The organism is Bradyrhizobium yuanmingense, assembly GCF_025200905.1.
Lineage (GTDB): Bacteria > Pseudomonadota > Alphaproteobacteria > Rhizobiales > Xanthobacteraceae > Bradyrhizobium > Bradyrhizobium yuanmingense.
Genome location: NZ_CP104173.1, coordinates 1,649,428 through 1,706,210, shown reverse-complemented (window position 1 = coordinate 1,706,210; position 56,783 = coordinate 1,649,428). Strand labels below are relative to the sequence as shown.

Below are 56,783 nucleotides of genomic sequence, written 5' to 3'. Positions count from 1 at the left end.
CCGGCCGGCCTCGGCCCAATCCGGCGCTTGCGCGGACCGCAGGCGTTCCAGAGCGAGTTTCCAGGTTTCGAGCCGTTCCATCATGCGCGCAACGTTTAGCAATCAGGATCAGTATGCCAAGGCCGCCGTTTCCGACCCCTTAATTTCGCGTTAGCGTTTCGTGAAACTTCGAAACGAAAACGGGAGGAAACTGCCATGGCGCTGCTCGCAAACCACATCGCTGTCGTCACCGGCGCCGGTTCCGGAATCGGCCGGGCGATCGCCACCGGCTATGCGCGAGAGGGCGCGCAGGTCGTGCTGCTCGACGTCAACGCGGAGACGGTGGCGGAGGCGGCGCAGGAGATCCGGCAAGCGGGCGGCAAGGCCGAGAGCTTTGCGCTCGACGTTGTCAGGCGCGAGGATTGCTTCGCGCTCGCCAGGCAGATCGCGGACGAGATCGGGCAGGTCTCGATCCTCGTCAACAATGCCGGCATCACCCGCCGCAACGCCTTCACCGCGGAGACCGAGACGGTGGCGAAGGACTGGAACGACATCATCTCGCTCAACCTCAACGGCGTGTTCAACGTGACGCAGGCGTTCCTCGCGCCCTTGCGCGCCAGCAAAGGCCGCATCGTCAACATCGGCTCGATCCAGTCCTTCGTGCATCTGCGCACGCCGAGCTCGGCGGCCTACACCACCTCGAAACACGGCGTGCTCGGCTTCACCAAGGCGCTCGCGGTCGAGCTCGGCAAGGAAGGCGTGCGCGTCAACGCGATCGGCCCCGGCTTCATCGAGACCAACATCAACGCCAATGCGCGCGCGACCAATCCGGCGCTGGTGCAGGCTTTCATCGATCACACCCCGCTGGCGCGCACTGGCAAGCCCGAGGACATCGTCGGTCCCGCGGTGTTCCTCGCCTCCGACCTGTCGGCCTATGTCACCGGAACCATCGTGATGGTGGACGGCGGCTATCGCACCGTGTGAGGGACGCGAGGCTCGCACCAATCGCGGCGGCATCTGGGCATTCTCAAGATCAATTCGGTGCAGCCCCTCCAATTAACCTTTCATTAACCAAACCGGACCACCGTAGATTCACGGCTTGGGGGTCGTTGGTTCTCGATCCGCTTCCGACGATGGAAGCGGGCGTTGATCGGGAGGTGTGTTGATGACCACTGTTCATGTCGCCGCGTCCGGGCCGGACGCACAATTCCTTGCCCCGAACCAGATCGTTCCGCTTCTGATCGGTGCCACCGTCGACGAGGTCGAGCGTGAGCTCGTGATCCAGACGCTGGCGCGCTGTGACGGCAACCGCACGCGCGCCTCGCGCGTGCTCGGCCTTTCCGTACGCACGCTGCGCAACAAGATCAGGCTCTATGCCGCCTCCGGCATCGACGTGCCCGCCTGTCAGGATTAGCGCACGACATCAATCGGCCAGCGACGACGCGCTGCGCAGCCGCGCGATCGATGAGGCGGCCGCTCGCGCCGCCGATTGATGTTGATCAAGCCTGGCACGATGCACGGGCAGAATTGCTGCTGTCGTCAAACGCCGCTAAGTAGCTTGCTCCAGGTGAAGGGAGCGGTGGCGTGGCAGACGACCAGGGACGACGGCCGGGGCCTCAGGGGCCTCGCGGGCGGCAAGGCGAGCCGGGACGGCCGGGGCCACAGGGGCATCCGGGCCGGCGCGGCCCCGACGGCGCACGCGGCAAGCCCGGGCCGCAGGGCAAGCCGGGCCCGGTCGGAAAGGCCGGGCCGCCCGGCAAGCCCGGTCCGCAAGGCAAACAGGGCGAAGCCGGTCCGCGTGGGCCAGCCGGCGCACCGGGACCTGCCGGGCCGCAGGGACCGGCGGGGCCGCAAGGCCCGCGCGGCGAGCCGGGTCCGCCCGGCCAATTGCCGTCGATCGAGCAGGTGCTGCCCTGGCTCGACCAGCTCTTCGATGCCTGGGACGAACGCCGCCGCCAACGCGAGCGCGAAGCCGCCGAGCGCGAAGCGCTCGAAGCCGCCGTCCAGGAGACCGACGAGGCAATCGTCGATGACGAGGGCGATGACGTCGACGATCACAGGAAGAAAAAGAAAAAGAAGAAGCAGGGCAAGGATAGCCGACGGGTCTAGTCGGGCCGATCCTCGCGCCGCGGCAGCATGCCCATGCGCTCGAATTGCCAGCGCATGGCGCGATACCAGAAATAGCCGACCGCCGCGCCGCACAGGGCGAGGATGATCACGTTCGCGCTCGAGAACGAGCCGCTCCACCACATCATCCACGCGGTCCACAGCAGCGTGAAGACGATGGCACCTGCTTTCAAAGGAAGAAGGGGGCGGCTCATGTCGTGCTCCGGGCGATCAAAACCCCGGCCGCCACCATCGCAAGCCGAGGCAGCAGATACCGTGAGCCAGATCACGGAGCACGCTGCCTGACCTCACGTACCGAAGCGCAGCCGCGAACGCTCTTTCGCCTTCTCCGCCTCAACCTCGCGGTCGCGCGCCGGCGCGTTCGTATGCAGCGAGGTCAGGAGTTTTCGCGCCGCCTCGGAGACCTCGGCCACCGCACGATCGAACGCCGCCTCGTTGGCCTGCGACGGCTTGTTGAAACCCGACAGCTTTCGCACGAATTGCAGCGCGCTGGCGTGGATCTCATCCTCCGTCGCCGGCGGCTCGAAGTTGAACAGCGTCTTGATGTTGCGGCACATGCACTTTCTCCCGGCGTTTTCCTTAAGACGAAGGTCCGAGCCGAAATCCTACATCCGCCTTCTCGCTTCTGCGACCAACTTGGTGGATGCGCCACAAGCTGATCTCGCAGCGCATCATAAGCGGGGCGCCGGCATCGCATATTATTTGAGCATGCATTGCAGTGACGGCTCAGGCTTAATCCGTGCCAACGATAGGGAAAGACGCGCAGGACAATCGCGCGCCCATGGCACGATACGCGACGAGGAGGATCGCATGCACAGGCTCGCACTGTGCGTTTGGTTGGTTGCGACGACAGCGCTGGCAAACGTTGCGTTCGCGCGCGACAATGGCCAATACGACCACGTTCCGCCCGACATCCGCGCCTGGTTCAAGAGCGTGATCGCGCCGAACGGGGTTCCCTGCTGCGACATCTCCGATGGCCATCGCACCGAGTATGACGTGCGCAATGGCGCTTATTGGGTGCCGATCGAGGGACAATGGATCGAGGTGCCCGGACGCGCCATCATCCGCGACCAGGGCAATCCGATCGGCCAGGCCGTGGTGTGGTACGTCCACCACCGCGGCTCCATCATCATCAGCTGCTTCGTGCCGGCGGATGCGGTGTAACGCGCCTTGGTGATTTCCATTGGCTGGCGACGGCCCGATCGGGTAGCTTGAAGCCCAGCTGAAGCGGAGGCACGCCGTTGACCAATCTTAGCGCCGAAGACCTCGCCACCATCTATGCCAAGCCGAGCCCGCGCGTGATCGCGAAGGCACGGCCCGCGATCGATGCGCATGCGAAGAAATTCATCGAGATGTCGCCATTCTGCGTGCTCGCGACATCGGGAGCGGACGGCAGCGTCGACGCTTCGCCGCGCGGCGGCGGCATCGGCTTCGTCCGCGTCGCCGGCCCCAACCAGCTGCTGATGCCCGACCGCTCCGGCAACAACCGCATCGACAGTTTTCGCAACGTGGTCGAAGGCTCAGGCTTCGTGCATTTGCTGTTCTTCGTGCCGGGCATCGAGGAGACGCTGCGCGTCGGCGGCCGCGGCAGGCTGTCGGCCGACCCGGATCTGCTCGCCTCGATGGTGGAATTCGGCAAGCCGCCGCGCGCGGTGCTGAACGTCGCGGTCAGCGAGGTCTATTTCCATTGCGGCAAGGCGCTGATGCGCTCGAATCTGTGGGGGTCGGAGAAGGTGCAGCGCTCGGTGATGCCGAGCATCGTCACGGTCATTCACGAGCAGACCGGCCTCGGCGAACCGGCGAGCCATGAGGCCGTGGAAGAGCTCTACAAGACGCAGCTGTAGCCGAGAGCGGTTCCGCAAAACGAAACGACGTGCGGCAACACGTGGATGGCCGGGGTCAAGCCCGGCCATGACGATGGAGGGAGCCGGGCCCGAGCTTAGTGCCCCTCGCCCTCGAGCCCGCCGACATGCTTCTGGGTGTAGAGCTCGAGGCCGATGCGGCCGATCAGATCGAGCTGGGTCTCGAGGAAGTCGATGTGGTGCTCCTCGTCGCTCATCAGCTTCTCGAACAGGTCGCGTGTGACATAGTCCTTGGCGCTGTGACAGTAGGTCGCCGCTTCCTGATAGAGCGCCCGCGCGCTCATCTCGGCGGCGAGATCGCACTCGATGATCTCCTTGACGTTCTGGCCGATGCGCAGGGGATCGAGCACCTGCATGTTCGGAAAGCCGTCGAAGAACAGGATCCGCTCGGTGAGCTTGTCGGCGTGCTCCATCTCCTCGATGGATTCCTTGCGCCAGACCTTGGCCATGTCCAGCAGGCCCCAATTGTCGAGGAAGCGGTAATGCAGCCAGTACTGATTGATCGCAGTCAGCTCATGACGCAGCGCCTTGTTGAGATAGTCGATGACTTTTGCGTCGCCCTGCATGGTTCACTCCAGCTCTTGCAGTCCAAATCGGTCCCAAACCGAATTTAGAACGCTTCTAAATCACTTTGCGAGCGAGAGCAACCGGCTACGGGAACCCAGCCGGGGAAAAGCTCAGCCGGAATTGCGGAAGTTTTCAGCAGGCCGCGAGGGCGAACTCGGCGGGTTCGGCGGTCTCGTCGTTGGCGGCCACGGTGTGGCTATGCGGGCAGCCGGCGCAGCAGGACTGCGCACAGGGGCCGAGCGCTTCGTCGATGATACTCTTGATCGTCCGGGCGCAGCGCCCGCATTCGGCGCTGCAGCCGAGACAGCCATAGACCTGTTTGGCATGCCGCACGGCGTCGTCGGACTCGGCGACGGCGGCGCGGATATCATCATCGCTCAGCACGTTACAGGAACAAACGATCATGGAAGCGGCAGGCCCTTCGGTGATGCGCCATCATCGATATTTAACAGGCCGGCCGGATGCAAAAGGAAAAACAGGTATTTGAAGCTATTCCAAACTGGCCTGATCAAAGCCTAGAACGGCTCTAAATCAAGCTCTTGCGCTGGATCAAGATTGTAGCCCACTAGTCGCCGCCACCGCCGCCTCCTCCTCCGCCGTCGCCACCGGCTCCGCAGTCGCCGCCGCTACTGCTGCTATCGCTGCTGGAACAGCTTGCGCCGTCGCCAGAGCTCCCCGAACTGCCGCCGGAAAGCCAGCTTCCCAGCGAGAAGCCGTCATTCGTCCCGGAATAGGTGCTCTCCCCGCTACTCCCTCCGTGGCTGCCGGCGGTAGCGCGGGAGCGCCGTGCGCGGTTCTGGAGATGTGCGATCCAGCCGTAGCCGACCGCGAAAACGATCCCGGCCGCAATCAAAGCATTAACCATCGCGTTGCCCATCATCGTCTCCCGGTGGGACCCATACCAATTGGTCGTCTCCGGCAAAGGTGCCGTTCATTGATCATTCAAGCGGAATATGGAACCTTGCGGCCCAAAGGTTCCCGCGTGTTCGTCTGAAAGGTCAAGCAATGAAGAAGTCGCTCCTGGCGGTCGCTGCCGTCGCCATTCTGGCCCTGACGGCCGGAACGCCGGCCCATGCCCAGCGCGGTGTCGCGGCAGGCGTGGCCGCCGGGATCATCGGCGGCGCCATTGTCGGCGGCGCGCTGGCTTCTCCGTATTATTACGGGCCTAGCTATGGCTACTATGGGCCGGGCTACTACCCGCCGCGCTACTACGCCCCGGGTCCAGGCTATGTTGCCGACGACTATTACGGCGGCTGCGTCTGGCAGAAGCAGCGCTTCTGGGATGGCTATGCCTGGCGCGTCCGTCGCGTCCGAGTCTGCGGCTGAGGCGCGCCAAGCCGGTTCACTACGGATGCGCCGTTCATCTCAGGGCCTGAAAAAGACCGCTTTTTCTCGTCACAGCTCCGTGTGCGTTTACCGTGGATTGACCATTTGCGCGCTTCCTAGCTGCAAGGCCAATTCCATCAGAGTGTGCGTGAACCTTTGAAACCCGGGCGCCTCTAACAGGAGGAACCCATCTCCCAGGAGAGCCAAGAGCATGAACAAGACTTTAGTTGCCGCCCTCACGGTCGCGACGGTCGCCGGTTCGCTGGTGACCGCCGCTCCGTCCGCGAAGGCCCATGACGGCGTCGGCGCCGGTATCGCAGCCGGCCTGATCGGCGGCGCCATCGTCGGCGGCGCAATCGCCTCCAGCCGTCCGGCCTATGGCGGCCCCGTTTACATCGCCGAGCCCCCGCCGCCCGCGCCCTGCTACTGGCGCCGCGAGCGCTATTGGGACGGCTACGGCTGGGTCAGCCGCCCGGTTCGCGTCTGCTACTGATCTGATTGCCTGGCGCTGCGCGCCGCGATCGGAAAGCCCGGCCGAGAGCATCGGCCGGGCTTTTTGTTTGCGCACGCTAAAGCGCGATGCGGTTAGGATGAAGCGTCATCGCGCTTTAGGTTATTGTTTGAGCATGATCTTTTCGGAAAACCGCTTCACACTTTTCCGGATCATGCTCTATCGCGCCGCCTGGATCGAACGCAGCACCTCTTCGCTCGGCCAGCAATCGAGCTTGAGGCCCGCCGACTTCTGATAGGCGCCAAGCGCCGCACGCGTCTGCATGCCGGCCTTGCCGTCGATCTTGTCCTTGTAGAGCCCGATCCGCGTCAGCTCGCGCTGCATGGTCTCGACGTCCTTGGTGCGCAGCTGTTTCGAGGCCGCCCATGGCGTCGCGAACGGCAGCGGGTTTGTCATGCGGTCGGCAAGGTGGCCGACGAACAGCACGTAGAGATCGGAGAAATTGTATTCCTTGATGACGAAGTAATTCTTCGTGGTCAGGAATGACGGGCCGTAGATGCCTTCGGGCTGGAGCAGCGAGGCCGGCTGCGCCTGCTCGGCGGCGCTGAGCTTTTGGCCGCGTACCGGGACAAAACCCTCGCGCAGCCATTGGCCGATCGGCTTCGTCACCTCCGGCACGCCCGTCGTGCAATCGACCTTCGCCGGCGCCTGCACCTCGTAAGCCCAGCGCACGCCGCTCTGCCAGCCCTTGTTGACGAGCTGCTGCGCAGCCGAGGCCAGCGCATCCGGCACCGAGTGCCAGATGTCGATGCGGCCATCGCCGTCGAAATCGACGCCATGCTTGTAATATTCGGACGGCAGGAACTGGGTGAGGCCGGTCGCGCCGGCCCAGGACGAGCGCATGTCCTTGCGCGTGACGACGCCTTCATCGAGGATCTTGAGCGCGGCAATGAACTCGTTGCGATACTGATCCTTTCGGCGTCCGACATAGGCCTGCGTCGCCAGTACGCGCACCAGATCGTAGGGCAACGTGTGCCGGCCATAGTCTGTCTCGCGGCCCCAGATGGCGAGCATGACGGTCGCCGGCACCCCGGACTTCTTCTCGATCTCGTCCAGCGAGGTCCGATGCTTTTGGAGCAGCCGCTGCCCCTCGCCTGCAAGCCGCGCGATCGAGGCTTCCTTGACGTAGTCGGCCGGCACCTGCACGAACTCGGCCTGCGACGGCGCACCCGTTGCCGGCCGCCCGGGCAAGAGCAGATCGGGCAGCTTGTAATCGGGCTCCAGCCCGCGCGTTTGCGCATCGAACGTTGCACGCGAAACGCCGGCCTGTTGGGCCGCCGGCCACAACGAGGCGATGAACTGGGTGAAGGCGGCGTCGGCAGCACGGACGGGCGACCAGCTGCAGGCGATGACGATCCCCGCAGCGATGAGCGCCCGTCGCATCATGCCGCCATCACCGCGTCAGCTTCTTGTACTTCACGCGGTGCGGGATGATGCTGTCCTGGCCGAGCCGGCGCATCTTGTCCTTCTCGTAATCCTGGAAATTGCCTTCGAACCATTCGACGTGGCTCTCGCCCTCGAAGGCGAGGATGTGCGTCGCGATGCGGTCGAGGAACCAGCGATCGTGGCTGATGATGACGGCGCAGCCGGCGAAGTCCTCCAGCGCCTCTTCGAGCGCGCGCAGCGTGTCGACGTCGAGGTCGTTGGTCGGCTCGTCGAGCAGCAGGACGTTGGCGCCGGACTTCAGCATTTTTGCGAGATGGACGCGGTTGCGTTCACCGCCCGAGAGCGCGCCGACCTTCTTCTGCTGGTCCGCGCCCTTGAAGTTGAACGACGAGCAATAGCCGCGCGAGTTGACTTCCTTCTTGCCGAGCAGGATCAGTTCGTTGCCGCCAGAGATCTCCTCCCACACGGTCTTCTTGCCGTCGAGCGCGTCGCGCGACTGGTCGACGTAGCCGAGATGCACGGTCTCGCCGACCGTGATCGTGCCGGAGTCCGGCTTCTCCTGAGCGGTGATCATCCTGAACAACGTGGTCTTGCCGGCGCCGTTGGGACCGATCACGCCGACGATGCCGCCGGGCGGCAGCTTGAAGGTGAGGTTGTCGATCAGGAGACGATCGCCAAAGCCTTTGCTGAGCCCCTCGAAATCGACCACGTTGGCGCCGAGCCGCTCGGCCACTGGAATGATGATTTGCGCGGTCTGGGTCTGCTTCTCGCTCGCCTTCTTCAGCAGCTCCTCATAGCGCTGGTAGCGCGCCTTCGACTTGGCCTGGCGGGCCTTCGGCGACGAGGCGACCCATTCCTGCTCGCGCGCGAGCGTCTTCTGGTGCGCCGCATCCTCGCGGCCCTCCTGCTCCAGACGCTTCTGCTTCTGCACCAGCCAGGACGAGTAATTGCCCTCGTACGGGATGCCGCGGCCGCGATCGAGCTCGAGGATCCAGCCCGTGACGTTGTCGAGAAAGTAGCGGTCGTGGGTGACGATCAGGATCGCACCGGGATAGTTGCGCAAATGGCCTTCCAGCCACGACACGGATTCCGCGTCGAGATGGTTGGTCGGCTCGTCCAGCAGCAAGAGTTCGGGCTGGTCGAGCAGCAGGCGGCACAGCGCGACGCGGCGGCGCTCACCGCCCGAGAGTTTCGTCACGTCGGCATCGTCGGGCGGACAGCGCAGCGCGTCCATGGCCTGGTCGACCTTGCTGTCGAGATCCCACAGGCCCTGGGCCTCGATCTCGTCCTGCAGCTTGGTCATCTCGTCGGCGGTCTCGTCCGAATAGTTGACCGCGAGCTCGTTGTAACGGTCCAGGATCGCCTTCTGCTTGGCGACGCCCTGCATGACGTTTTCGCGCACGGTCAGCTTGGAATCGAGCTGCGGCTCCTGCTCGAGATAGCCGACGCGGGCGCCCTCGGCGACCCAGGCCTCGCCGGTGTATTCCTTGTCGAGACCGGCCATGATCTTGAGCAGGGTCGACTTACCCGAGCCGTTGACGCCGAGCACGCCGATCTTGGCGTCCGGGTAGAAGCTCAGATGGATGTTATCGAGCACCTTCCGGGTCGGGTAGCTCTTGGTCAGGCCCTGCATGAAATAGATGAACTGGCGCGCCATCGGTCCCGTGAAACCTTCGATTTGAGGAAATTTGCTTCGCCAGCGATGTAGCGATCCCGCCCCCAAAGGGCAATGTTTTCCGTCCGTTCACCACGGATGAATACGGTCAGGAAACCATCCGGCCACCGATCCGGACAATTGAAACCATCTTTTAATAAATCAGGCCAAAGCTCGGTTTCGCGCGGAAACAGCGCCACCCGCTCAGAACGAACGGGGAGCACAGCGAGGCCGCATCATGGCTCTGATCGAGACCAATTCGCTTCCCATTCCGGCAGGAGCCGGGCGCACTTTCGGGTTCGCCTCGGAGATCAAGGCCTTCTGGAAGCGCTTCTTCGTCACCGCCTTCAATCCCTACCGGCCCGAACTGCATTACATGCGCGGCCCCGGCCCCGCCTGGCGCGCCAAGCACGGCATGGATGCACCGTTCCGCCTGAAGCCCCGCGACGTCTGAGCGACGATCCCTATCGGACTTTTGAAGACGCAGGCTGCTTGCGCGCCGGCGCGATTGCGCGCAAACCATGGCCAGGTTCCGATGACGGCGCCCGCCTGGCGCCTTCACCTCTCGCCATGGATGAACGCTGATGAGCCGGCTGCGCTGCGCAATCCTCGACGACTATTTCAATCTCGCCCTCGACGTCGCCGATTGGCCGAAATTGTCGGATCGCGTCGACGTCACCGTGTTCAGCCATCCCTTCGCCTCCGAGCAGGCCGCAGCCAGTGCGCTCACCGACTTCGAAATCATCTGCGCGATGCGCGAGCGCACGGCGTTTCCCAAGAGCCTGTTCGATCGCCTGCCGAAGCTTAAGCTGCTGCTGACCTCGGGCATGCGCAACGCTGCGATCGACATCGAGGCCGCGAAAGCGCGCGGCATCGCCATCGGCGGCACGCAATATTCCCGCGATCCGACGGCGCCGCTCACGATGGGCCTGATCCTGGAATTGACCCGCGGCATCGGCCGAGAGAACGCGCGCATGCATGCGGGCGAGTCCTGGCAGACATTTGCCGGAGTCGAGATCGAAGGGCTGACGCTCGGCGTCGTCGGGCTCGGCAAGCTCGGCAGCAAGATGGCGGGCATTGCGAAGGCGTTCGGCATGAACGTGATCGCCTGGAGCCCGAACCTGACGCCGGAAAAGTGCGCTTCTGTTGGCGTCGGCTACGCCTCCAAGGAGGAGCTGTTCGCCAAGGCCGACATCGTCACCATCCACGTGGTGCTGAGCGAGCGCTCGCGTGGCCTCGTCAGCCGCGCGGATCTTGCGCGGATGAAACCGACGGCCTTCCTGGTCAACACCGCGCGCGGGCCGATCGTGGATGAGCAGGCGCTGCTGGACGCCTTGCAGCAGCGCAAGATCGCAGGTGCAGGATTGGACGTGTTCTCGGTCGAGCCGCTGCCGGTCGACCATCCCTTCCGCAAGCTCGACAATCTCGTGCTGACGCCGCATCTGGGCTACGCCACCACGGATGGTCTGCGCATCCATTACGGCCAGATGGTCGAGGCGATCGACGCCTTCACCAAAGGCGGCGAGCTGCCGCGGAAGCTGGCCTGAAACGAAAAGGGCGTGCCGACGGCACGCCCTTCGCAATCTCATCGAGTTGAGGCCCTCAGCGCACGGTGACCGGCGCGGGCAGCGGCGGCACAACGGTGGGCTGCGTCCCCGGGACCGGGCCCGCCTGGGCGGACATCGGAGCCGGCCCGGCAGCGCTCTGCGTCGGCGCAGCGGAGGCCGTCGCCGTTCCCGGCGGCGGACCACCCGGCATCACGACAACGCGGGTGCCGACCTTGACGCGCTCGAACAGGTCGGAGACGTCCTCGTTCAGCATGCCGATGCAGCCGGAGGAGACGAACTTGCCGATCGTCGAGGGCTGGTTGGTGCCGTGGATGCGGTAGACGGTCGAACCTAGATACATCGCGCGGGCGCCGAGCGGATTACCCGGGCCGCCGGCCATGAAGCGCGGCAGATAGGGCTGACGCTCGATCATCTCGGTCGGCGGATGCCAATCCGGCCACTCGGCCTTGCGGGTGATCTTCTGCACGCCCGTCCAGGTGAAGCCGTCGCGGCCGACTCGGACGCCGTAGCGGATCGCACGGCCGCCTCCGAGCACGTAATAGAGGTAGGTGTTGGGCGTATCGACCACGAGCGTGCCGGCCGGCTCCTTGGTCTGGAACGCGACCTCCTGACGGCGCAGGTTCGGCGGCAGCTGCACCGGCGCGGCATCGGGCTGCTCCTCGGGCGGCAGCGCGGCCAGGGTCACCGGGCGGCCATCCGTGCCCACGGGCGGCTGTCCGGCCTGGACCGTCCCAGTCGCGGAGGGACCGCCCACAGACTCGGGCGGACGCAGGCCATCGTTGGCGGGCGATTGCTGAGGCGGACGGTCGGCGTAGATCACCGCCGGCGGACCGGCGGGGCGGCCGTAGCGGGGATCGTCGGGCGACATCACGGGGCCCTGCGGCGCGGCCGAATAGACCGGCGGGGCGCCAGCCGGGCGCCCATAGCGCGGATCATCCGGCGACATCACCGGACCTTGGGGTGGGGCGGCCGAATAGACCGGAGGCGCGCCCATCGGACGACCGTAGCGCGGATCGTCGGCCGGACCGGGCGGGGGCAGCGAGGCATGCGGCATCGCGTCGTCGTCTTCATCCAGCGCGTCGAAATTCGGCATGCGGTCACCGGGCCGATATTCGGCAGGCGCGCCATAGCTTGGTACCTGCTGGATCGGATAGCTCTGAGCCTGAGCGAGCGAGGTTCCCGCCGCAGCGACTGTTGCGGCAGCGCATATCGTCAGAAAGTGTTTGATCATCATCGCTCTTGTATAGTCCCCAAGCCCGACCGGACCGTTAACGGCCAGATGACGGAAGATAGCGGCACATTCAAGACATATCAGGCTTATTTGCGCCGGACTTGCCGATTTGTGATCCGCAAGACTACCGTTGCCCCGTTGCATCACGGGGCTGAAATCGTATCGCGCCTTCGATTGGCGCGATGGTCGGCCGCGATTTTAACGGAACGATGCGGAGACGTTGCGATATGGTCGAATCAGCCTGATTCGCCACCTTTTTGAGCTCCGATCCCGCGTGGCGAACGCGGCAAGCAGTACCGTCACCGCGTTCAGATGGCTCTTGAGCCCCGGCTACTTCCGCCGCCGGGGCGGAAATTCGCAATCGCTCAATGCTTCCCGGCTTTCGCTTCCTGTTTGCCGCGATCCTGCTGTCAACCTCCATCCTGGTGTTCGGCCTAGGGGCCGCCGCTCTGCTCCGGGCGACCCATCAGCAATATGTCAACAACCCCGGCTGGCGGAACGGGCCGCAGGAGCAAATGTTTGCGCAGGCGCCCGAGCCGGCCCAGCCGGTGCTCGCGGTGCTGCGGACCGAGCCGGAGCCACCTGCCGAGACCACGCCATCGCTGCGCGACCAGGTGCCGACCATCGCTCTGCCCCTGAGCGAGCCCGAACAGGTTGCTGCACTGACGACCGAGACCGACGTCCAGCCCGAGGCCGCCGCGCCCCTGGCTGAAGTGCCGGCCATCGAAGCAGCCAAGCCCGAACCGACCGTGACGGCCGCAGCGCCGGCTTCCATCGATACGCTGACCCCCGCCGACACCACGGCCGGGATTCCCGAGGCCCAGCCTGCCGCAATCGCCAGCGAGCCGGAACCAGCTGACCCGGCCCTCGCCGCCGCGGCGCTCGATGTCGCCTCCGCAAGGCTCGCTGCGCTGAACGCCGCCACAGCGGCGACGGACGCGCCGGCGAAGGTCAAGGCCGAGAGCAGCAAGGCCGAGAGCACCAAGTCGGACAGCAAGGCGACCAAGCGCAAGGCGAAAGCCAAGAAGCGAGCCCGCGTGGTGCGGCGCCCACCGCCTCAGCAGTTGCAGCAGCAGCTCGATCCGTTCGGTCAGCAGCAGCCGGCCTTCGCGACAACGACGACCGCACGCACGCGGTGATCTTACTTCTTCACCTCTCCCCGCTTGCGGGGAGAGGTCGGAATACGCGCGTCGCGCGGATTCCGGGTGAGGGGGTACAGGTCCGTCGATAGTCTCATCGTGTGGAGAGAGGCCCCTCACCCCAACCCTCTCCCCGTAAGAACGGGGCGAGGGAGCGTACCGTCATCGTGGCTGCAACCTCAAGCCGGGCCGGTCGCGATGGCCGGGCCGCCGGCCTGGCCCCATTCCGACCACGAGCCGTCATAGAGCGCGGTGTCGGTGATGCCGAGGCGGTAGAGCGCGAGCGTCAGCACGCCGGCCGAGACGCCGGAGCCGCAGCTCGTCACGATCGGCGCATCCAGCTCGACGCCGGCATTGGTGAAGGCGGCGCGGAGCTCGTCGAGCGGCTTCATCTCGCCGGTCGCGGCGTCGAACAGCAGATTGTAGGGCACGTTGCGGGCGCCGGGGATGTGACCGGAGCGGATGCCCGGGCGCGGCTCGGGCGCGCGGCCTTCGAAGCGATCGGCGGCGCGCGCGTCGATCACCTGCTCGTTGCGGCTTTCGACATTGGCGATCAGTTGCTGCATGCTGCGCACGCGGTTTGCGTCATAGCTCGCCGTGAAGGTCGTCGGCTTCGGCTTGACCTCGCCGCTCTCGGTCGCGCGTCCCTCAGTGCGCCACTTCTTCAGACCGCCATTGAGAATGCGCACGTTGCTGTGGCCATAGGACAGGAACATCCACCACGCACGCGGCGCCGCGACCCAGCCGCCGGCATCATAGAGCACGACGGTGTCCGCGTTGGAGATGCCGAGATTGCCGACGTCGCGGCCGAACTGCTCGGCGCTCGGAAACATGTGCGGCAGCGGGTTGGAATGATCCGACACCGCATCGACGTCGAAGAACACGGCGCCCGGCAGATGCGCGGCGAGATAGTCGTCCTTCGGCAGCGGCAGCACGCCCGGCAGCTTGAAGCTGGCGTCGAGGATCTTGACGTTGGCATCGCCGATGTGAGCGGCGAGCCATTCGGTGGAGACGAGGGGGTCGGTGGCGGTGGTCATTGAAGCATTCTCCGTTGGTCATTCCGGGGCGTGCGAAGCACGAGCCCGGAATCCATCGTGCGTCAGAGTCTGTGGATCAATGGATTCCGGGCTCACGCTTCGCGTGCCCCGGAATGACGGGTGGAGAGGGCAAGGCCCTCACCCCTTCTTCTTCGGCTCCCACTTCTCCGTGGGCCCGCCGGCATCGCGCCAGGCGGCGTAGCCGCCGGCGATGTGGGCGACGGGCTTGAGGCCCATGTCCTGCGCGGTCTTGGCGGCGAGCGCGGAGCGTAAGCCCCCGGCGCAGTGGAACACGAACTTCTTGTCTTCCTGGAAGATCGGTTTTGCGTACGGGCTCTGCGGGTCGATCCAAAATTCGAGCATGCCGCGCGTGCAGGCGAAGGCGCCGGGGATGCGGCCGTCGCGCTCGATCTCGCGGGGATCGCGGATGTCGACGATGACGACGTCGCCGTTCTTGGAGATCTCGATCGCGTCCTTGGCGGTGAGCGTCTCGATCTCGGCATTGGCCTCGTCGATCAGCGCCTTGATGCCGCGGGTGATGGTCTGGGGCACGTGCTTCTCCCTCTTGTTGTCATTCCGGGGCGCGCGTAGCGCGAGCCCGGAATCTATTCCTCTACATGCACTGCGGCCCGATGGATTCCGGGTTCGCCCTTCGGGCGCCCCGGAATGACGACGGGAGGCATCAATGCGTCAATTCCTTCATCGCAGCTTCCAGCCCCTCGATCGTGATCGGATACATACGATTGGCGAAGATGCGCTTGATGATGGTGGTGGATTCCGAATAGTCCCAGTGCTTCTGCTGCACCGGGTTCAGCCACACCGTATGCGGATAGGCGCGGATGATGCGGTCGAGCCAGACCGAGCCGGGCTCCTCGTTGACATGCTCCACCGAGCCGCCGGGCACCATGATCTCGTAAGGCGACATCGAGGCATCGCCGACGAACACGACCTTGTAGTCGTGCGGGTATTTGTGCAGCACGTCCCAGGTCGGCGTGCGATCGGTGAAGCGGCGCTTGTTCTGCTTCCACACGCCTTCATAGAGGCAATTGTGGAAGTAGAAATACTCCATGTGCTTGAACTCGCTCTTCGCCGCCGAGAACAGCTCCTCGACCTGCTCGATATGCGCATCCATCGAGCCGCCAATGTCGAAGAACACCAAGAGCTTCACTGCATTGCGCCGCTCGGGGCGCATGTGCACGTCGAGGTAGCCGTGATTGGCGGTCTCGCGAATGGTGGTGTCGAGATCGAGCTCATCGGGCGCGCCGGTGCGCGCGAACTTGCGCAGGCGCCGCAGCGCCACCTTGATGTTGCGGATGCCGAGCTCAACATTGCCGTCGAGATCCTTGAACTCGCGCTTGTCCCACACCTTCACGGCGCGGTTGTTGCGGTTCTTCTCCTGGCCGATGCGCACGCCTTCGGGGTTGTAGCCGTGCGCGCCGAACGGCGAGGTGCCGGCGGTGCCGATCCATTTCGAGCCGCCCTGGTGCCGGCCCTTCTGCTCCTCGAGGCGCTTCTTCAAGGTCTCCATGAGCTTGTCCCAGCCCATGGCCTCGATCTGCTTCTTCTCTTCTTCGGTCAGGTATTTCTCGGCGAGCTTCTTCAGCCACTCCTCGGGGATCTCCGCCTTGTCCATGGCCTCGAGCAGGCTTTCCAGCCCCTTGAACACCGTGCCGAAGACGCGATCGAACTTGTCGAGGTTGCGCTCGTCCTTCACCAGCGAGGCGCGCGACAGGTAATAGAAATTCTCGACCGTATAGTCCGCAAGGTCAGCGTCGAGCGCCTCCATCAGCGTGAGGTATTCGCGCAGCGTCACGGGGACCTGCGCATCGCGCAGAGAGGTGAAGAATTGCAGGAACATGGGTGACAGATTGCCCGTCGGGTGGCGAACGTCAAGGGGCGCAGACCGTCGCGGGACGCTGGACCGGCAGGCTTTTTGCTCTAGAATTGGCGACATGAGGGGTTGTTTGGGGGACGTTTGCAATGGGAATTCTCGCAGCGCTGATCATCGGTGCCATCGCCGGCTGGCTTGCGGGCAAGATTGTCCATGGGGCGGGATTTGGGCTGATCGGCAACATCGTCGTCGGCATCATCGGCGCGCTGGTGGCGAGCTGGGTTCTGCCACAGCTGCACATCCAGCTGGCAACGGGCACAATCGGCGCCATCGTCGATGCCACGATCGGCGCGGTGATTGTGCTCGTCATCCTTTCGCTGATAAAACGGGTCTGAAAGCCTGACCGAACCAGGAACGGCCGCCGCGAGCGGCCGTTCGCTTGTCGTGACCGAGGCCATTGATACTGGCAATGCGTTGCGACGACGACCAACAAGGACGCGCGATGAAATTTACCGGCACCAAGGACTATGTTGCGACCGACGATCTCAAGGTCGCCGTCAATGCTTCGATCGTGCTCGAGCGTCCGCTCCTGGTGAAGGGCGAGCCCGGCACCGGCAAGACGGTGCTGGCGGAGGAAGTGGCGAAGGCGCTGAACGCGCCGCTTCTGACCTGGCACATCAAGTCCACCACCAAGGCGCAGCAGGGCCTCTACGAATACGACGCGGTGTCGCGCCTGCGCGACAGCCAGCTCGGCGATGCGCGCGTATCCGACATCCGGAACTACATCAAGCGCGGCAAGCTGTGGGACGCCTTCACCAGCGAGCAGCGCCCGGTGCTCCTGATCGACGAGATCGACAAGGCCGACATCGAATTCCCCAACGATCTGCTGCTCGAGCTCGACCGCATGGAATTCCATGTCTACGAGACCGGCGAGACGATCAAGGCGAAGCAGCGCCCGATCATGATGATCACCTCCAACAACGAGAAGGAGCTGCCCGACGCGTTCCTGCGCCGCTGCTTCTTCCACTACATCAAGTTCCCCGACGCCGACACGATGGGCCGCATCATCGACGTGCACTTCCCCGGCATCAAGAAGCGCCTGGTCGAGGAAGCGCTGCGCATCTTCTTTGAGGTGCGCGAGGTCCCGGGCCTGAAGAAGAAGCCGTCGACCTCGGAGCTGCTCGACTGGCTCAAGCTGCTGCTCAACGAGGACATGAGCGCCGAGCAGCTGCGCGAACGCGACCCGCGCAAGCTGATTCCACCGCTGCACGGCGCGCTGCTCAAGAACGAGCAGGACGTGCATCTGTTCGAGCGGCTGGCGTTCTTGAGCCGAAGGGAAGTGTAGGCACGCCGTAACGCGTCGCACGGTGCCGTAGGGTGGGTAAAGGCGCATAGCGCCGTGCCCACCATTCCTCCGTGATGGATGCAGATCGTGGGCACGCTTCGCTTTGCCCACCCTACGATATCGAGTGTGTCGCGAGCAGCCTCCCGATCCCGTCATTGCGAGCGCAGCGAAGCAATCCAGTATCCCTCCACCGCAGTAGTCTGGATTGCTTCGCTGCGCTCGCAATGACGGAGCAAGGAGCAACGGCGTCGTTCTCCGCTGGCAATTCAATTTGCAGACACACCTTCGCAGCCTCGCGGCTCATCTCCCCCGAGCTTTGCTTCATTCCGTCGCGCCAAAAGAAAGAGGGCGCAGGGAAGACCGGGTGCCGACGGGCACCCGCGGTCCGCTGCGCGAAAAGCACACGCAGAGAAACCGCACAGCAGCATACAGGTGTCGCCGATCACTCGGCCTTCCCTGCGCGATGGTCGGACGGCTTATGCCGTGCTCTCCCGGGAGCCGAATTCCTTCTGGCCTCCCTCGCCCCGCGAATTGACGATGCCGTCTGCCCGGTTGGGCTCGCGCGCATCTCCGCAAAAGGGCTTGACCGTAGCAACGACGGCCAGGACCACACGGTTTTGCCGTACGCAGCTCATCCGGCTTCGCCAAGAGGCTTCGCCGGACTTCAGCGCCGTTCGTCTGCACGGGGCCTCGGGCTCACAGGGACTACCCGCCCTGCCCGCTACCCTTTCGTGCCGACGCTGCCGCGTCCACCGCAACCCGGCCCGCGTTTCGAACGACTCGCGAACCGCCCCTCTTTCGTGAGCCGGGCTGTTTCGATCTATGCCGCAATTCCGAATTTCGGTAAAGCGGAATATTTTTATGGAGAGGGGTTGACGGGGTGACGGGGTGTTTTGCCCGACGGGCTACGGGCCGTGAAGCGTCGCCGCCCACTCCAGCGCCGGCAGCACCGTGCCTACGAGCAGACCATATGAGAAGGCCTTTTGAACTGGTGTGCGCCGTGGAAACCATCCTACTCCGCCCATGAAGTACATTATCGCCCAGAGGCCGGCAAGGAGGGTCCAATCGCGCCAGCCCACGCGGAGCAGCAGACCGAGCGGAATAGCGGTGCAGAGAAAGACGACGCCGCAGAAGGCAATCTGGCCAACGGATTGCCGCTCAGCGCCGGATTGGGGCATTTGGCGTTTTGCCTATCGGTGAAGCGCATAGGGCGGATTGGCCGAAGGCGTAATCCGCCACGGCTCGTTTTCACATCGAAAGAAGCGGTGGGTTACGCCTACGGCCGCGCTTCGCGCCGCCGCTGGCTAACCCACCCTACGAAGATATCACGCCACCGCTGCGTCCGGAATCCTTGCGGCTTCCAGCGGCTGCTTACCGCGGATGAGGTCGGAGGCGCGGTCGGCGATCATCATCGTCGACGCATTCAAATTCGCCGAGATCATGCGCGGCATGACGGAGGCGTCAATGACGCGGAGGCCTTCGAGGCCGTGGACGCGGAGCTGGTCGTCGACGACCGCCCACGTCGAGTCCGCCGGGCCCATGCGGCAGGTGCAGCCGGGGTGGAAGGTGGTGGTGCCGCGCTCGGTGGCGGCGTGCAAGAATTCGTCGTCGGTGTTGACGTTGGGGCCGGGGAAATCCTCGTAGGCGTAATAGGGCGACAGCGGCGCGGACTTCAGCAATTTGCGTGCGAGCTTCATGCCGCCGACGATGACGCGGCGGTCGAGCTCGGCGTCGAGATAATTGGTCTGGATAACAGGCGGCGCGAACGGATCGGATGAGCGGATGCGGACATAGCCGCGGCTCTCGGGACGCTGCTGCCAGGACGCCACCGTCATGCCGGGCTCGTCCTCGAGCTGGCCCTGCACGCCTTCTTTGTAAGAAGCCGGCGTGAAGGTGAGCTGCAGGTCGGAGCTCTCGGCGCTCTCGCCGGAATGCCAGAAGCAATAGACCATGGTCGGCGACAGCGACAGCAGGCCCTTGCGCTGGGTCGCCCATTTCAACGCCTCGATCCACAGCGAGAAGCCGCGGCGGAGCTCGTTGATGGTCTTGATGTCCTTGACGCGCGCCACCGTGCGCGGGGCGTAATGGTCCTGCAGGCCTTCGCCGACCGGTAGCGCGTGACGCACGGCAATGCCGTGCTGCTGCAATAGGTCCGGCGAGCCGATGCCGGAGAGCTGCAGCAGCTGCGGCGAGTTATAGCTGCCGCCGGAGAGGATCACCTCCTTGTTGGCGCGCACTTCGACAGCATGGCCGCCGCGGCCGCCCTTCATGTAGCGCACGCCGACGGCGCGCTTGCCCTCGAAGATGATCTCGGTCGCGTGCGCATGGGTGTGCACATGCACGTTGGGCCGCTTCATCGCCGGCTTGAGGAATGCGGTGGCGCCGGAGACGCGCAGGCCGTTGTTGATGGTGCGCTGGCAGTAGGAGACGCCTTCCTGGGTCTTGCCGTTGTAATCGGGATTGCGGGGAATGCCGAGCGAGACCGCGCCTTCCATGAAGGCCTCGCAGAGCGGATCGCGCCAGTTCATGGTGGTGACGATGAGGTTGCCGTCGCGGCCGCGATAGATCTCCTCGCCCTCGCCGATCCGCTTCTCCAGTCGGCGGAAATAGGGCAGCACGTCGGCATAGCCCCAGCCGCGATTGCCCATCTGCGCCCAGGTGTCGAAATCCATGCGCTGGCCGCGATTGTAGATGTGGCCGTTGATCGAGGACGAGCCGCCCAGCGTCTTGCCGCGCGGCGCATAGATGCTGCGCCCGCCGGTCCACGGACCGGGCTCCTGCTGATAGGCCCAGTTGATGCTCTTCATGTGGAAGGTCTTGATGAAGCCGGCCGGCAGATGGATGTAGGGGTGCCAGTCGGACGGGCCCGCCTCGAGCACGCAAACGGAGGTGTTGGGGTCCTCGCTGAGCCGGCTGGTGAGCACGCAACCGGCGGAGCCCGCGCCTACGATCACATAATCAAATCTATCCATGGTCCCTCGGCCGCCCCTAGCGCGGCTTGTCGTTGAGTTGGAATTCGAGATGGGCCTGCACCGTCGGCCATTCAGCGGCGGTGATGCTGTAGACGACAGTATCGCGCAAGGTGCCGTTCGGCGCGATCTGGTGGCTGCGCAGGATACCGTCCTGCTTGGCGCCCAGGCGCTCGATGGCGCGGCGGCTCTGGTGGTTGAAGAAGTGCGTGCGGAACTCGACCGCGATGCAGTTCAGCGTCTCGAAGGCATGGCGCAGCAGCAGCAGCTTGCACTGCGTGTTGAGCGGGCCGCGCTGCGCGCTCTTGCCATACCAGGTCGAGCCGATCTCGACGCGGCGGTTGGTGGCATCGATGTTCATGTAGGTGGTCATGCCGACGATCTTGCCGCCGGCATCGAACACGGTGAAGGGCAGCATCGAGCCCGCGGCCTGCAGGCCTAAGCGGCGGTCGATCTCCTTGCCCATGTCCTCCGGCAGCGGGATTGCGGTGTACCACAGCTTCGACAGCTCGCCGTCCTTGACCGCCTCGACCAGCCCTTCGCGATGGTCATGCGACAGCGGCTCGAGACGGGCATGCTGTCCGCGCAGGGTGATGGGATCGGGCCAGGGCATTCTATCGTTCCTTATGATTGTCATTCTGGGGCGGCTTGAAGAGCCGAACCCGGAATCTCGAGATCCCGGGTTCTATGCTCCGCATAGCCCCGGGATGACAATCGCGTTTTACGCGATTGTCACTTGTTCAGAAAATTCAACGGCAATCCGCCGCGCGGCCAGTCCATGGCGATCAGCTCGCCCTTGCCCGACAGCGTGATATAGGCGGTCTTCAGCTCGGGGCCGCCGAAGGCGATGTTGGTGGTGACGCGGTCGCCGGTCGGAACCTGTTCCACCAGGGTGCCGTCGGGCGCGATCACCGAGATGCAGCCGGAGACGAGCGTGGCGACACAGACATTGCCGTTCGCTTCCACCGCGAGCGAGTCGAACATCTGGTAGCCGCCAAGGCCGCAGATCGGCTGGCCGCGCTCGCCGCGATAGATCGGATCGCGCGGCTTGAGCGTGCCCGGCGCCGAGAGCTCATAGGCCCAAAGCCGCCCGGTCGGCGTCTCCGCGATGTAGACCGTATTCTCGTCCGGCGACAGGCCGATGCCGTTCGCCGGCAATACGCCATGCACGATTTCGACGATCTCGCTCATGCCGGGCTTGAGGTAATACATGCCGCCGACATCCATCTCGCGCGCACGCCGCTTGCCGAGGTCGGAGAACCAGAGGCCGCCGTGCTTGTCGAAGACGAGGTCGTTCGGCCCGCGCAGATCGTGCGCGCCACATTTGGTCACGACGGTCTCGACCTTGCCGGACTGCAGATCGACGCGCTGGATCGCGCCGCCGAGATAATCGTCCGGCTGCGGACCCGGCATGATCATCTTGCCGGCCGGAATCCAGGAGAAGCCGCCATTGTTGCAGATGTAGATCTTGCCGTCGGGCCCGAGCGCGGCGCCATTCGGGCCGCCGGGAATCTTCGCCACGATCTCCTTGCGGCCGTCGGGATAGACACGCGTCAGGCGCTGGCCGCGGATCTCCACCAGCACGACCGAGCCGTCCGGCATCACGACCGGCCCTTCGGGAAATTCGAGGTCGGTGGCGAGAACGCGGACGTTGGACATTGGAGACCCTCCCGGCGGCTTGTTATGGCTTGCGCGGGATGTCCGGCACGGGCCCCCGCAGGCAAGATTTGCCTGCGGTTATGGCAAAGTCGCCGGAGCTTGCCAAGCAAGCGGGACGGTATGCCAGCGTTGCGTGTTATTCTCTGACCGGTATCCAGATTTCGAAGCCGCCGTTGCCGGTCGCGGGATCGAATTTTTCGTCATAACGCTCGAAGTTCGGCGCGTCCGCGGCTTTCAGGCCAGACGCCGGCAGCCATTGATTCCAGATCGTGTTGACGGTGCGCCGGATCGAGGCGACGTGATCCTTGTGCGTGAACACCGCATAGCGCTGCTCCGGAATGCGGATGCGACCGAAGCGGCGCGGCAGGTCGGAGAAATCGGCGACCTCGACGCCGGCAATGTAATCGAAATTGCCGGCATCATCGCCGTTGCAGCAGACGCCGTAGGCGACGTGACCGACCCGCGCGGGGATGTCGGCGACCTCCTGATTGAAGCGCTGCCACAGACCAGGGATCATGGCACCGTTGTCGCAGGAGATGCGCTCGGCGCAACCGGCGACGAGGAAGGCCTTTGCGGTCTCGAAACGCGGTGGGGCAAGATGGTCGAGCATGGTGGAATCCATGAGGATCGGCTCCTGTAGCCTGAGCTGGTTGACGCACGCTGCCGCCCTCACCGCTTCGGGCGTGGTGCCGAATTGGTCGCGGAACGCGCGGGTGAAAGCTTCGTGCGAGCCGTAATCCGCCTCCAGTGCCAGCGACAGGATGTCAGGTGCGCCCTTTGCCAGACTGCGCGCCGCCTCCGTCAGCCGCCGCGCGCGCACGTAGCGCATCACCGGCAGACCGACGGCTGCGGCAAACGCACGCACAATGTGGAACCGCGACACGCCCGAGATCGCAGCGATCTCGTCGAGCGTCATCGGCTCGGCCAGATGGCTCTCGATATACCAGAGCGCGCGCTGGGCTGGATTCATGGCGGTTCAGGCTCTCGTTCGAAGCGCGGTGATGATGCGCCGATCGGCATCACTTTGCTTGATCGGCATTGCTGTCGTTTGCATGAGGATAGCCGGTCAATGGAAGCTGGCAACGCCCCGGTGTTCGTGGCTACACTCGCCGAAACCGCTCACGAGAAAGAGGAACCGGGTCATGGAAATCACCGATGTGCGGGCGCACCATATCCGCATCCCCTATGATGCCGGTGTCGCGAGCTTCCGCCAGGGCGCGTCCGCCATCACCGCACTCGACATGGTCCTCGTCGAGGTCACGACCGATGCCGGGCTGACCGGCTGGGGCGATGCTTTCGCCTATGTCTGCCCGCGCACGACGCGCAGCGCCGTCGAGGAGATGATCGCACCGCAGGCCCGCGGGCTGGAGGTGCCCGATGCGGCCGGCATCCCCGCCGTGATGGAGCAGATCCAGCGCAATTTGCATCTGTTCGGCCGCTACGGCATCACCATGTTCGCGATCTCCGGGCTCGATATCGCATTGTGGGACCTCGCCGCGAAGGTCGCGGGCGTGCCGCTGCACCGCCTGCTGGGCGAGATCAGGCGCACGGCGATCCCGGCTTACGCGAGCCTGCTCCGGATCGGCTCGCCCGACAACATCGCCGCCGAATGCAGGAAGGCGCTCGCGCTCGGCTATGGCGCGATCAAGCTGCACGAGACCACGACGCCTGCGGTGCTTGCCGCGCGCGAAGCGATCGGTCCGAGGATTCCACTGATGGTCGACATGAACTGCCCGCTGACCGGGGACCAGGCGATCGCGTTCGCGGCGACATGCCGCGACGCGCAGCCGATGTTCCTGGAAGAGCCGGTCTGGCCGCCGGAAGACTTCGCCACGCTTGCCGAGGTGCGCAGCAAGAGCGGGCTCGGAATTGCCGCCGGCGAGAATGCCTGCACCGAATATCAATTCCGCCAGATGATGGAAGCGGGCGCGGTCAGCCACGCCCAGCCGTCAGTCATCAAGGTCGGCGGCATCACGGAATTCCTGAAGGTCGCAGGCTTGGCCGATCGGCTCGGCATCAGGATCGTGCCGCACTCGCCTTACTTTGGCCCGGGCCTGCTGGCGACGCTGCATCTGCTCGCGACGCGCGACGACGGGCTGGTCGAGATGTTCTATTTAAAGCGCGAAGCCTGCCTCTGGGACGGCCGCGCCGATGTCGATGCAAGCGGCCATGTCGCGGTGCCGGCGGGTCCCGGGCTCGGCTACGAGCCCGATCGTGGCGTGATGGAGCGATATCGCGTCGCGTGATCGACGCGCCTATTTCGCAGCATCCTTCGCCGGCGGCGCGTCCTGCTTCTTCTTCAGATCCTCAGTGGTCTTCGCCTGCGCGGCCTGGAGATCGAGAAGCGTCTTCTGCAGGCCGGCGATGGCTGTCTTCAGCGCATCGATCTGGCGATTGGCAACATCCAGCTTTTGCTGATGGTCGAGGCTGAGCTTGGTGATCGTCTTCTGCAGGAAGTCGACATTGCTCTGGAGGCAGCTGGTGCGGCGCTCCATGGTTTTCTCGACCGTGCAGATCTCGATGCCGGGCACGTCCTGCGCGAGCACCGGCAGAGGCGCCAGCGTGGCGAGCAGCAACATTGCGAAACAAATTCCGGCGTTTCGAAGCAGCATGAAAGTTCCTCGGCCAGTCGATCACATCAATGTGCGCTGTTTGCGCGCTGCAGCGTGAGGCTACCACACTCGCACCGCATTCTCGCGTTGAGCTCGGGCCCGTTCCCCTGGGACGGGGAGCAGTGAACCGCATGCGGGAGAAGTGGGCGCTCTCCGCGGCTTTGTTTAGGGGAGATTTTCGGAATGGCAACGCGCGATAGACGTTTGGCGGAATTCGACGGCGCCGGAGAACCACCGCCGGGCCTGCCACTTGAAGTGCTGTGCGAGGATCACAGCGGGACGTATCAACTGCCGTTCGCCTGCCGCTATGTCGAAGGACGCTGGCAAAACCACGAGGCCGGGATTGCGGTGGAAGCAACCGTGATCGGCTGGCGCCTGCCGCGCCTGAAGCAGCGCGGGGCCGCCTGAAGGCGGTGTCTGTTTCAAAATGCGACGGGGCCGCGCTGCGCTTTAACCTTCGGAACGCGGCCCGAACGAATCACGTCCGAATCAGCCGAAGCGCCTTGTACGCACCTGTTCACGGCTAGATCTCGCTGCGGTCCGGCAGGGGCGCACAATATCTGCGCAGCCGGCCGGATCGCAGGCGCCTGTCACCGGGTCCAAAGGTTAATTGTTGCAAAGGCATAGCGCTGCGTTCCGCAGCGGACGGCCGCCGCCCTCGAAACAGGCAGGCCGTGCAACGCCTGCCTAATACTCGACCTCGAGCTCCTCGATCTCGGCCGGCTCCTCCTTCGCCGCCGCGACCCATTCCTGCATCTCGGGCATGGCCATGATGGTGTCGGCATAGGCCTTGAGCGGCGGTGCGAGCTTGACGTCATAGGTCACGAAGCGCGTTACGACGGGAGCGTACATCGCATCCGCCATGGTGCGCTTCTCGCCAAACAGGAAGGGACCGCCCGATTTCTCCAGGCAGTCGCGCCAGATGAACCAGACCCGGTCGATATCGGCCTGCGCCCGCGACCAGATCTTGAAGCCGGGAAAGTGCCCCTTCAGGTTGACCGGCAGCGAGGCGCGCAGCGTGGTGAAGCCGGAATGGATTTCGCCCGAGATCGAGCGGCAATGGGCGCGCTGGATGCGGTCGGCCGGCAACAGGCCGGCGTCCGGCATGACCTCGTTGAGATATTCGGCAATCGCCAGCGTGTCCCAGACCACGGCGCTCTCGTGCCGCAGGCACGGCACCAGGATCGAGGACGACAGCAGCAGGATCTCCGCACGCGCCGACGGATCGTCCGGCGCGGTGACGATCTCCTCGAAATCGAGCCCGGAGAATTTCGTCAGCAGCCAGCCACGCAGCGACCAGGACGAGTAGTTCTTGCTGCTGATGGTCAGTGTCGCCTTCGCCATAGAGCCCTTCCCTCACGCCTGGGCAACGCACCGCCGCGCGTGCGTGCCCGTGATCTGTGCCGACCCGACGGGGCGCAGCAAGCGACATGCCAATTTTCCGGGCGGTCCGGCTCCCGTCTGGCTTCGATATTGCATCACGACAGGAGGCAAGTGGGCGCTTCAGTATGATGTCGATGTATTATCAGGCTTTTCAGAACCACATGGACCTGACGGCGCCATGGCGCGCGGGGGCTTCGTCCGCACTCAAATTCCTCAATCTGGTGCCTCAGGGCTCATCGGACCAAGTGGTCGGCCGGCTTTCGGCCGCGCTGGAGCTGATCTCGCGCTCCACCCTCACCTATGACCGTCCCGCCTACGGCATCGACAGCGTCATGGTGGGCAACCGCGACGTCGCGGTCAGCGAGGAGATCGCCTACGCGACGCCGTTCGGCTCGCTGCTGCACTTCAGGAAACACGGCGTGGCCGAGCAGCCGCGCATGCTGCTGGTTGCGCCGATGTCCGGACACTTTGCCACGCTCCTGCGCGGCACCGTGAAGACGCTGCTGCAGGACCACGACGTCTACATCACCGACTGGCACAATCCGCGCGACATCCCGCGCAGCGAGGGCCGCTTCGGGCTCGACGACTACACCGAGCACCTGATCGATTTCCTCGGGCAACTGGGGCCGCGCCCGCACATGGTGGCGATCTGCCAGCCGTCCGTCTCCGCGCTGGCGGCCGCCGCGATCATGTGCGAGGACAACCATCCCTCGCGCCCGGCGACGCTGACGCTGATGGCCGGCCCGATCGACACACGGATCCAGCCGACCAGGGTCAACGAATTCGCCAAGAGCAAGCCGATCGAATGGTTCGAGCGCAATCTGATCAACTACGTGCCGGTGCAGTGCCGCGGCGCTCTGCGCAAGGTCTATCCCGGCTTCGTGCAGCTCACCGCCTTCGTCTCGATGAATCTCGAGCGCCACATCAAGCAGCATCTCGACCTCGCCAACCACATTGCCAAGGGCGAGAAGGAGAAGGCCGCGACGATCAAGACCTTCTACGACGAATATTTCGCCGTGATGGATCTGCCGGCCGAATTCTACATCGAGACCGTGCGCGACGTGTTCCAGGAGCATCTCCTGCCGCAAGGCAAGCTGATGCATCGCGGCCGTCCGGTGAACACCAGGGCGGTCAGCCGCATGGGGCTGATGACGGTCGAGGGCGAGAAGGACGACATCTGCTCGATCGGCCAGACGCTCGCCGCCCAGGACCTCTGCACCGGCGTACGCGCCTATCGCCGCGTCCACCACATGCAGGCCGGCGTCGGCCATTACGGCGTGTTCTCCGGCAAGCGCTGGAACAACGAGATCTATCCGCTGCTGCGGGATTTCGTGCACGTGAATTCGTGAGGCGCACGCCGGGGCGCACGAGAGCTACTCTTCAAGCTCGTATCGCGCTGGGCCACGCGATGATTTGCCCTGACATCACAAGGCGGTTGCGCCCGCTCTCCTTGGCGGCGTAGAGCGCCTTATCCGCGGCCGCTATCAACGACGTGAAATCAGCATTATCGCCGAACGACATATGTGTGGCGCCACCAATACTGAGGGTGACCTGCTTGGATGGCGGGTTGAGCGCGTGCAGGATGCCGAGGTCTTGAATCGCTTGCCGGATTCGCTCGCCGACCTGCTCGCACCCTCCCGTGTCCGTATTTGGTAGCAGCAAGGCGAATTCCTCACCACCATACCGAGCGGCCAAGTCTGCTGGCCGCCGGGCCTGTTCTGCCAGGACCCCGGCGACCGAGCGGAGACATGCATCGCCCGCCTGATGCCCGTACTGATCATTGAAACTCTTGAAATGATCGACATCCATCAGCAACAGTGACAGAGGCCTTCCTTCGCGCCTGGCTCGGTCCCATTCCGCCTCTAGCCGCTCGTCGAAGTGTCTGCGGTTTGCCAAGTCCGTCAGGCCATCCGAACTGGCGAGAGCCGCCAGCTTATCTTCCAGGTCCTTACGTTCGGTCATGTCGCGCGAGATCGCCACCACGCCGTTGATGTCTCCACTCTGCGCACTCCTGGCGACGCGCAGCGCGGTTTCGATCCAGACCTCGCCTTTCTCGCGATGCCGAGTGCGATAAGTGATTCTCGCCTCCTCGGCTTCGCCGTTCATCAACGCGGAGATCGTCTCCTCAACCCGCGCCAGATCCGCCGGATTTATGCCGGCGAGGGCCGACGTATCCACCAATTCGTTCGGAGCCCAGCCAAGGACTCGCGCGCTGGACGGCGACGTATAGAGAATCCGTCCATCGACCGCTATACGCATGACCATGTCTCCCGACTGCTCCGCGAGGAGACGAAAATCCGCCTCCTTGGCGATCAGAGCAGCGGCCATCTTCTGCCGCATGTGCAACTGGCGCACCAGCCAAACCCCCGCAACAGCGAGCCCTCCTATCAGTCCCAGCACCGCAGCCACGCGCGTCAGCGCCGCTTTGCGCCAGGGGGCCAAGACGTCGTCTTCCGATTCCGTCGCAACCACGACAACAGGGTAGCGACTGCTGAGTTGATAAAAGCTCAGACGCCGAACGCCGTCGAGAGGCGACGTGAAGTAGTAGACGTCCGCACTTGGCCGCTCGCGGAAATTCCTAAAAAGCGGTGCATTCGACAGATCGCGCCCCGTATATCCGTTGTCCGGGCTACGCGCGAGGACAACGCCCTTCGCGGTCGCCAGTGCAATTGAGCCGTTCTGGCCAACGTCGAATCCGCGATAGAATTGCAAAAAATAGTCGACATCGATCGTGGTAAGAGCCACTCCGGCAAAACTGCCGTCAGGATGATCGAAGCGCCTTGACGCTGTGATGATCCATTGCCCCCCCGATCTGCTCCTCACTGGACCCCCAATGAAGGTTCCTCGCTCAGCCACGGCGCGATGATACTGGAAATACTCCCGGTCGCTGTTGTTGAGGCCGGCGAAATCCACGGGCTCGCTGGTTGCGAGCCAGCGGCCGGTCTCGTCATAGACGAACACAGCTCGAATCCGGTTCGCGGCTTTGCGCCGGGAAAGAAAGGTCTGAATCTTCGCGATCGCCGCCGGGCTGGTCCCCTCGAGTTCGAGTTGGCCGACCACCACATTGAGAACGGTGTCCGCGAGTTCGAACGTATCTTCCGCGTGTTGCGTCACCGACCGGGCCAGATTGGCCACGTCTGTTTCGGAGCCCTTCAGCAGCGTCTGTCGCTGGGACCACTCCCGCCAGCCGCTGAGCGCGACAATCGCCAAGCAAGCGACCGCCACGAATGCGGAGGCCCAGAGCGTCAGACGCCCCTTCCGAAGATCGCTGCGGTGATCGATCAAGAGATGCTCCCTGCACCCTCAACCCCGTAAACGCCTTGGGCTAAAGGATGGTTGCTCGTTCCGCTTGTGATTTTGGGAGAACACCGGAAGGAGATTGACGGCATCGATGAGCGGCTTGACCGTCGATCGATAGCGCATGGACTGGTCCGGCGAGAAGGACAACACAGCAATCAACTCGGCGCGACGGCTTCGATTACTGTGCCGGCCACTCGGCCAAAGCCAGGTTCAGTAAAACTCGTCGGATGCAGGCTTCGAGCTCCGGCAAGAAGTGCAAAATCGTCTGTCCGCGGTTGAGGCCGAATGACCATGCTCTCTGCCGGCAGACGCTCGGTCGGCGAGACCGACGCGGGCTTCGCGCCGCCTGCAACAATGTGGGGCAACGGTGCGGCCATCAACCAGATGTTCTTAAGCATCGCCCTATTCACCGAGCACGCGACGACACCTTTCCGCTTCAGACGGGCGACGGTAAAGAGCTTGCGGATCAGCAGGTCTCGTTCAAGCGACTGCGGCAATTTGAACTGCACCCCGATGAGCCGGCCCCTTTGTTGCGCAATCACCGCATCGACCCATCCGACCTGCATGATGTGCACGCGCAGCGGTTCTCCGGCGCGAGGAAAGTCAATACCGGAGCCAAGCAGAACGCCGGCGCCAGAGAGGGAGATGTTGCTCACGCGTCCAGAAAGCTGCTCGCCGGTCACGGTCTGGATCAAGATAGTTTCGTCGATGTCGAAACGCTCCTCGGTACGTCCCATCCGCGCCTGCAGCGAGGTCATGCAGACGAAGAAAAGCACGACGATGTTCACGACCGACCAGAAGGCAACCATCGGTAGAGCGGCCGGATGATCGATGATGCGCCATTCCGGGATCGTGTTCAGAACCACACCGACAACCGTCAACGCCATCAAGACCGCCGACGGCCAGAATATCTCCGCAGCGTAACTTGCGCGCCGCGCGGCAGCGCCCTTCGGCGTCACCCTGAACGCATGTCCCGCCGGCTTGACGAGAGTCCCCAGCACCGTCGGCAATATCTTGAAGCTCTGGATCGTCGCCGACACCTGAGCGGCGAGCGGAAAATGCACGTGCGGCGCGAACCAGGAGATGCCGCCGTTGAGCGCCAGGATCGCGGGGAACAAGTAGTAGAACACCGATTCGGGGGTGACATCGACGACAGGCGCCAAGCCGGTCCACATGAACACGATCGGAACCACCACGACCATGAGCGCCCGCAAGCCCAATGAGAGCCAATGCGTCGGAAAGAAGAGGAGCCGATGCATCAAGCCCAGTCCGGGGCCGAGCGGACCGGCGGCGAGGTACAGCGTCTGAATCGCGCCACGCGCCCAGCGTTGCCGCTGCACGAAAAAGGCATCAAGGCTTTCCGGCGCCAGTCCAATCGCCAGCGGTTCGCAGAGATAGCGGGTGACGTATCCCTTGCGCAGCAGGACGAGCGTCAGCAGGATGTCTTCCGTAATGGACTGGGTCGGCAAGGCATCGCCTACCGCGCGGAGTGCTGCGCGACGCGTGACGGAGTTGGAACCACAACAAAAGGCACCATCCCAGCCGTCGCGCGCGGGCATGATGGAATCGAAGAAGAACCGTTGCTCGTCCGGCAATCCCCTGTGCAGGCCGAGATTCGCCTGCATCGGGTCCTCATTGTAGAAGGCGTGCGGGATCTGAACGATTCCGACCTTTGGATCAGCGAAGAAGCCCATCGTGCGCATCAGGAAATTGCGCTGCGGCACGAAATCCGCATCAAAGATCGCGAAGAACTCGCCGCTCGTCTTGGTCAGGGCATGATTGATATTGCCGGCCTTGGCATTCAAATTGTCGGCGCGCGTGAGATAGCCGGCGCCCTTTTGCATGCAGAGTGCCCTGAGCCAAGGCCTGCGACCATCATCCAAGACCCACACCTGGACGTTCGGATAGTCCAGGCACAGCGCGCCGGTGATCGTCTTTTCCAGCACCTCGAATGGCTCGTCGTAGGTCGGAATAAAGACGTCGACCGAGGGCAGCTCATCATCCGGCAGGCTGCGAAGCCGACGCTCGTGCTGATCTGCTTCGCTTCGGCGATCGGTCCTGCGAAGGAACGTCAGATAGAGAATGAACTGATCTGTGAAAGTCAGAAGCTCGACGAACAGACAGAACCAGATCCAGCCGACCTGATACCAGGTCCCGCTTGCCGGCAGCACTGTGGTGAAAATACGCCATTCGAGATAGTGGGCCACCACAAGCCAAACCACAACAAAGACCGCAAGACGCGCCCAAGGGCGCGCGACCGGAAAGGTCGGCGCCAACAGATACATCGCAGCAAAGATGCCCAGCATCGGCGCGAACAGCTGAGAGAGAGGCAGAGTCATGGCTTGCATGGACCATCTCGCTCACAGGAGCGATTGGTCGAGTTCCAGGCGAGCGGTCAGCCATTTCAACTTCGAGCTGACCAATCGTAGCAGGCCGTCGGCTCTGCGCTCGAAGCGCACCTCAGCCAATCGTCCGATATCGCAGGAGCCGTTGCGGTCGGCCGACGTCTCATTGGGCGGAAGCGATATCTCAATGGTAATGTTGCCCGGATCAGGCCGCGGCACCCGAGCCGCAAGCAGCCGATCATCGCCGTACGCGGCCGATCCGCGGACCTGCCGGATCTGGCCGCTCTTCCATTCGCGACTCCCAATCAGACGGACGGTAGCCGCATCTCCAGCCTTGATCTTCTCGAAATCGCGCTCGGGTAGTTCAACGACGATAAACCGGCGTTTGCAATCTGCGAAATCGAAGACCGACTGCCCTTCCGTGACCATCGAGCCGGGGCTGGCCGCGACCGACCAGACCACATGGGCTGCGGGCAAGGACAGATCGTAGTGATCGAGACGATCAAGTCGAGTGCGTTCCTCTGCAATTTCCGCGGCCAACTGCGCGGCACGTGAGCTGTTCTGCAACAGGTCTGTCTCGAGCTCCTGGCGGCGGAGGACAAGCCGCTCGCGCTGCTGCTGAGAATAGGGCACGTCGTTGGCATCGCCACGAAGATAAATGCCCTTGTCGGCCGCCCCCAATTCCGTCTTGAGGCGCCGCAGGCGTTCATCGGCCATCTGGCACCGCGTTGCGGTTGCCTCCTGCGAGGCCTGGGCCTCACCGGAGCGGATCTGCGAACTGATGCCGAGCTTCACGAGCCTCTCCATCCGGCCCGCGACATCGTTCCGCTGCCGCGCCTCAGCGAGACAGCCGCCTTTTTCAACTTCCGTTTCACCTATCTCGTGGCGCAGGCGCGCTACCATCCCCGAACGATAGTCCTCGCTTCGCTCGCGGAGCTTGCGATCGAGCTCGGCGATTTCCTCGAGTTGCCGGCGTGCGAGCTCGGCGCGTTTGGTGGACATGGCCAGCTGCTGATCAAGGTCCATGAGGTGCCGGCGATCCGGCGAACGCGCCTCGACCAGCGGCACCATCCGGGTGTGCTCGAAATATTCGCCCTTGCGGGGAAGATCTGACGAGAGCTGACCCGCCATCGGCGCAGTCACCCGCATGAGCTCGGCATTGACATAGGCGGAGGGCGCGATTCGGTAGGTCACATACGGCAACAGGGCCCATCCGCTGAGAGCGATGATCCCGAGCGCCAGGGACCGCCGAGCGATCCGGCTGCGAATGAAACGTTCGACATGCAGGCGAACCACGACTGGATCTCCAAATGGGCTTTGGTCGCTCCGCCTGCCCTTGCGAAGGCAAGCCTATCACCGCATGGCCCAGGTGTTGGCATGAAGCCTGCGCCTTGAGACAATGAGCAATCCGACAACAGCTGCTTGCCGAAATCAGGATTCGCCGCCGCAGCAGACTCCCCCTCGCAACCACGAGAAGCATATCTAGCTTTCACCACAGCAGGTTAAGACGTGTCAAAACCGGAGAACTACGGCTCGGGAATCGAGAACAAGATGCCGACCTATTCTGGCTTGAAGTCGGCGCGGCACTTGTACTGATCGAATGGCGGCGCGGCTAACGCCCATTCCTAAGCAGCTCTTTCGCTTCCGCGAATTCGGGAAGTCCATGCTCCGCCTCGAATTGAGCGACCACGGGCGCAAGCACTTCGGATAGCGTACGCGCTCGGCCATTTGTCTTGTACAGGCGTGCAAGTTCAAGAGCGCTGCGCAGCTCAAAGGTCTTGGTCTGCTGATGTTGTGCGATGTCCAGCGCCCGCTTGATGGCGTCTTCGGCACTGGATTCGTCCGAAGGATTATGGCGCGATAAGAGTTTACCGCGGACACGATGCAGCTCGGCATCAAGCCAATGCTGGCCGGATTGTCCCGTCCCGGCGATCAATTCGTCCAGGATTTCCAGCCCGGTCTCGACGTCGCCTAAATCTGCAATCGCCAGGGCGACATGCATCCCCCAGAACGGTTCGCAGAGGTAGCAATCGTTCTCGTGCAGGAAGGTCCAGCCGTGACGCATGTCCGCCAGTCCGGTCATTCGGTCTCCTGCACGCCACTTGGCGAGGCCGTTCAGGTAGGTGCCGGCGGCCACGTACAGCGGCATCGTGTGGGCGCGTGCGAGACCGAGCGCCAGGATCGTCTCTGTCTGCTGCAACATGCCCCCGCATACTCCGTCGAACACCGCGCGATGAACCAACGCATTGGCCTGGGACAGCGCCCGTTTTTCTCCCGGAGTACCCACCGCTTCCGCGGCGAGCTTGCGCGCACGAGCGATGTCGCCGAGCGGCCAGAGCACCAAAGCGAGAAATCGCATGATCACGAACGGGAGATCCAGCGCCGACGCCCTGAAGGTCGCGGGATCCGGTTCGGCCCGATAGATCGCCAGCGCCCGCTCAAGATGCGTACGCGCGTTCAAATACTCGCCGGCGAACCAGCAGGTCACGCCCCCAGTCCAATGGGCCACGACGGCGGCCACCGGCGAGTCCGGCCGTCGCTCAGCGGCGCTCCTGATGGCATCCGCCAGCTCCCGCATCGGAGCAAGTTCGCCATGGGTCAGGCAGGCATTGAAGAGGCCGGAATGGACCGGCGCAAGTTCAACGGGATCATCGATACCGGTTCCGAATTGTCGCGCGCGCGTCCATGCGGCGACCGTTTCCGGAGCACTGTGGCCGAGGCTGCCCCGCAAGGCACGGCCATATGCGATTTGAAGATGCAGCCTGCTCATCATGCGGTGGGGCTCGCCAGGCAATTGATCGGCGATCGCGATGGCCTTGCCGAGATGCGCGATCGCCTCGGAATAGGCCGAGCGTTTCAACGCCTGCTGGCCCGCCTTGCGCCACCATTCGAGGGCGATCTCGCTCAGCCCCGCCTCGGTGAAGTGGTGCGCGAGAACTTCCGGCTCGGTCTCGGCGACGATTGGAAACTTGTCGCGCAGGACATCGCCAATCCGTGTGTGAAGCACCTGCCGTTTGCTCTTGAGCAGGCTCTCGTAGGCCGCTTCTTGAACAAGGGCATGCTTGAAACTGTAATTTGCTTCGGGCGGTGTCCCACGACGCAGCAGCAGTTCGGCCTCTTCAAGTTGTCCCAGCGCCGCGCCCAGCGTCAGATCGTCGCGTCCCGCCACGGTTTTCAGCAGCGCGTACGAGAAGTCGCGGCCAATGGCGGCTCCTATCTGGGCCACCTCCTTGACCGGAGCGAGCCGATCAAGCCGCGCCATCAGCGAATCCTGCAGCGTCGCAGGGATAGCAAGCGGCGGCAGCGGATTCGTCAGGCGGTAGCGCCCGGCATCCTCAACGAGCAGCCCGGACTCCAGCACCATCTTGGTCAATTCCTCGACGAATAGCGGAATGCCATCGGTCTTGTCGATGATCTGCTCCATCATCTCGCGTGGCAGCTGGCGACCGACGACAATCTGCTCGACGAGCGCGCGCGTGTCCTGCCGATCGAGCCGGTCGAGCCGCAACAGACTGACGTTGGCAAGGCCCGACCAGGAGGGCTCGAACTCCGGCCGGGACGTCAAGAGCACGAGTATCGGCAGTCCCCTGATCCGATCGACCGCGAGATCGAACAGTTCAAGTGTCGTGGCATCGGCCCAATGCATATCCTCGCAGATGATCAGCAGCGGCTGGCCTCGCGCCAGTCCCTCAAGCTGATCGAGAAGGGCAGCAAATGTCTGCCGCCGCTGCTGCGCCGGGCTCAAGCCGAGGGGCGGGCAATGGTCGCCGGTGGGAATCGAAAGCAGAGCCGCAATGAGCGGTGTTGCCCGGGCGACCTGCTGGGTTGCTATTGCGAGCATTGCCTCGAGCTTGCCGAGTTTTTCATCCGGCGTGTCGTGCGAGCGAATTCCGGCGGCGCGCTCGAGCTGCGCGACGAAGGGATGAAGCGCACTGTTGGTGTGGTAAGGCGAACACTGATATCGCACGCGACGGTGCAACCCCAACGAGGGGCTTTCCGACAGCGTTGCTACAATACGCGACTTGCCGATGCCCGCTTCGCCGGAAATCAATACGAACTGGCCCCGCCCCTGCCATGCCTCCCGCTGGCGCGAGAGGATGAACTCGATCTCGTTCTTGCGGCCGACAAAGCCGATCGAGCGCGCGGCACGGACTGCCTCGAAGCGACTCTCGGATGCGGTCGCGCCTTCCACCTCCCAGACCGCGATGGGGTCTGCCATTCCCTTGACCTCCCGACGGCCGAGATTGCGCAGGGAGAACAGATCGCCAAGCAGCCGGCGCGTCGATGAAGCAACGACGACGACCCCCGGCTCCGCCAGGCTCTGGAGCCGGGCGGCGAGGTTTGGTGTGTCGCCGATGGTTGCGTGCTCCTCCGACGCATCTCCGCTGATGAGGTCGCCGACCACCACAAGTCCGGTCGCAATTGCGATCCGCAGTTCAGCTCGTTCGTCGGTCCCTGTCTTGAGCTGGCGTATCGCGGAGATCATGTCGAGGCCGGCGCGCACCGCGCGCTCGGCATCATCTTCGTGGGCGCGCGGATAGCCGAAATAGACGAGTATTCCGTCACCGACAAATCTGGCTATCCTGCCATCGTAAGCAGCAACCACGCTCGCGCAGGCAGCGCGATAGGCCCGGATCACCTCCCACATATCCTCGGGATCGAGACGCGCCGAGAGCGCAGTCGAGCCGACCAGATCGCAAAACATGACCGTGAGATGCCGCCGCTCGGCGTCCTGAGGAGGAGCGGGAGATGCGATCAACGCGGCCGGATCGAGGTCAGCGATAGCACGCAGCATCTTGCGGCGATGGCCGAGCAGGACTCCGAGCTTATCGAAGTCCTCATCCATCAGTTCGGGAAGGACGCCTATGTCGATCCCATTTTGGGCAAAGCGCTCCGCGTATTGCGCAAGCCCCAGCTTCTCGAGCCACTCCGCAATCTGCATTGGCTCCACCGATCGTGTGGTTAGCGGTTAGCAGAAGTTTTGGACCACGGCGCGCGCGGACAATATACCAACGTTACCATTATGGCACGTCATGTTTGTTGCGCGACCACCTAGGCTTCTCAATCCCGATATCGCATTGAACCAGTGAGCTGCGCGAGGCGAACGGCTTCGCACCTAAACATCGTCGGCACGCAGCATTGGACGGCAGAGGTTGCGATGAGTCTCGTCGCAGTCGTTCCGAACCAGAAACTGAGGCTTGTGCCAAGCGGATATTTTTCGCGACCGCAGCTCCTTCATTGCTCGCCGATAGGCGCTTCATAGCTGCGAGCCATCGTGCCCGCCGCAACCTGGAGCGAAGAACCGATTACCCAGCAGCCGGCAACAAAGCCGATCAGGCCGTTAGGCAGATTTTGATCAAGGACAAGAATGCTGACGGACAGAGTCGCAGCGATTGCCGCACCGAACGTGCCAGCCGCACTCATAATCTCGACCGGCTCGGAACCGTTCCATTCTTCCGAGATGCTCGATGTCGACCTCTGTGCGCCATGGCCAGCCATATCAATTCCGACGTAATAGCCGACAGCTCCGTAGAGTATTGTTATCAGGACGATCCAGCCGCTTTCGAATAGTCCGGCTTTCTGACGTAACAGGGCCGCCCCAACATAGAGGCCGCCAGATGCACCAACGGCGGCCAGCCCGATTCTTTCAAGAAGATGAGCCGATTTGATCAGACTTGAACGGGCGATCCGAAGATTGCCGACGCGCCTTGTTGCAGAAAAGGCGCTGAAAATTGCGCTGCTTATCTTCATAGGAGCTCCTTCTGAGTAAGTAGCAGCCTACCGGCCGACCCCGAACAGAAGCTGCGTGAGTTGCGCGATGCCCTTTCATTCCAATTTCTGAAGAATCTTTGCTGAGTGATGGGACTGGCTTTGCTCGTGAGCGAGACGGAACCAATCCAAAGCTGCGAGCATGTGGCTGCGCAGGCATTGCATCTCACCCGTGTTTCAAATGATCCGGGTGCGGCAATTTTCGTTGCGAGAGTGGTAATTCAGAAAGAGAGCGAGCGCGTATGAAGCGGTTCACACACGGTCCTCCCTGTCGCTCTATTCGGTCACAATTTCCGAAGGACGCATCTCATTTCGCGATAACGGACGGCGAACATGCTGGATCTGCAACGCGCGGTTGGTCAGCACGCTGCCCGCGTCTGGCCGAAATCAAAGATACGCGCTTGGTTTCGTGAAGCTCGCAGCCTCAGGCCGACCATTCCTCGCCCCACATCTGCACGACGTGACCGGGCGACACTTCGCGATAGCGCCGCACGGGGGGCTGATAATCCGGCGCGCGGACCGGGCTTCTGATCTCGTCGTTGGAGGTTGGACGCGGCGTGCCGCGGCGTGACGGATCGGGCACCGGCACGGCGGCCATCAGCTTTTTGGTGTAGGGGTGCTGGGGGTTGCCGAACACCGACGCGCGCGGGCCGATCTCGACGATCTCGCCGAGAAACATCACGGCGACGCGGTGGCTCATGCGCTCGACCACGGCGATGTCGTGGGAAATAAAGAGATAGGCGAGGCCCATGCTGGCCTGGAGGTCGAGCATCAGGTTCACGACCTGCGCCTTCACCGAGACGTCGAGCGCGGAGACAGCTTCGTCGGCGACGATCAGCTTCGGCCCGAGCGCGAGCGCGCGCGCGATGCAGATGCGCTGCCGCTGGCCGCCGGAGAATTCGTGCGGGAAGCGCGCGGCCATGTCAGCGGAGAGGCCGACGCGGACGAGCAGGTCGGCGACCTTGTCGCGCGCCTGCGACGCCGTTGCCAGTCCGTTGGCAAGCAAAGGCGCAGCGATCGCCGTTCCCACCGACATGCGCGGATTGAGGCTCGCGAACGGATCCTGAAACACGATCTGCATGTGCTTGCGGACATCGCGCAAAGCCCGGCCGTTCATGGCCAGCACATCCTGGCCGTCGATCAGGACGGTGCCGCTGTCCGGCTGCGTCAGCTTCAGGATGGAGCGGCCGGTGGTCGACTTGCCGCAGCCGGATTCGCCGACCAGCGCCAGCGTCTCGCCGGCGCGCAAGGTGAAGGAGACGTTCTCGACCGCATGGACGCGGCCCGAGACCTTGCCGAACAGGCCCGAGCGAATCGGAAAGCGCGTCGTGAGGTTTGAGACTTCCAGCAGAGGCCGCTCGGCGGGCGAGACGGTATCGGGCGTCTCGGCCGGCTCGTCCGACGTGCCCGTCACCTTGTCGACGATCGGAAACCGCATCGGCCGCATCCGCCCGTCCATCGAGCCGAGCCGCGGCACCGCCGCGAGCAGCGCGCGCGTATAGGGATCCGCAGGCGCGGCAAAAATGCGCGCGGTGGCGTCCGTCTCCACCGCCTGCCCGCCATACATCACCACGGTGCGGTCCGCGATCTCGGCGACCACGCCCATGTCGTGGGTGATGAAGAGGATCGACATGCCCTCCTCCTGCTGAAGTTCTTTGAGCAGTTCCAGGATCTGGGCCTGGATGGTGACGTCGAGCGCGGTGGTCGGCTCGTCCGCGATCAGAAGCTTCGGCTTGCAGGCCAGCGCCATCGCGATCATCACGCGCTGGCGCATGCCGCCGGAGAAGCGATGCGGGTGCTCGTGGAAGCGCGACGCCGCCGCAGGGATGCGGACGCGATCGAGCAGGCGGACGGTCTCCGCCTCCGCCGCCGCGCGCGACAGGCCGCGATGCTGGATCAGCGCCTCCGCGATCTGGAAGCCGATGGTGAGCACCGGATTGAGGCTCGTCATCGGCTCCTGGAAGATCATGGCGACGTCATTGCCGCGGATATCCTTCATATCAGCCTCGGGCAGCGCGAGCAGATCGCGCCCCGCCAGCATGACGCGGCCCTCGACCCGGCCGATCTCGCTCGGAATGAGCCGCATGATCGACAGCGCGGTGACGCTCTTGCCCGAGCCGGACTCGCCGACGATCGCGACGGTTTCGCGGGCTGCGATGTCGAACGAGACCTTGCGAACGACGGGAATCCATTGCCGCTCCAGCATGAAGGAGGTGGTGAGGCCGGAGACCGAAAGCACGGAGGACTGTGCTTCGGCAACGGCCTGATCAGATCTTCTTCTGTCGATGCTCATGCGATTGCCCTAATAGCCCCGCCTGCGATCGACCAGCCCCGGCAGCTCCTCGCCGCGGCGGTGACGCGCGATGACGTCGAGCACGAAATCGACGGCCGTATCGGGCGTGGTCATGCTGGCGTTGTGCGGCGTCAGCAGGATACGCGGATGGCTCCAGAACGGGTGGCCTACCGGCAGCGGCTCGGGATCGGTGACGTCGAGCACCGCACCTGATAGCGCGCCGCTGTCGAGGGCTGCGAGGAGATCGGCCTCGACGAGATGCGGGCCGCGTCCGACATTGACGAGCCCTGCCCCGCGCGGCAGGCGCGCGAACAGCTCGGCATTGAGAATGCCGCGCGTTTGATCCGTCAGCGGCAGCAGGCAGACGAGAATGTCGGCCTGCGCCAGAAATTCTGGCAAGGCATCGGCCCCCGCGTAACAGGTGACGCCTTCGATCTCGCGCGGCGAACGATTCCACCCAAGAAGCGGAAAGCCGAACGTCTTGAGCCGTTCCAGCACGGCCTGGCCGAGCTGGCCGAGCCCCATCACGCCGACGTGCCGGCGCCTGGCCGGCGTGATCCGGATCTCGCGCCAGACCTGCTGCCTCTGCTGACTGACGAAATCGAGGAGATCACGGTGCAGGGCAAGCACGGCCATGGTGACGTATTCGACCATGGTCTCGGCAATGCCGGGCTCCAGCATGCGGACCAGCGGGATGTGCGCCGGGACTGTCGTGGTGTCGAACTGATCGACGCCCGCGCCCACCGAGAAGACCAGCTCGAGATTGGGAAAGGTCGTCGTGATGTCATCCGGCGGCACCCAGGCCACGAGATAGCGCACCGCGGCCGGATCGCCGATGTCGGGCCAGAGCCGGAACGGCACATCAGGCGCGCGCTCCGCGAAGAAGAGCGCCCACTCGGCGCCGCGCACCATATTGGCCTTGTAGAGAACCGTCATGCCGGCCTCAGAACGGGCTGACCGGCGCGAGCCGGCGGCCGTCGATCATGCGCTTGTGGCTGTAGGCGGCCGGATCGACAAGCGGCGTCGCGCCGGTCACGAGGTCGGCGGCGAGCTTGCCGGCGGCGGGACCGATGCCGAAACCGTGGCCGGAGAAGCCGGTCGCGAGGAAGAAACCCGGCAGCGCATCGACCGGTGAGATCACCGGTATCGTATCGGGCGTGCAGTCGATGGTGCCGCCCCAGGCTTCGGCGATCTCGATGTCCTTCAATTCCGGATTCGACTTGATCAGCGCCGCCAGCGCCGCATTGACCAGCGACATGTCGGGCGCGGGATCGCGCACGCGCTCGGCCTCGAACGGCGATGGCTTGTCGAAACTCCAGCTGGTGCCGCGCATGAGCTGATCGAAGAACGATTTGCCGAACGAAAGCTTCAATCCGTTCTTGCGATGCTGATAGGTCGGCCAGAACGTGCGCGCGTAACGGAACAGGTCCGGCGACAGCTCGACCGTGCCGCGGTTGCGCAGCGCCAGCGTGAAGCCGCCGTCGAGGCGGCGGCGGATGCAGTAGAAATCGGTGCCGAGCGCGCCGGAGGTGATCTCCGGTCCCGGCGTGGTCCGGCACGCGGTGGCGTTGACGAGTCCGATCGGCAGCTCGATGCCGTGGCGGCGGCAGAACAGCGACGACCACGCGCCGCCCGCCAGCAGCACGGATTGCGTGCGGATGGTGCCCTTCTCGGTGACGACGGCGCTGACCCTCCCGCCCGTCGTCTCCAGCCCGCGCGCGGCGCAGCCCTGGTGGATGGTGACGCCGTGCTTGCGTGCGGCGGTGGCGAGCGCAGGGACGGCCATCGACGGCTCGGCGCGGCCATCGCTCGGCGTGTGCAGGCCGCCGACCCATGTGTCGGCGTTGCCGGGCATGCGCTCGGCGACCTCGGCCGGCGTCAGCACGGTGGAGTGAACCTGCATCTCGCGCGCGACCGCGGCCCAGCGCTCCCAGCTGGCGAGTTCGTCCTTGCTCTTGGTCAGGAACAACACCCCGGTTCGCCGGAAGCCGGCATCGACGCCGGCATCGTTCTGCATGTCCTCCCACAGAAGCAGCGCCTCGCGCGCGAGCGGGATCTCCTCGCGTGCGCGGCCTTGCTGGCGGCACCAGCCCCAATTGCGGCTCGACTGCTCGCCGCCGACATGGCCCTTCTCGACCAGCGCGACGGAGTGCCCCTTCTTCGCCAGATGATAGGCGGCCGAGACGCCGATGACGCCGCCGCCGATGACGACGACATCTACCTGCGCCGGCAGGCGTTCGTCGCTGTTGATGCGGTTGAGCGGCGGGGACATGGGGCACTCCTGGAGTTCAGTTCGAGTTCTTGCGCGTCAGAGGTCTTGCGCGTCACGGGATGTTCATTCGCGGATCGAGCGCATCGCGCAGGCCGTCACCGAGAAAGTTGAAGCTGGTCACCGCGAGCGTGATGGCGACGCCCGGCGCGATCGCGAGCCAGGGCGCGCTGGTGAGATAGATCTGCGCATTGTTGAGCATGTTGCCCCAGCTCGCCGCCGGCGGCTGGATGCCGTAGCCGAGATAGCTGACATAGGATTCGAGCAGGATCGCCTTGGCGACGTTGAGCGTCGCGGCAACGACGATCGGCGCGATCGCGTTGGGCACGAGCTCGCGGAACATGATGCGCAGGTTCGAGGAGCCGAACGCGAGCGCGGCGACCGCAAACTCACGCTCGCGCAGCGAACGCACCTGGGCTTCGACCACGCGGGCCACCGCCATCCAGGCCGTGGCGGCGATCAATATGGTGGTGGTGACGAGACCGGGCTCGGTCAGCGCTGCGAGGGCCAGCAGCAGGAAGATGGTCGGAAAGCACAGCACGGCGTCGACGAGCCGCATCAACACCGCGCCGACCGCGCCGCCATAGAACCCGGCAAAGGCGCCGACGACAATGCCGACCGCCATCGCGATCACCATCGCGACGATGCCGATCGAGAGCGAGACCCGCCCGCCCATCATCAACCGTGCCAGCACGTCGCGGCCGAGCTCGTCGGTGCCGAGAATATGCGCGCCGGAGAGCGGCGGCGCGAACCGCTTCATGATGTCGATGTAGGTGTCGTCGAACGGCAGCAGGTAGGGGCCGAACGTCGAACCGAGCACGAGCACGAGGATGATCAAGGCGCCCGCGAGCGCCAACCGATGCCGGCGAAAGCGCCGCCACGCGGCCTGGCCGGGCGCGAGCTGAACGGTGGAGAAGGCTGCGGTCGCCATCGCTTCAGCCCACCCGGATGCGCGGATCGACGACGGCATAGAGGATGTCTGCCAGCAGCGAGCCGATCAGCACCATCGTCGCCGAGAACATCAGGATGCCCATCACCACGGGATAGTCGCGGTAACCAATCGAATCCAGGAACAGGCGGCCCATGCCCGGCCAGGTGAACACGGTCTCCGCCACCAGCGCACCGCCCAGCAGCGTCGGAAACTGCAGGCCGGCGACCGTGATCATCGGCAGCAGCGCGTTGCGAAGCGCGTGCACCGTGAGAATGCGCCATTCCGGCATGCCCTTGGCGCGTGCAGTGCGGATGTAGTCCTGGTTGATGACCTCGAGCATCGAGGAGCGCATGAAACGGCCCCACATCGCGGTCTCGACCAGCGCCAGCACCATGGCCGGCGCGATCAGATGATGCAGCAGGTCGAGGAAGGAGCCGTCGCCAATGGTATGCCGGTTGCCCGCCGGCAGCCAGCCGAGCTTGACCGAGAAGACGTAGATGGTGACGAGGCCGAACCAGAAGGTCGGGATCGACAGCGCGATCATGGCACCGACGGTGGCGAGCGTATCGAACAGCGAGTAGCGGCGTAGCGCGCCAAGGATGCCGATCCAGCAGCCGAGCAGCACCGCGATGATGGTCGCCGTCGCCATCAGCTCCAGCGTGGCGCCGAGATGCGAGGAGATCACCGACAGCACCGCCTCGCCGTCGCGATACGACTTGCCCCAATCACCCCGCACCATGCGGCCGAACCAGTCGAGATATTGGACCGGCAGCGGACGATCGAGGCCGAGCTGCCTGGTGACGCGGTCGAGATCCTCCTGCGTCATCTGGCTTGAGACGGCAAACTGCGACAGCGGCCCGCCGGGCGCCAGATGCAGGATGGCGAAGCCGATCCCCGAGACGATCACGAGCAGCATGATCGCCTGCGCCAGGCGATTGACGACGTAGCGGGCCATCTCAGGCGATCCGACCAGCCCGAGACATCAGGCCCAATACCATTCGCGCATGTTCCAGCTGTTGATCGACATGTTGATGTTGGGACGGAAGCCTTGCAGCCCCTCCTTGATGCCCTCGGCGATGAAGCCCTGGAACAGCGGCAGGATGGCGAGGTCGTTGCGGATCAGCTTTTGCAGCTCGCCATAGGTGGCCTTGCGTTGCGCCAGGTCGAATTGCTTGGCGCCTTCAGACAACAGCCGGTCGGCCTGCGCGCTTTGATATTGATAAGTGTTGAAGCCGCGGCCGCCCTTGGCGGGAATGGCGCCGGAGCCGAAGCGCGGCGTCACGTCGGGGTCGCTGCCCAGCATGAAGTTCACGCCGACGATCACTGAATTGAACTTCGATTGCTGCCAGAAGTCGCCCCAGATCACGGCCGCCGGCATGTTGCTGACGCGCATCGCCGCGCCAATGGCCCGCCAGTCCTGGATCAGGAGCTGCTGGCACTGTTCGCGCACGGCACTGCCCGCCGTCGTCGAGTTGGTGAATTCGAGCTTGACGCCGCCCTTCTCGCGAATGCCGCCGGAGCCGCGAACCCAGCCCGCGGCGTCGAGCAGCGCGTTGGCCTTGGCAGGATCGTATTTGTGCTGCGGCAGACCCTGCTGGAACGACCAGGCCTGCTGCGGCACGAAGCTCTCGGTCGGCGTCGGCAGACCGTAATTCAGCGCGTCGATGATCGCCTGCTTGTTGATGGCGAGATAGAGCGCCTCGCGCACGGCACGATCAGTGAAAGGACCAAAATCCAGGTTCGGCGCGATATGCTCTACCGAGGAGGTCGAAGAGACGAAGATCTTGCGGCCCTTCAGCGTCTTTGCCTCCTGCACGAAGTTCGGCAGGATGCCTTGCAGGCCGGTGTAGTCGACCTGACCGGTGCGGAACTGGGTGTAGAGAACGGTCAGGTCCGGAATGTATTTGAAAACGACGCGTTCGACGTAAGGTCCTTTGCCATGATAACCGGTATGGGCATTCAGCTGGATGTGGTCGCCCGGCACGCGCTCGGCCCAGCGGAACGGCCCGGTACCGATGGGTGCGTTGTGGAACGGCGAGGAATTAGGATCGGACACCTTCTCGAGGATGTGCTTGGGCACGATGAAGGTGAGCGAGAGAATTGACATATATGGCGAATAGGGAGCCTCCATTCGCCAGTGGATCTCGTCGGGCGCGACGACCTTGATGTCCTTGACGAGGCTGTGGCCGACGCGGTTGCGGACGCGGAAATCGGGATTGTTGATCAGCTCGAGCGAGAACTTGACATCCTCGGCCGTGAACGGCGTGCCGTCGTGCCATTTCACGTCGCTGCGCAGCTTGATCTTCCACGTCAGGCCGTCGGCCGAGAGGCCGCCATTCTCGATGGTCGGGACTTCGCGGGCGAGGTCGGGAACGAATTTCCCGTCGGGCTCGATGTACCAGAGCGGCGAGAACACCTGCCACCAGATGCCCTGGTCGACCTCGATGCCCGGCATCAACGGATGAAAGACGGTCGGCTCCTGCGACAGCGCAGCAATCACCTGCCCACGCGGCTTGTCCGGGGGATTGGCCGGACGTTCGGTTTGTGCGACGGCGCTCCCTGAAAGTGTCCAGCCTGCGGCTGCGCCCGCACCGAGCTGGAAGAATTGACGGCGATTCGGAATGCCGAGATGCCCTGCCGCAACGCCGAACTTGCCGGTGTTGTCTACCATGACCCACTCTCCGTTCCGCACGCGGCACCCCCGCGCCCCCGAGACCCCGGCAAAGGGACAGGAGTGGGCTTTAGTGCTTCTAAATTTTTCTCGCAAAATTTCATCACGACTAAATACAGCTGTCAATCGCATTGCTAGAATGCGCCAGCTTTTCACTCTGACTAAAGCGACGGGACTCGATACCCGAGGCTGAGACGATGCATGGGAGAGCGACATGGATGGTCGCGGCGATACCAACGGCACCAAGGACAGCCCGACGATCGAAGCTGACGATGCGGTCGACCAGCGCCTGGGTGAAACCGTGCGGCTGCTGCGTCAGCGCGCCGGCCTGTCGATCCAGGACGTCGCCAACAAGACCGGTCTGTCGACCGGCATGATCAGCCAGCTCGAACGTGCGCGCGCGATGCCGTCGATCCGCACGCTGCGCCTGCTCTCAATCGCGCTCGACGTTCCCATCTCCTATTTCTTCGAGAGCAGCGATCCCACTGATGCGCCGCGCTACACCGTGCGCAAGAACGCCAGGCGGCTGCTGCGGCTCACCGCCAGCGGCGTCGTCAAGGAAGCGCTGACGCCGGAAGGCAATGGCCAGCTCGAGCTCTACGAGCTCACGCTCAATCCCGGCGCCTCCTCCGGCACCGACTTCCTGCAGCACACCGGCGAGAAGGCGGGCTACATCCTCTCGGGCAGCCTGCGGCTGTGGCTCGACAACCAGGCCCATGTGCTGGAAGCCGGCGACAGCTTTCGTTTTCCGAGCATCGTGCCGCACATGTTCGACAACCCGACCCAGCAGGTGGCGCGCGTGATCTGGGTGACGACGCTGCGCCAGACCGACTCGCCGGCGGGTTGAGTCCGGCATCAAGGTCTGGCGAGACGGATCTAGCTCATCCTTCGCCGCAGCGTGGCTGACGGCGTCTCGCCGAATTTCTCGCGGTAGGCGCCGGCCATGCGGCCGAGATGGGTGAAGCCGAGATCGAAGGCCATCTCGGTGATGGAAACATCGGGTGCGGCTTGCGCGAGGCGCGCATTGAGGCCGGCGAGGCGCATGTCGAGCAGCATCTGCGAGATCGACACGCCGAAGTGACGGCGGAAGCCGAGCTGCAGCGCGCGGATGCCGATGCCGGAGGCGCAGGCGAGCTGCGCGAGGTCGAGCGGCTCGCCGGCATGGTCGGCAAGGTGGTCGCGCGCGGCGCGAAGGGCACGCGGCAAACGCTCGGCCTGTCCTGAGAAAGTTTCAATCGCATCCGACAGGCCATGCCGCTGCCGGTTGAGCAGATGATCGAGCAGCGCTTCGCGCCAATCGGCCATTGCGGCCGGCGACAGCCGGCCTGATGGTCCGAGACGCTCGGCGAGTGTCATCAGCTCGGCGAGCCTCGTCTGCAGGGCCCGCCCGGACGGCGCATCCAGCTCGATCACCGGATCGAACTCGACCACCCCGGTCGCCCTGCCCGACAAGGCCGCGGCGCGCTGCTCGACCATGCGGCGATCGAGCAGCAGGATCGCCTGCGCACAATCGCTCCACATCATCCGGGTCGGAATTGTCGGCGACAGCAGCGACGCGATCCGGTCCGGGGCCGCATCGAGCTCACGACGACCGGCACGAATGCGGGCGCTGCCAGCAAGCGGGACCTGCACCAGGAAGAAGCGCTCGAGGCAGCCCGGATCGATGCTGACCGCTCCACCATAGGCGACGTAGTTGATGGAGAAACCCTCGAACGCCGCGCAATTGTGCCGGGCCGAGAAGCCGGCCGCGCGCGCCTGTGTCGGCTTGAGATCATGCGGGCAGAAGATGCGCCCGATCTGCTCGGCCGCCTCGTCGACGTCATCAGTGGTGACGCGGGCGAAGGCCGCAAGCCGTTCGGCTGCAGAGGCTGTTGCGCTCATTTCCAGCTCGGCTGCGGACATCGTCGACCATGCTTCGCGCCCGGAATTCCTTTAAGCCTATAATAGTTCCGCGGGGGCGAAAAGGGCCGGAGCTCGCAAATTCGTCGTGCTGCATGGCAATAGGTTCATCCGGATTCGTTTAGCGGATAGACAGGCGGTCCGTCCTCGGACGATGCTCCGTCCCCGCCGGAATCCATGAGGAGCAAGCCATGACTGCACTCGAAAAAGGCATCACCGCGAACGGCACAGGCTACGGCGGCAAGAGCTGGAACATCCTTGGCCAGGTCTATTTCCCCAAGGCCGTCACCGACTCCACTTTCGCGTTCGAGACCAACAGCGATCCCGGCCAGTTCGTGCCGGTGCATATCCATCCGACCCAGGACGAGTTCATCCTGGTGCAGGAAGGCACGCTCGATCTCAAGCTCGACGGTCAATGGGTCAAGGCCAATGCCGGCGACCTCGTGCGCATGCCACGCGGCATCCCGCACGGCTATTTCAACAAGTCCGACAAGCCGTGCCGCGCGCTGTTCTGGGTCTCACCGATGCAGAAGCTGGAGGCGCTGTTCAACCAGCTGCACAATCTGACCGACCCGGCCGAGGTCGTGCGCATCTCGGCGCTGCATGAGGTCGACTTCCTGCCGCCTGAGGCCAACGACTAGCCGTCGCCGCTTCCTCCGCTTGCATCTGCTTGCAGCCCCGGCCGGCCGCGCCTTGTGGCCGAACGCGGCCGCTTGCGCCAAACACATCGAGCAATCCCATGGTCAGCCCAAAACATGTCTGCGTGATCGGCGCCGGCGTCTCCGGCCTTGCCGCCGCGAAAGCATTCTCCACCCGAGGCCACCGCGTCACGATCGTCGAGCGCAGCTCAGATCTCGGCGGCGTCTGGGAGCCGGCGCGCTCCTACCCCGAGGTGCAGACCCAGAGCCCGAAGGAGCTCTACCGCTACACCGACCGCGCCATGCCGGATGCCTATCCGGAATGGCCGACCGGGCCGCAGGTCCACGCCTACCTCGCCGATTATGCCAAGAGTTTTGGCCTCGAGCGCATGCTGCGGCTCAACACCGAAGTCGCCGGCATGGCGCGCCGTGCCGACGGCAGGCCGGGATGGACGCTCGCCTTGAAGGACAAGAACGGCACGACCACGAGCGAGGATTTCGATTTCGTCGCGGTCTGCACCGGGCAGTTCAACGAGCCGCGCGAGCTGCATTGCCCCGGCGAGGACGGCTTTCTGGCGCAGGGCGGCCAGATCCTGCACTCGTCGACATACGGCGATCCGACACTGGCGAAGGGACGCCGCGTCGTCGTGCTCGGCGGCTCGAAGTCCGCGACCGACATCGCCGTGAATGCGGTGAAGTCAGGTGCGCGCGAGGTCACCATCGTGATGCGTGAGCCGGTCTGGCGCATTCCCTATTTCATCGGCGGTCTCGTGAACTTCAAGCGCATCCTCTACATCCGCGCGCAGGAGGAGATGTTTCCGGGTTGGGGCATCAGCACGATGGGACGGCTCGCGCACCGCCTCGCCGCGCCGCTGGTCTGGGCCAATTGGCGCGGGCTGGAGAGCCTGTTGAAGGCGCAGCTCAAGCTCGGCCGCTGCAACATGGTGCCGAAGGAGCGCATCGAGGACGGCGTCAACTGCTCGGTGCCCATCGCAACGCCGGGCTTCTACCCGATGGTCGCCGACGGCCGCATCAAGGCCGTGTTCGGCACGTTCGACCATTATGAGGGCGACAGCATCGTGATGAGTGGTGGCGAGCGCGTGGGCGCCGACGTCGCCGTGCTCGCGATCGGCTACAAGCTCGGCGTGCCGTTCCTGCCCGAGGCCTACCGGCAGAAACTGGTCGATGCCGACGGGCAGTACCGGCTCTATCGCCTGATCGCCAATCCGGATCTGCCCGAGCTCGGCTTCGTCGGCTTCAACTCCTCGTTCTGCACCGTGCTCTGCGCCGACCTCGCGGCGAACTGGCTGGTGCGTTATGCCGACGGCCAGCTCGCGAACCAGCCGACGGCACAGGCGATGCGCGACAACATCGAGATGATGCTGCACTTCAAGCGCGTCGAGCGGCCGGCCGCGGGCGTCTATGGCGGGCTGTGCGTCGCACCCTATCACTACCGCCATTTCGACGAGCTGATGGCCGATATCGGCGCGAAGAACCAGAAGACCGGCGGGCTCAAAGGACGCTTCCAACCTCCGGATGCGGATGCTTACGGCAAATTCCTCGCGACGGCGCCGGACTATCGGGCGGCGTGAGAGGAGAATTGCGGCAGCTCGCCTCCGGAGTCTACGATCTCGCTGGCCATCGAATCGACGGGAACCAGCCACAGGATCGGTCATGGGATCGAGACGACTTGCCGCCGCGGCGCTTGCGGCCGTTGCCTTCTTCGTGGCGGCGCCGGTCGATGCGCAGAAGGCACCGTCGCCGCAGCAATCGGCGGCGCTCGCCACTTACGAGCGCGCGCTCGGCGACTTCAAATCCGTGCTCGCCGAGCGGCGGCGCCAGATCGAGGCGAAGCAGCCGCTGCCGAACCTGCCGGGGCAGGCGCTGTATCTCGCACGCGTCGCCGTCATCAGCAGCTACAAGGACTTGACCGACGTCACGCCGTCGCGGATCGGCCGGCCCAACAAGTTCGAGATTCCCCCGGCCTATTTCGACGCCGACATCGAGCCGCTGGTCGAGGAATACGGCAGGCTGTTCGACATCATGGAGGCGCCGCCTGCCGGCGCGCAGAGCTCGCCGACGCCGTTCAAGGACGTCGTCGACCTCGCGGTTGCGATCGCGCGCGCCAAGGGGCTCGCGCCTGAACATGCCGAGACGGCGGGGCGCATCAGCCTCGGGCTCTTCTTTGCCGAGACCAACGGCAAGCAGAATGTCCGCAATGCGCGCTCCAACACCTATATGGGCAGCTTCCAGACCGGCCCCTCCGAGGACCGCAACGGCCGTCGGAAATGGGAGAAGATCAAGGCCGACGTCGCTGCGATCGATCCGCACCTGAGCGCGCGCAACGACAGGGAAGAGGCGCGCGCCCGTGGCACCGACCAGCGCTTCAACCATTGGACCAACGTCCGCAACGGGTTGATGAACGCGCACGCCGATCTGTTCCGCGAGATTCCGGGAATCGTCAAGACGCTGCCCGACCCGATCGACCAGATGAAGCTGTTCCAGCTGATCCAGATCGTTCCTACCCCGACGCGGTCCGCGCTCAAATCGGGCGATCTCCTGAACTATCGGGTGTCGAGCCCCAGAATCATGAGGTACCTGCGCAACAACAGCATTTTTGCCTTCGGACAGGCCGACCGGGCAAAGACCTCGGCGAGCTACCGCGAGATCTTCGCCGCGATGTGGCTGTTCAACCGGAAGTTCGAGAAAGCGATAGCGAGATACGCCGAGATCAAGCCGCGCTGAGGGATCGTTGCAACCGCCGGTGGAGGTTGTAGTCTCGCGGCCTCATCGGCGACACTGGACTGTTTCATGCGCATTCTCATCCTCGGCGGCAGCCAGTTTCTTGGGCGCGCGATAGCAAGCCATGCTTGCGCGGTCGGTCACGACGTGACCTGCGCCGCGCGCGGACTCGCGGGGCCGATCGCTACGGGTGCGCGCTTCATGCAGATCGACCGCGACCTGGCCGACGGACTTGGGCCACTCACGGGTGAGACGTTCGACGCCATGGTCGACGTCTCGCGTCATCCCGGCCAGGTCCGCCGTGCGGTCGCCGCGCTGAAGCGGCCGGGCGTGCATTGGACCTTCGTGTCCACCGTCAGTGTCTATGCGGACAACCGCGTGCCGGGCCAACGGGCCGACACGGCGCCGCTGCGCGAGCCCATTGGGGCAGATGTCGAGCACAGCACCGACGCGATCTACGGCGCCGCCAAGGTGGCCTGCGAACAGGCGGTCGGCGATGATGCCTTCATCTGCCGCGCCGGACTGATCGCAGGCCCCGAGGACCCGACCGGACGGTTCGCCTATTGGCCGGCGCGGCTTGCGCGCGGCGGCGAGGTGCTGGCGCCGGGATCGCCGGAGGATGCGGTCCAGTTCATCGACGTGCGCGATCTCGCGCAATGGATCGTGCATGCGGCAGAGAGCGGTCTCGTCGGCATCTATGACGGGATTGGGCCGATCCGCACGCGCGGCGGATTCCTGAGCGAATGCGCATCCGCGCTGAACGCGTCCTGCACCTTCACCTGGATCGATCGCGCCTTTCTGGAAGCGCATGACGTCAGGCGTTGGGCGGGCCCGCGGTCCTTACCGATGTGGCTGCCATTGCCGGACTACGCCGGCTTCCTGACGCGCGATACCTCGCCGGCGCGCGCGGCCGGATTGACCTCGCGACCGCCGGGAGACACCGCGCGCGATACGCTTCATTGGCTCCGCGCCAACAACGGGCCAGTCGTCGGTCTCACTGCCGAAGACGAGAAGGATGTGCTCGCGGCGTGGCATGCGCGCCAGCCCTAGGTGCGGACGGGCCATCGTTCGCCGGTGAAAAGCGCCTTGTCGTGACAAATCTGTCAAAGGCCACACTGCCGTTTTCGGTGCAAGACCCGTGACCGCCATGGCTATGGTGTTCCACGACTGCCCGTTTGTTGGTAGCCTGCCGCACCGACAGACAGCAATCGGGGACCACCGAATGACGCGCGCCAATCCCGCATCTCCCGCACGACGCAATGGAGCAGCGAGGAAACATATCGGTCGGGCACTCGCCGCAACCGCGGCATTGGCTGCGCTCGCCGGCTGCGAGGACAAGAACACGTTCGTGGCGCCGCCGCCGCCCAAGGTCGACGTCGCGACGCCGGTGCAGCGTCCGGTGACGCGCTACATCGAGGCCACCGGCAACACGGCACCGATCAAGAGCGTCGATCTCGTCGCGCGCGTGCAGGGCTTTCTGCAAACGATCGACTATCAGGACGGCACATTCGTGAAGCAGGGCACCCAGCTGTTCACGATCGAGCCTGAGACCTACAAGCTCAAGCTCGAGCAGGCGCAGGCGGCCGAAGTCGGCGCGCAGGCTTCGCTCCGGCAGGCGGAGGCCGACTACAAGCGACAGGCCGAGCTGGTGCAGCGCCAGGCCGTCTCGCAAGCCACGCTCGATAATTCCACCTCCGCGCGCGACAACGCCCAGGCCAATCTGCAGCAGGCCCAGGCCAACACCAAGCTCGCCGAGGTCAATTACGGCTACACCAAGGTCACGGCACCGTTCGACGGCATCGTCAGCGCGCACATGGTCTCGATCGGCGAGCTCGTCGGCGTCTCCTCGCCGACCCAGCTCGCCACCATCGTGGCGATGGACCCGATCTATGTGAACTTCACCGTCAACGAGCAGGACGTGCTGCGCATCCGCGCCGAGGCGACCCGTCGCGGACTGACGCCCGCGGACATGAAGCACTTCCCGATTCAAGTGGGGCTGCAGACCGATACCGGCTACCCTCATGAGGGCAAGCTCGACTACGTCTCGCCGACCCTCAACCAGTCGACCGGCACGCTGGCCGTGCGCGGCCTCGTTCCCAACGACAAGCGGGTGCTGCTGCCTGGCTATTTCGTCCGGGTCCGCGTGCCCTTCGACCAGGAGAAGAGCGCCCTGCTCGTTCCCGACACCGCGCTCGGCAGCGACCAGGGCGGCCGCTATCTCCTCGTCGTCAACAGCGACAACGTCGTCGAGCAGCGCAAGGTACAGATCGGCCCGGTCGACAACGGCCTGCGCGTGATCGAGAGCGGCCTGAAGCCAGAGGATCGCGTCGTGACCGCGGGGCTCTTGCGCGTCATCCCGGGCCAGAAGATCGACCCGCAGGTGACGAAGATCGAGCAGACGCAGGCCTCGAGCAAGTAGGGGCTGCCAGCCATGATCTCAAAGTTCTTCATCGAGCGGCCGGTCCTCTCGAACGTCATCGCGCTGTTGATGATCCTGATCGGCGGCGTCGCGCTGTTCAATCTCGCCATCGCGCAATACCCCGACGTGGTGCCGCCGACCGTGCAGGTCACCACGCGCTATCCCGGCGCCAGCGCCAAAACCGTGATCGATACCGTGGCGCTGCCGATCGAACAGCAGGTCAACGGCGTCGAGGACATGCTCTACATGCAGTCCTACAGCGGCTCCGACGGCACCTACACGCTGACCGTGACCTTCAAGATCGGCACCGACCTCAACTTCGCGCAGGTGCTGGTGCAGAACCGCGTCTCCAGCGCATTGTCGCAATTGCCGCAAGCCGTGCAGAACCAGGGAGTCACCGTGCAGAAGCGGTCGACCTCGATCCTGTTGTTCGTGACGCTCACCTCGCCGGATGCGAGGTACGACAGCCTCTACTTGAGCAACTACGCCACCATCAACATCCGCGACGAGCTCTCGCGCCTGCCCGGCGTCGGCAACGTCACCGTATTCGGCGCCGGGCAATACTCGATGCGGATCTGGCTCGATCCCAACAAGCTGCAGGTGCGTGGCCTGGTGCCGCAGGACGTGATCCAGGCAATCCAGCAGCAGAGCCAGCAGGTCGCCGCCGGTCAGGTCGGCGCGCCGCCGACGCCGCCGGGACAAGCGTTCCAGTACACGCTGAACGTCAACGGACGGCTCGACGATTCCGGCCAGTTCGAGAACATCATCGTCAAGACGGGCACGAGCGGCGACGTCACGCGGGTGCGCGACGTCGGCTGGGTCGAACTCGGCGCGCAGACCTACAGCCAGATCTTCTCGCTCAACAAGCAGCCCGCGGTCGGCATCGGCGTGTTCCAGTCGCCGGGCGCCAACGCGCTGCAGGTCGAGCAGGCCGTCGAGAAGAAGATGGCGGAGCTCGCCAAGCGCTTCCCCGAAGGCATCAAGTACGACACGCCGTTCGACACCACCAAGTTCGTCGAGGCCTCGGTGCACGAGGTCTATATGACCCTGATCGAGGCCGGCCTGCTGGTGCTGGTCGTGATCCTCATCTTCCTGCAGGACTGGCGCGCGATGCTGGTGCCGGCGACGACCGTGCCTGTCACCATCATCGGCGCCTTCGCCGCGATGGCGGCACTCGGCTTCACCATCAACATGTCGACGCTGTTTGCGATCGTGCTCGCGATCGGCATCGTGGTCGACGACGCCATCGTCGTGGTCGAGGGCGCCGCCCACAACATCGAACAGGGCATGAACGGCCACGACGCCGCGATCCGCGCGATGGACCAGCTGTTCGCGCCGATCGTCGGCATCACGCTGGTGCTGATCTCGGTGTTCCTGCCCGCTTCGTTCCTCGCCGGACTGACCGGGCGCATCTACTCGCAATTCGCGCTGGTGATCGCCGCGACCGCCCTGCTCTCCGCCATCAACGCCGCGACCTTGAAGCCGACGCAATGCGCGCTGTGGCTGCGGCCGGCCGTGCCGCCGGAGCAGCGCAATTTCTTCTATCGGGGCTTCAATGCGGTCTACAACCGCGTCGAGCGCGGCTACACAAGGCTGATCACGTTCCTCGTGAAGCACGCCACCATCTCGGTCGCGTTCGCACTGCTGATCATCGCCGCCAGCGGCTATGGCCTGTCGCGGGTGCCGACCGGCTTCCTGCCGATCGAGGACCAGGGCTATCTGATCGCCGCGGTGCAGCTACCCGACGGCGCCGCGCTGGAGCGGACGCAGGCCGTGCTCGACAAAGCGAGCGGGCTGATCAAGGACACGCCCGGCGTGGCGCAGGTCATCACCATCGCCGGCATCTCCGCGCTCGACAACAGCGCCAGCCTCGCCAATGCCGGCGTCGCCTACATCATCCTGAAGGATTGGGACGCGCGTAAAGGGCCCGGTGAGGATCTGCGCTCGCTGGTCTTTGGCCTGAACGACAAGCTCGCTGATATCATGGAGGCGCGCACCATCGTGTTGCCGCCGCCGCCGATCCAGGGCATCGGCAACGCCGCCGGCTTCTCGATGCAGGTCGAGCTGCGCGACGGCAACAGCGATTTCGCCAAGCTGCAGGCCATCACCGGCGCGATGGTCACCAACGCTCAAAGCCAGAGCGCGCTGCAGCGCGTGCAGTCCTCGTTCCGCTCCTCGGTGCCGCAATTCAACGTCGAGATCGACCGCGTCAAGACTCAGACGCTTCATGTCACCACGGATCAGGTGTTCTCGGCGCTGTCGACCTATCTCGGCTCTTCCTATGTCAACCAGTTCAACAAGTTCGGCCGCGTGTTCCAGGTCTATACGCAAGCCGATCCCGCCTTCCGCGTCACCGAGCGCGACATCGCCAACATGCAGGTGCGCAACTCGAACGGCGACATGATCCCGATCGGCACCGTCGCAAAGATCACGCCGGCCACCGGCCCGTCGCTGATCAGCCTCTACAATCTCTATCCGTCCTCGACCGTGATCGGCCTGCCGGCGCAGGGCTATTCGTCGGGCCAATCGCTGAAGCTGATGGAGGAAATCGCGGACAAGACGTTGCCGCCGGGCACCGGCTATGAATGGACCGCGATGTCGTATCAGGAGAAGGCGGTCTCGAACCAGATCTACTGGGTGTTCGGGCTCGCCATGCTGCTGGTCTATCTCGTGCTCGCCGGCCAGTACGAGAGCTGGTACGCGCCGATCTCGGTGATTCTCGCCGTGCCGCTGTCGCTGCTCGGGCCGATGCTGATCCTCTCCGCTCTCAAGATCGACAACAATCTCTATTGCCAGATCGGCCTGATCCTCTTGATCGCGCTCTCGGCCAAGAACGCCATCCTGATCGTCGAGGTCGGTCTCGAGCTGCACGGCCGCGACGGCAAGCCGATCATCGAATCCGCGATCGAGGCGGCGCGCGCCCGCTTCCGCCCGATCCTGATGACCTCGTTCGCCTTCATCCTCGGCGTCGTCCCGCTGGTGCTCGCCACCGGCGCCGGCGCCAGCGCGCGCAAGTCGATCGGCATCACGGTATTCTCGGGCATGCTGGCCTCGACCTGCCTTGCGGTGCTGTTCGTGCCGGCCTTCTTCGTCGTGGTGCAGCGCTTCGAGAACTGGCGGGCGTCGAAGAAGAAGCCGCAGGCGGTGGCGGAGGTGAAGCCCTAACCCTGCTCCGCCGGCGCCTGCCGCGCCTCGCCGCTCGAGACCAGGAGCACCGAGACCTTCGACTGTCGCAGCACTGCATCGGCGACGCCGCCGAAGGAGAGATGGTCGGCCTGGATCCGGTCAACGCCCATGACGACGAGGTCGACGTCGGTGGTG

Annotated in this window: 52 protein-coding genes (2 of these 52 only partly in view); 22 read left to right on the top strand and 30 right to left on the bottom strand. The window is 64.4% G+C overall.

Annotated elements, in window-relative coordinates; genetic code table 11:
* Positions 1–84: the beginning of a J domain-containing protein gene (locus tag N2605_RS07965; RefSeq protein ID WP_225126034.1), read on the bottom strand. Its footprint begins 402 nt before the window's first position; 84 of the gene's 486 nt are visible here — the first part of the coding sequence; its start codon is at positions 82–84; its stop codon lies beyond the left edge, outside the window.
* A gap of 111 nt (positions 85–195) precedes the next feature.
* Here N2605_RS07965 and N2605_RS07960 point away from each other — a divergent pair, with 111 nt between their 5' ends.
* From N2605_RS07960 to N2605_RS07950, 3 genes are all read left to right on the top strand, one after another.
* On the top strand, positions 196–963 hold the full coding sequence (locus N2605_RS07960; RefSeq protein WP_260346247.1) for an SDR family NAD(P)-dependent oxidoreductase: 768 nt from the start codon (positions 196–198) through the stop codon (positions 961–963).
* Between the two features lie 181 nt (positions 964–1,144).
* Entirely contained in the window at positions 1,145–1,393 is a 249-nt protein-coding gene (locus N2605_RS07955) for a helix-turn-helix domain-containing protein (protein WP_036013218.1), read from the top strand.
* 170 nt (positions 1,394–1,563) lie between these two features.
* On the top strand, positions 1,564–2,088 hold the full coding sequence (locus N2605_RS07950) for a collagen-like triple helix repeat-containing protein (RefSeq protein WP_036013214.1): 525 nt from the start codon (positions 1,564–1,566) through the stop codon (positions 2,086–2,088).
* On the opposite strand, the gene N2605_RS07945 is transcribed toward N2605_RS07950, so the two are convergent.
* Both N2605_RS07945 and N2605_RS07940 read right to left on the bottom strand, forming a co-directional pair.
* Positions 2,085–2,300 carry a hypothetical protein gene (locus N2605_RS07945; protein ID WP_057026971.1) on the bottom strand — a complete coding sequence of 72 codons (216 nt, stop codon included), beginning with the start codon at positions 2,298–2,300 and terminating at the stop codon, positions 2,085–2,087. The genes N2605_RS07950 and N2605_RS07945 overlap by 4 nt on opposite strands.
* Positions 2,301–2,393: 93 nt before the next feature.
* Positions 2,394–2,663 carry a DUF2277 domain-containing protein gene (locus tag N2605_RS07940; protein WP_036013210.1) on the bottom strand — a complete coding sequence of 90 codons (270 nt, stop codon included), beginning with the start codon at positions 2,661–2,663 and terminating at the stop codon, positions 2,394–2,396.
* A gap of 253 nt (positions 2,664–2,916) precedes the next feature.
* Here N2605_RS07940 and N2605_RS07935 point away from each other — a divergent pair, with 253 nt between their 5' ends.
* Together N2605_RS07935 and N2605_RS07930 are read left to right on the top strand one after the other, a co-directional pair.
* Positions 2,917–3,270, top strand: a complete 354-nt coding sequence (locus tag N2605_RS07935; protein ID WP_036013289.1) for a hypothetical protein — start codon at positions 2,917–2,919, stop codon at positions 3,268–3,270.
* Between the two features lie 77 nt (positions 3,271–3,347).
* A complete protein-coding gene (locus N2605_RS07930) occupies positions 3,348–3,950 on the top strand; it encodes an MSMEG_1061 family FMN-dependent PPOX-type flavoprotein (RefSeq protein ID WP_260346246.1) in 603 nt (200 codons plus the stop codon).
* 95 nt (positions 3,951–4,045) lie between these two features.
* On the opposite strand, the gene bfr is transcribed toward N2605_RS07930, so the two are convergent.
* Positions 4,046–4,534 (bottom strand): bacterioferritin, encoded by a 489-nt coding sequence (gene bfr, locus N2605_RS07925; protein ID WP_036013205.1) that lies wholly within the window; start codon positions 4,532–4,534, stop codon positions 4,046–4,048.
* A gap of 133 nt (positions 4,535–4,667) precedes the next feature.
* A complete protein-coding gene (locus N2605_RS07920) occupies positions 4,668–4,940 on the bottom strand; it encodes a (2Fe-2S)-binding protein (RefSeq protein WP_036013202.1) in 273 nt (90 codons plus the stop codon).
* A 600-nt stretch (positions 4,941–5,540) separates the two neighbouring features.
* On the opposite strand from N2605_RS07920, the gene N2605_RS07910 reads away from it, so the two are divergent.
* Positions 5,541–5,861, top strand: coding sequence for a hypothetical protein (locus tag N2605_RS07910; protein ID WP_057026972.1), 321 nt, complete (start codon positions 5,541–5,543; stop codon positions 5,859–5,861).
* Positions 5,862–6,072: 211 nt separating this feature from the next.
* Positions 6,073–6,354: a hypothetical protein gene (locus tag N2605_RS07905; RefSeq protein WP_036013199.1), complete on the top strand. Its 282-nt coding sequence runs from the start codon at positions 6,073–6,075 to the stop codon at positions 6,352–6,354.
* Positions 6,355–6,531: 177 nt separating this feature from the next.
* Here the strand turns inward: N2605_RS07905 and N2605_RS07900 are convergent, their stop codons facing one another.
* Positions 6,532–7,758: a lytic murein transglycosylase gene (locus tag N2605_RS07900; RefSeq protein WP_225175064.1), complete on the bottom strand. Its 1,227-nt coding sequence runs from the start codon at positions 7,756–7,758 to the stop codon at positions 6,532–6,534.
* 7 nt (positions 7,759–7,765) lie between these two features.
* Positions 7,766–9,415: an energy-dependent translational throttle protein EttA gene (gene ettA, locus N2605_RS07895; RefSeq protein ID WP_036028509.1), complete on the bottom strand. Its 1,650-nt coding sequence runs from the start codon at positions 9,413–9,415 to the stop codon at positions 7,766–7,768.
* 235 nt (positions 9,416–9,650) lie between these two features.
* On the opposite strand from ettA, the gene N2605_RS07890 reads away from it, so the two are divergent.
* Both N2605_RS07890 and N2605_RS07885 read left to right on the top strand, forming a co-directional pair.
* Positions 9,651–9,866 carry a hypothetical protein gene (locus tag N2605_RS07890; protein ID WP_225126039.1) on the top strand — a complete coding sequence of 72 codons (216 nt, stop codon included), beginning with the start codon at positions 9,651–9,653 and terminating at the stop codon, positions 9,864–9,866.
* A 130-nt stretch (positions 9,867–9,996) separates the two neighbouring features.
* Positions 9,997–10,959, top strand: coding sequence for a D-2-hydroxyacid dehydrogenase family protein (locus N2605_RS07885; protein WP_225126040.1), 963 nt, complete (start codon positions 9,997–9,999; stop codon positions 10,957–10,959).
* Positions 10,960–11,014: 55 nt separating this feature from the next.
* Here N2605_RS07885 and N2605_RS07880 read toward each other — a convergent pair whose 3' ends face one another.
* The gene (locus N2605_RS07880) at positions 11,015–12,211 is read right to left on the bottom strand and encodes a L,D-transpeptidase family protein (RefSeq protein WP_225126648.1); all 1,197 of its coding nucleotides are present in this window, start codon (positions 12,209–12,211) and stop codon (positions 11,015–11,017) included.
* 368 nt (positions 12,212–12,579) lie between these two features.
* Here N2605_RS07880 and N2605_RS07875 point away from each other — a divergent pair, with 368 nt between their 5' ends.
* A complete protein-coding gene (locus tag N2605_RS07875) occupies positions 12,580–13,350 on the top strand; it encodes a hypothetical protein (protein ID WP_109144721.1) in 771 nt (256 codons plus the stop codon).
* Between the two features lie 179 nt (positions 13,351–13,529).
* Here N2605_RS07875 and sseA read toward each other — a convergent pair whose 3' ends face one another.
* From sseA to N2605_RS07860, 3 genes are all read right to left on the bottom strand, one after another.
* Positions 13,530–14,387, bottom strand: a complete 858-nt coding sequence (gene sseA, locus N2605_RS07870; protein ID WP_036028518.1) for a 3-mercaptopyruvate sulfurtransferase — start codon at positions 14,385–14,387, stop codon at positions 13,530–13,532.
* A gap of 138 nt (positions 14,388–14,525) precedes the next feature.
* Positions 14,526–14,939: a rhodanese-like domain-containing protein gene (locus N2605_RS07865; RefSeq protein ID WP_028179894.1), complete on the bottom strand. Its 414-nt coding sequence runs from the start codon at positions 14,937–14,939 to the stop codon at positions 14,526–14,528.
* Between the two features lie 130 nt (positions 14,940–15,069).
* Complete coding sequence (locus N2605_RS07860; protein ID WP_260346241.1) at positions 15,070–16,245, bottom strand: vWA domain-containing protein; 1,176 nt, start codon at positions 16,243–16,245, stop codon at positions 15,070–15,072.
* 122 nt (positions 16,246–16,367) lie between these two features.
* On the opposite strand from N2605_RS07860, the gene N2605_RS07855 reads away from it, so the two are divergent.
* Complete coding sequence (locus N2605_RS07855; protein WP_036028526.1) at positions 16,368–16,613, top strand: GlsB/YeaQ/YmgE family stress response membrane protein; 246 nt, start codon at positions 16,368–16,370, stop codon at positions 16,611–16,613.
* Between the two features lie 107 nt (positions 16,614–16,720).
* Positions 16,721–17,563 (top strand): AAA family ATPase, encoded by an 843-nt coding sequence (locus N2605_RS07850; RefSeq protein WP_036013181.1) that lies wholly within the window; start codon positions 16,721–16,723, stop codon positions 17,561–17,563.
* Positions 17,564–18,888: 1,325 nt separating this feature from the next.
* Here the strand turns inward: N2605_RS07850 and N2605_RS07845 are convergent.
* From N2605_RS07845 to N2605_RS07830, 4 genes are all read right to left on the bottom strand, one after another.
* Entirely contained in the window at positions 18,889–20,535 is a 1,647-nt protein-coding gene (locus N2605_RS07845) for a GMC family oxidoreductase (RefSeq protein WP_260346240.1), read from the bottom strand.
* Between the two features lie 16 nt (positions 20,536–20,551).
* Complete coding sequence (locus N2605_RS07840) at positions 20,552–21,145, bottom strand: GNAT family N-acetyltransferase (protein ID WP_036028531.1); 594 nt, start codon at positions 21,143–21,145, stop codon at positions 20,552–20,554.
* A gap of 119 nt (positions 21,146–21,264) precedes the next feature.
* Positions 21,265–22,191 (bottom strand): SMP-30/gluconolactonase/LRE family protein, encoded by a 927-nt coding sequence (locus N2605_RS07835; RefSeq protein WP_260346239.1) that lies wholly within the window; start codon positions 22,189–22,191, stop codon positions 21,265–21,267.
* Between the two features lie 136 nt (positions 22,192–22,327).
* Positions 22,328–23,161: an AraC family transcriptional regulator gene (locus tag N2605_RS07830; protein WP_225155324.1), complete on the bottom strand. Its 834-nt coding sequence runs from the start codon at positions 23,159–23,161 to the stop codon at positions 22,328–22,330.
* A 172-nt stretch (positions 23,162–23,333) separates the two neighbouring features.
* Between N2605_RS07830 and N2605_RS07825 the strand changes: the two genes are divergently transcribed.
* Positions 23,334–24,437, top strand: coding sequence for a mandelate racemase/muconate lactonizing enzyme family protein (locus N2605_RS07825; protein ID WP_260346238.1), 1,104 nt, complete (start codon positions 23,334–23,336; stop codon positions 24,435–24,437).
* Between the two features lie 9 nt (positions 24,438–24,446).
* Here N2605_RS07825 and N2605_RS07820 read toward each other — a convergent pair whose 3' ends face one another.
* A complete protein-coding gene (locus tag N2605_RS07820) occupies positions 24,447–24,803 on the bottom strand; it encodes a hypothetical protein (RefSeq protein ID WP_036028535.1) in 357 nt (118 codons plus the stop codon).
* Between the two features lie 183 nt (positions 24,804–24,986).
* On the opposite strand from N2605_RS07820, the gene N2605_RS07815 reads away from it, so the two are divergent.
* Positions 24,987–25,211: a hypothetical protein gene (locus N2605_RS07815; protein WP_036028537.1), complete on the top strand. Its 225-nt coding sequence runs from the start codon at positions 24,987–24,989 to the stop codon at positions 25,209–25,211.
* A 279-nt stretch (positions 25,212–25,490) separates the two neighbouring features.
* On the opposite strand, the gene N2605_RS07810 is transcribed toward N2605_RS07815, so the two are convergent.
* Entirely contained in the window at positions 25,491–26,147 is a 657-nt protein-coding gene (locus N2605_RS07810) for a glutathione S-transferase family protein (protein WP_036013147.1), read from the bottom strand.
* Positions 26,148–26,311: 164 nt separating this feature from the next.
* Here N2605_RS07810 and N2605_RS07805 point away from each other — a divergent pair, with 164 nt between their 5' ends.
* Positions 26,312–27,535 carry a polyhydroxyalkanoate depolymerase gene (locus tag N2605_RS07805; protein WP_081492994.1) on the top strand — a complete coding sequence of 408 codons (1,224 nt, stop codon included), beginning with the start codon at positions 26,312–26,314 and terminating at the stop codon, positions 27,533–27,535.
* Between the two features lie 31 nt (positions 27,536–27,566).
* On the opposite strand, the gene N2605_RS07800 is transcribed toward N2605_RS07805, so the two are convergent.
* The 11 genes from N2605_RS07800 to N2605_RS07750 all read right to left on the bottom strand — a co-directional run bounded on the left by N2605_RS07800 (position 27,567) and on the right by N2605_RS07750 (position 45,764).
* Positions 27,567–29,471 (bottom strand): diguanylate cyclase domain-containing protein, encoded by a 1,905-nt coding sequence (locus N2605_RS07800; protein WP_260346237.1) that lies wholly within the window; start codon positions 29,469–29,471, stop codon positions 27,567–27,569.
* A gap of 170 nt (positions 29,472–29,641) precedes the next feature.
* Positions 29,642–31,834 (bottom strand): glycosyltransferase, encoded by a 2,193-nt coding sequence (locus tag N2605_RS07795; protein WP_260346236.1) that lies wholly within the window; start codon positions 31,832–31,834, stop codon positions 29,642–29,644.
* A gap of 12 nt (positions 31,835–31,846) precedes the next feature.
* The gene (locus N2605_RS07790) at positions 31,847–33,127 is read right to left on the bottom strand and encodes an HlyD family secretion protein (RefSeq protein ID WP_225112145.1); all 1,281 of its coding nucleotides are present in this window, start codon (positions 33,125–33,127) and stop codon (positions 31,847–31,849) included.
* A gap of 316 nt (positions 33,128–33,443) precedes the next feature.
* Positions 33,444–36,773: an AAA family ATPase gene (locus tag N2605_RS07785; RefSeq protein ID WP_260346235.1), complete on the bottom strand. Its 3,330-nt coding sequence runs from the start codon at positions 36,771–36,773 to the stop codon at positions 33,444–33,446.
* A 293-nt stretch (positions 36,774–37,066) separates the two neighbouring features.
* Entirely contained in the window at positions 37,067–37,582 is a 516-nt protein-coding gene (locus N2605_RS07780) for a hypothetical protein (RefSeq protein ID WP_260346234.1), read from the bottom strand.
* Between the two features lie 442 nt (positions 37,583–38,024).
* Positions 38,025–39,893, bottom strand: coding sequence for an ABC transporter ATP-binding protein (locus N2605_RS07775; RefSeq protein ID WP_085972359.1), 1,869 nt, complete (start codon positions 39,891–39,893; stop codon positions 38,025–38,027).
* Between the two features lie 9 nt (positions 39,894–39,902).
* A complete protein-coding gene (locus tag N2605_RS07770; RefSeq protein ID WP_109144733.1) occupies positions 39,903–40,829 on the bottom strand; it encodes a 2-hydroxyacid dehydrogenase in 927 nt (308 codons plus the stop codon).
* Positions 40,830–40,836: 7 nt separating this feature from the next.
* Entirely contained in the window at positions 40,837–42,165 is a 1,329-nt protein-coding gene (locus N2605_RS07765; protein WP_036013132.1) for an NAD(P)/FAD-dependent oxidoreductase, read from the bottom strand.
* 52 nt (positions 42,166–42,217) lie between these two features.
* The gene (locus tag N2605_RS07760) at positions 42,218–43,093 is read right to left on the bottom strand and encodes an ABC transporter permease (protein ID WP_074447543.1); all 876 of its coding nucleotides are present in this window, start codon (positions 43,091–43,093) and stop codon (positions 42,218–42,220) included.
* 4 nt (positions 43,094–43,097) lie between these two features.
* Positions 43,098–44,048: an ABC transporter permease gene (locus N2605_RS07755; RefSeq protein ID WP_036028549.1), complete on the bottom strand. Its 951-nt coding sequence runs from the start codon at positions 44,046–44,048 to the stop codon at positions 43,098–43,100.
* A 27-nt stretch (positions 44,049–44,075) separates the two neighbouring features.
* Positions 44,076–45,764 (bottom strand): peptide ABC transporter substrate-binding protein, encoded by a 1,689-nt coding sequence (locus N2605_RS07750; protein WP_260346233.1) that lies wholly within the window; start codon positions 45,762–45,764, stop codon positions 44,076–44,078.
* A 214-nt stretch (positions 45,765–45,978) separates the two neighbouring features.
* Here N2605_RS07750 and N2605_RS07745 point away from each other — a divergent pair, with 214 nt between their 5' ends.
* The gene (locus N2605_RS07745) at positions 45,979–46,611 is read left to right on the top strand and encodes a cupin domain-containing protein (protein ID WP_260346232.1); all 633 of its coding nucleotides are present in this window, start codon (positions 45,979–45,981) and stop codon (positions 46,609–46,611) included.
* Between the two features lie 29 nt (positions 46,612–46,640).
* Here N2605_RS07745 and N2605_RS07740 read toward each other — a convergent pair whose 3' ends face one another.
* Positions 46,641–47,666 carry an AraC family transcriptional regulator gene (locus N2605_RS07740; RefSeq protein ID WP_109144736.1) on the bottom strand — a complete coding sequence of 342 codons (1,026 nt, stop codon included), beginning with the start codon at positions 47,664–47,666 and terminating at the stop codon, positions 46,641–46,643.
* A gap of 188 nt (positions 47,667–47,854) precedes the next feature.
* Here N2605_RS07740 and N2605_RS07735 point away from each other — a divergent pair, with 188 nt between their 5' ends.
* From N2605_RS07735 to N2605_RS07710, 6 genes are all read left to right on the top strand, one after another.
* Positions 47,855–48,304, top strand: a complete 450-nt coding sequence (locus N2605_RS07735; protein ID WP_036042217.1) for a cupin domain-containing protein — start codon at positions 47,855–47,857, stop codon at positions 48,302–48,304.
* A gap of 98 nt (positions 48,305–48,402) precedes the next feature.
* Entirely contained in the window at positions 48,403–49,893 is a 1,491-nt protein-coding gene (locus N2605_RS07730; protein ID WP_260346231.1) for a flavin-containing monooxygenase, read from the top strand.
* 82 nt (positions 49,894–49,975) lie between these two features.
* Positions 49,976–51,046: a hypothetical protein gene (locus N2605_RS07725; protein WP_260346230.1), complete on the top strand. Its 1,071-nt coding sequence runs from the start codon at positions 49,976–49,978 to the stop codon at positions 51,044–51,046.
* Positions 51,047–51,112: 66 nt separating this feature from the next.
* A complete protein-coding gene (locus tag N2605_RS07720) occupies positions 51,113–52,093 on the top strand; it encodes an NAD-dependent epimerase/dehydratase family protein (protein ID WP_225151358.1) in 981 nt (326 codons plus the stop codon).
* Positions 52,094–52,265: 172 nt separating this feature from the next.
* A complete protein-coding gene (locus tag N2605_RS07715) occupies positions 52,266–53,462 on the top strand; it encodes an efflux RND transporter periplasmic adaptor subunit (RefSeq protein WP_225112132.1) in 1,197 nt (398 codons plus the stop codon).
* Between the two features lie 12 nt (positions 53,463–53,474).
* On the top strand, positions 53,475–56,627 hold the full coding sequence (locus N2605_RS07710) for an efflux RND transporter permease subunit (RefSeq protein ID WP_225139134.1): 3,153 nt from the start codon (positions 53,475–53,477) through the stop codon (positions 56,625–56,627).
* Here the strand turns inward: N2605_RS07710 and N2605_RS07705 are convergent.
* Positions 56,624–56,783 carry the 3' end of a cation:proton antiporter domain-containing protein gene (locus tag N2605_RS07705; RefSeq protein WP_036015690.1) on the bottom strand. The gene runs 2,108 nt beyond the window's last position, so the window shows 160 of its 2,268 coding nt (coding positions 2,109–2,268); its start codon lies off the right edge, out of view — the gene reads right to left on this strand; its stop codon occupies positions 56,624–56,626. The genes N2605_RS07710 and N2605_RS07705 overlap by 4 nt on opposite strands.

Excerpts from the sequence above, each read along its gene's own strand:
- N2605_RS07960 (WP_260346247.1), top strand. The coding sequence starts at position 196 with ATGGCGCTGCTCGCAAACCACATCGCTGTCGTCACCGGCGCCGGTTCC.
- N2605_RS07955 (WP_036013218.1), top strand. The coding sequence starts at position 1,145 with ATGACCACTGTTCATGTCGCCGCGTCCGGGCCGGACGCACAATTCCTT.
- N2605_RS07945 (WP_057026971.1), bottom strand. The coding sequence starts at position 2,300 with ATGAGCCGCCCCCTTCTTCCTTTGAAAGCAGGTGCCATCGTCTTCACG.
- N2605_RS07940 (WP_036013210.1), bottom strand. The coding sequence starts at position 2,663 with ATGTGCCGCAACATCAAGACGCTGTTCAACTTCGAGCCGCCGGCGACG.
- N2605_RS07935 (WP_036013289.1), top strand. The coding sequence starts at position 2,917 with ATGCACAGGCTCGCACTGTGCGTTTGGTTGGTTGCGACGACAGCGCTG.
- bfr (WP_036013205.1), bottom strand. The coding sequence starts at position 4,534 with ATGCAGGGCGACGCAAAAGTCATCGACTATCTCAACAAGGCGCTGCGT.
- N2605_RS07920 (WP_036013202.1), bottom strand. The coding sequence starts at position 4,940 with ATGATCGTTTGTTCCTGTAACGTGCTGAGCGATGATGATATCCGCGCC.
- N2605_RS07910 (WP_057026972.1), top strand. The coding sequence starts at position 5,541 with ATGAAGAAGTCGCTCCTGGCGGTCGCTGCCGTCGCCATTCTGGCCCTG.
- N2605_RS07905 (WP_036013199.1), top strand. The coding sequence starts at position 6,073 with ATGAACAAGACTTTAGTTGCCGCCCTCACGGTCGCGACGGTCGCCGGT.
- N2605_RS07900 (WP_225175064.1), bottom strand. The coding sequence starts at position 7,758 with ATGATGCGACGGGCGCTCATCGCTGCGGGGATCGTCATCGCCTGCAGC.
- ettA (WP_036028509.1), bottom strand. The coding sequence starts at position 9,415 with ATGGCGCGCCAGTTCATCTATTTCATGCAGGGCCTGACCAAGAGCTAC.
- N2605_RS07890 (WP_225126039.1), top strand. The coding sequence starts at position 9,651 with ATGGCTCTGATCGAGACCAATTCGCTTCCCATTCCGGCAGGAGCCGGG.
- N2605_RS07885 (WP_225126040.1), top strand. The coding sequence starts at position 9,997 with ATGAGCCGGCTGCGCTGCGCAATCCTCGACGACTATTTCAATCTCGCC.
- N2605_RS07880 (WP_225126648.1), bottom strand. The coding sequence starts at position 12,211 with ATGATCAAACACTTTCTGACGATATGCGCTGCCGCAACAGTCGCTGCG.
- N2605_RS07875 (WP_109144721.1), top strand. The coding sequence starts at position 12,580 with ATGCTTCCCGGCTTTCGCTTCCTGTTTGCCGCGATCCTGCTGTCAACC.
- sseA (WP_036028518.1), bottom strand. The coding sequence starts at position 14,387 with ATGACCACCGCCACCGACCCCCTCGTCTCCACCGAATGGCTCGCCGCT.
- N2605_RS07860 (WP_260346241.1), bottom strand. The coding sequence starts at position 16,245 with ATGTTCCTGCAATTCTTCACCTCTCTGCGCGATGCGCAGGTCCCCGTG.
- N2605_RS07855 (WP_036028526.1), top strand. The coding sequence starts at position 16,368 with ATGGGAATTCTCGCAGCGCTGATCATCGGTGCCATCGCCGGCTGGCTT.
- N2605_RS07850 (WP_036013181.1), top strand. The coding sequence starts at position 16,721 with ATGAAATTTACCGGCACCAAGGACTATGTTGCGACCGACGATCTCAAG.
- N2605_RS07845 (WP_260346240.1), bottom strand. The coding sequence starts at position 20,535 with ATGGATAGATTTGATTATGTGATCGTAGGCGCGGGCTCCGCCGGTTGC.
- N2605_RS07840 (WP_036028531.1), bottom strand. The coding sequence starts at position 21,145 with ATGCCCTGGCCCGATCCCATCACCCTGCGCGGACAGCATGCCCGTCTC.
- N2605_RS07835 (WP_260346239.1), bottom strand. The coding sequence starts at position 22,191 with ATGTCCAACGTCCGCGTTCTCGCCACCGACCTCGAATTTCCCGAAGGG.
- N2605_RS07830 (WP_225155324.1), bottom strand. The coding sequence starts at position 23,161 with ATGAATCCAGCCCAGCGCGCGCTCTGGTATATCGAGAGCCATCTGGCC.
- N2605_RS07825 (WP_260346238.1), top strand. The coding sequence starts at position 23,334 with ATGGAAATCACCGATGTGCGGGCGCACCATATCCGCATCCCCTATGAT.
- N2605_RS07820 (WP_036028535.1), bottom strand. The coding sequence starts at position 24,803 with ATGCTGCTTCGAAACGCCGGAATTTGTTTCGCAATGTTGCTGCTCGCC.
- N2605_RS07815 (WP_036028537.1), top strand. The coding sequence starts at position 24,987 with ATGGCAACGCGCGATAGACGTTTGGCGGAATTCGACGGCGCCGGAGAA.
- N2605_RS07810 (WP_036013147.1), bottom strand. The coding sequence starts at position 26,147 with ATGGCGAAGGCGACACTGACCATCAGCAGCAAGAACTACTCGTCCTGG.
- N2605_RS07805 (WP_081492994.1), top strand. The coding sequence starts at position 26,312 with ATGATGTCGATGTATTATCAGGCTTTTCAGAACCACATGGACCTGACG.
- N2605_RS07795 (WP_260346236.1), bottom strand. The coding sequence starts at position 31,834 with ATGCAAGCCATGACTCTGCCTCTCTCTCAGCTGTTCGCGCCGATGCTG.
- N2605_RS07785 (WP_260346235.1), bottom strand. The coding sequence starts at position 36,773 with ATGCAGATTGCGGAGTGGCTCGAGAAGCTGGGGCTTGCGCAATACGCG.
- N2605_RS07780 (WP_260346234.1), bottom strand. The coding sequence starts at position 37,582 with ATGAAGATAAGCAGCGCAATTTTCAGCGCCTTTTCTGCAACAAGGCGC.
- N2605_RS07775 (WP_085972359.1), bottom strand. The coding sequence starts at position 39,893 with ATGAGCATCGACAGAAGAAGATCTGATCAGGCCGTTGCCGAAGCACAG.
- N2605_RS07770 (WP_109144733.1), bottom strand. The coding sequence starts at position 40,829 with ATGACGGTTCTCTACAAGGCCAATATGGTGCGCGGCGCCGAGTGGGCG.
- N2605_RS07765 (WP_036013132.1), bottom strand. The coding sequence starts at position 42,165 with ATGTCCCCGCCGCTCAACCGCATCAACAGCGACGAACGCCTGCCGGCG.
- N2605_RS07760 (WP_074447543.1), bottom strand. The coding sequence starts at position 43,093 with ATGGCGACCGCAGCCTTCTCCACCGTTCAGCTCGCGCCCGGCCAGGCC.
- N2605_RS07755 (WP_036028549.1), bottom strand. The coding sequence starts at position 44,048 with ATGGCCCGCTACGTCGTCAATCGCCTGGCGCAGGCGATCATGCTGCTC.
- N2605_RS07750 (WP_260346233.1), bottom strand. The coding sequence starts at position 45,764 with ATGGTAGACAACACCGGCAAGTTCGGCGTTGCGGCAGGGCATCTCGGC.
- N2605_RS07745 (WP_260346232.1), top strand. The coding sequence starts at position 45,979 with ATGGATGGTCGCGGCGATACCAACGGCACCAAGGACAGCCCGACGATC.
- N2605_RS07740 (WP_109144736.1), bottom strand. The coding sequence starts at position 47,666 with ATGTCCGCAGCCGAGCTGGAAATGAGCGCAACAGCCTCTGCAGCCGAA.
- N2605_RS07735 (WP_036042217.1), top strand. The coding sequence starts at position 47,855 with ATGACTGCACTCGAAAAAGGCATCACCGCGAACGGCACAGGCTACGGC.
- N2605_RS07730 (WP_260346231.1), top strand. The coding sequence starts at position 48,403 with ATGGTCAGCCCAAAACATGTCTGCGTGATCGGCGCCGGCGTCTCCGGC.
- N2605_RS07725 (WP_260346230.1), top strand. The coding sequence starts at position 49,976 with ATGGGATCGAGACGACTTGCCGCCGCGGCGCTTGCGGCCGTTGCCTTC.
- N2605_RS07720 (WP_225151358.1), top strand. The coding sequence starts at position 51,113 with ATGCGCATTCTCATCCTCGGCGGCAGCCAGTTTCTTGGGCGCGCGATA.
- N2605_RS07715 (WP_225112132.1), top strand. The coding sequence starts at position 52,266 with ATGACGCGCGCCAATCCCGCATCTCCCGCACGACGCAATGGAGCAGCG.
- N2605_RS07710 (WP_225139134.1), top strand. The coding sequence starts at position 53,475 with ATGATCTCAAAGTTCTTCATCGAGCGGCCGGTCCTCTCGAACGTCATC.